Annotated in this window: 48 protein-coding genes and 1 other RNA gene (2 of these 49 running past the window's edge); 12 read left to right on the forward strand and 37 right to left on the reverse strand. The window is 64.3% G+C overall.

The features are described from left to right. Positions 1–268, reverse strand: the start of a protein-coding gene (locus AC25ND_RS03995) for an acyl carrier protein phosphodiesterase (protein WP_028689714.1). Its footprint begins 317 nt before the window's first position; only the first 268 of its 585 coding nucleotides appear in the window; it begins with the start codon at positions 266–268; the stop codon falls past the left edge of the window. Positions 269–420: 152 nt separating this feature from the next. Between AC25ND_RS03995 and AC25ND_RS04000 the strand changes: the two genes are divergently transcribed. Together AC25ND_RS04000 and AC25ND_RS04005 are read left to right on the forward strand one after the other, a co-directional pair. Beyond that, positions 421–723: an ArsR/SmtB family transcription factor gene (locus tag AC25ND_RS04000; protein WP_028689715.1), complete on the forward strand. Its 303-nt coding sequence runs from the start codon at positions 421–423 to the stop codon at positions 721–723. Between the two features lie 19 nt (positions 724–742). Continuing rightward, positions 743–1,792: an alkene reductase gene (locus tag AC25ND_RS04005; RefSeq protein WP_062364086.1), complete on the forward strand. Its 1,050-nt coding sequence runs from the start codon at positions 743–745 to the stop codon at positions 1,790–1,792. A gap of 38 nt (positions 1,793–1,830) precedes the next feature. Here the strand turns inward: AC25ND_RS04005 and AC25ND_RS04010 are convergent, their stop codons facing one another. The 6 genes from AC25ND_RS04010 to AC25ND_RS04035 form a co-directional block, all read right to left on the reverse strand. Then, positions 1,831–3,969 (reverse strand): autotransporter outer membrane beta-barrel domain-containing protein, encoded by a 2,139-nt coding sequence (locus AC25ND_RS04010; protein ID WP_186594293.1) that lies wholly within the window; start codon positions 3,967–3,969, stop codon positions 1,831–1,833. A 256-nt stretch (positions 3,970–4,225) separates the two neighbouring features. After that, on the reverse strand, positions 4,226–6,304 hold the full coding sequence (locus tag AC25ND_RS04015; protein ID WP_186594291.1) for a hypothetical protein: 2,079 nt from the start codon (positions 6,302–6,304) through the stop codon (positions 4,226–4,228). An 88-nt stretch (positions 6,305–6,392) separates the two neighbouring features. Next, complete coding sequence (locus tag AC25ND_RS04020; protein WP_186594289.1) at positions 6,393–8,414, reverse strand: hypothetical protein; 2,022 nt, start codon at positions 8,412–8,414, stop codon at positions 6,393–6,395. 304 nt (positions 8,415–8,718) lie between these two features. Then, a complete protein-coding gene (locus AC25ND_RS04025; protein ID WP_062364078.1) occupies positions 8,719–9,543 on the reverse strand; it encodes a hypothetical protein in 825 nt (274 codons plus the stop codon). Between the two features lie 88 nt (positions 9,544–9,631). After that, positions 9,632–10,627, reverse strand: a complete 996-nt coding sequence (locus AC25ND_RS04030) for an NAD-dependent epimerase/dehydratase family protein (protein WP_028689721.1) — start codon at positions 10,625–10,627, stop codon at positions 9,632–9,634. 49 nt (positions 10,628–10,676) lie between these two features. After that, a complete protein-coding gene (locus AC25ND_RS04035) occupies positions 10,677–11,567 on the reverse strand; it encodes a LysR family transcriptional regulator ArgP (RefSeq protein ID WP_028689722.1) in 891 nt (296 codons plus the stop codon). Between the two features lie 125 nt (positions 11,568–11,692). Between AC25ND_RS04035 and AC25ND_RS04040 the strand changes: the two genes are divergently transcribed. After that, on the forward strand, positions 11,693–12,292 hold the full coding sequence (locus AC25ND_RS04040) for a LysE/ArgO family amino acid transporter (RefSeq protein WP_028689723.1): 600 nt from the start codon (positions 11,693–11,695) through the stop codon (positions 12,290–12,292). A 484-nt stretch (positions 12,293–12,776) separates the two neighbouring features. On the opposite strand, the gene AC25ND_RS04045 is transcribed toward AC25ND_RS04040, so the two are convergent. Further along, positions 12,777–13,613 carry a mechanosensitive ion channel family protein gene (locus tag AC25ND_RS04045; protein ID WP_028689724.1) on the reverse strand — a complete coding sequence of 279 codons (837 nt, stop codon included), beginning with the start codon at positions 13,611–13,613 and terminating at the stop codon, positions 12,777–12,779. A 112-nt stretch (positions 13,614–13,725) separates the two neighbouring features. Then, positions 13,726–14,211, reverse strand: a complete 486-nt coding sequence (locus AC25ND_RS04050; protein ID WP_011535522.1) for a YajQ family cyclic di-GMP-binding protein — start codon at positions 14,209–14,211, stop codon at positions 13,726–13,728. 99 nt (positions 14,212–14,310) lie between these two features. Here AC25ND_RS04050 and AC25ND_RS04055 point away from each other — a divergent pair, with 99 nt between their 5' ends. From AC25ND_RS04055 to AC25ND_RS04065, 3 genes are read left to right on the forward strand one after another with little or no spacing between them, the layout of a single operon-like run. Next, positions 14,311–15,228 (forward strand): putative 2-dehydropantoate 2-reductase, encoded by a 918-nt coding sequence (locus AC25ND_RS04055; protein ID WP_028689725.1) that lies wholly within the window; start codon positions 14,311–14,313, stop codon positions 15,226–15,228. Positions 15,229–15,264: 36 nt separating this feature from the next. After that, positions 15,265–17,292, forward strand: a complete 2,028-nt coding sequence (locus AC25ND_RS04060; protein ID WP_028689726.1) for a sensor histidine kinase — start codon at positions 15,265–15,267, stop codon at positions 17,290–17,292. 1 nt (position 17,293) lies between these two features. Beyond that, positions 17,294–17,860: a cob(I)yrinic acid a,c-diamide adenosyltransferase gene (locus tag AC25ND_RS04065; RefSeq protein ID WP_186594287.1), complete on the forward strand. Its 567-nt coding sequence runs from the start codon at positions 17,294–17,296 to the stop codon at positions 17,858–17,860. Between the two features lie 134 nt (positions 17,861–17,994). Here the strand turns inward: AC25ND_RS04065 and AC25ND_RS04070 are convergent, their stop codons facing one another. From AC25ND_RS04070 to secA, 4 genes are all read right to left on the reverse strand, one after another. Then, positions 17,995–18,939, reverse strand: a complete 945-nt coding sequence (locus tag AC25ND_RS04070) for a Nudix family hydrolase (protein ID WP_186594285.1) — start codon at positions 18,937–18,939, stop codon at positions 17,995–17,997. Further along, the gene (locus AC25ND_RS04075; RefSeq protein ID WP_186594282.1) at positions 18,936–19,568 is read right to left on the reverse strand and encodes a glutathione S-transferase family protein; all 633 of its coding nucleotides are present in this window, start codon (positions 19,566–19,568) and stop codon (positions 18,936–18,938) included. Before AC25ND_RS04075 ends, AC25ND_RS04070 begins: the two co-directional genes overlap by 4 nt. 94 nt (positions 19,569–19,662) lie before the next feature. Next, entirely contained in the window at positions 19,663–20,880 is a 1,218-nt protein-coding gene (gene argJ, locus AC25ND_RS04080; RefSeq protein ID WP_028689730.1) for a bifunctional glutamate N-acetyltransferase/amino-acid acetyltransferase ArgJ, read from the reverse strand. Positions 20,881–21,101: 221 nt separating this feature from the next. Then, a complete protein-coding gene (gene secA / locus AC25ND_RS04085; RefSeq protein ID WP_028689731.1) occupies positions 21,102–23,837 on the reverse strand; it encodes a preprotein translocase subunit SecA in 2,736 nt (911 codons plus the stop codon). A gap of 329 nt (positions 23,838–24,166) precedes the next feature. Between secA and AC25ND_RS04090 the strand changes: the two genes are divergently transcribed. Then, positions 24,167–24,622 carry a DUF721 domain-containing protein gene (locus tag AC25ND_RS04090; protein ID WP_062575066.1) on the forward strand — a complete coding sequence of 152 codons (456 nt, stop codon included), beginning with the start codon at positions 24,167–24,169 and terminating at the stop codon, positions 24,620–24,622. Positions 24,623–24,749: 127 nt separating this feature from the next. On the opposite strand, the gene lpxC is transcribed toward AC25ND_RS04090, so the two are convergent. The 18 genes from lpxC to rsmI form a co-directional block, all read right to left on the reverse strand. Continuing rightward, positions 24,750–25,661, reverse strand: coding sequence for a UDP-3-O-acyl-N-acetylglucosamine deacetylase (gene lpxC / locus AC25ND_RS04095; protein WP_028689733.1), 912 nt, complete (start codon positions 25,659–25,661; stop codon positions 24,750–24,752). Between the two features lie 112 nt (positions 25,662–25,773). Next, the gene (gene ftsZ / locus AC25ND_RS04100) at positions 25,774–26,970 is read right to left on the reverse strand and encodes a cell division protein FtsZ (protein WP_028689734.1); all 1,197 of its coding nucleotides are present in this window, start codon (positions 26,968–26,970) and stop codon (positions 25,774–25,776) included. Between the two features lie 55 nt (positions 26,971–27,025). Next, the gene (gene ftsA / locus AC25ND_RS04105; protein WP_028689735.1) at positions 27,026–28,294 is read right to left on the reverse strand and encodes a cell division protein FtsA; all 1,269 of its coding nucleotides are present in this window, start codon (positions 28,292–28,294) and stop codon (positions 27,026–27,028) included. A gap of 14 nt (positions 28,295–28,308) precedes the next feature. After that, positions 28,309–29,178, reverse strand: coding sequence for a cell division protein FtsQ/DivIB (locus AC25ND_RS04110; protein ID WP_062364074.1), 870 nt, complete (start codon positions 29,176–29,178; stop codon positions 28,309–28,311). Between the two features lie 5 nt (positions 29,179–29,183). Then, on the reverse strand, positions 29,184–30,140 hold the full coding sequence (locus tag AC25ND_RS04115; protein ID WP_028689737.1) for a D-alanine--D-alanine ligase: 957 nt from the start codon (positions 30,138–30,140) through the stop codon (positions 29,184–29,186). Beyond that, entirely contained in the window at positions 30,137–31,585 is a 1,449-nt protein-coding gene (gene murC, locus AC25ND_RS04120; protein ID WP_028689738.1) for a UDP-N-acetylmuramate--L-alanine ligase, read from the reverse strand. The genes AC25ND_RS04115 and murC overlap by 4 nt, the downstream gene beginning before the upstream one ends. Next, complete coding sequence (gene murG, locus AC25ND_RS04125; protein WP_062364072.1) at positions 31,578–32,657, reverse strand: undecaprenyldiphospho-muramoylpentapeptide beta-N-acetylglucosaminyltransferase; 1,080 nt, start codon at positions 32,655–32,657, stop codon at positions 31,578–31,580. Before murG ends, murC begins: the two co-directional genes overlap by 8 nt. Then, the gene (gene ftsW / locus AC25ND_RS04130) at positions 32,647–33,861 is read right to left on the reverse strand and encodes a putative lipid II flippase FtsW (protein ID WP_028689740.1); all 1,215 of its coding nucleotides are present in this window, start codon (positions 33,859–33,861) and stop codon (positions 32,647–32,649) included. The genes murG and ftsW overlap by 11 nt, the downstream gene beginning before the upstream one ends. Continuing rightward, positions 33,858–35,204: a UDP-N-acetylmuramoyl-L-alanine--D-glutamate ligase gene (murD, locus tag AC25ND_RS04135; protein ID WP_028689741.1), complete on the reverse strand. Its 1,347-nt coding sequence runs from the start codon at positions 35,202–35,204 to the stop codon at positions 33,858–33,860. Before murD ends, ftsW begins: the two co-directional genes overlap by 4 nt. A 6-nt stretch (positions 35,205–35,210) precedes the next feature. Beyond that, positions 35,211–36,293 (reverse strand): phospho-N-acetylmuramoyl-pentapeptide-transferase, encoded by a 1,083-nt coding sequence (gene mraY, locus AC25ND_RS04140; RefSeq protein ID WP_028689742.1) that lies wholly within the window; start codon positions 36,291–36,293, stop codon positions 35,211–35,213. Next, positions 36,293–37,660 (reverse strand): UDP-N-acetylmuramoyl-tripeptide--D-alanyl-D-alanine ligase, encoded by a 1,368-nt coding sequence (locus AC25ND_RS04145; protein ID WP_062364070.1) that lies wholly within the window; start codon positions 37,658–37,660, stop codon positions 36,293–36,295. Before AC25ND_RS04145 ends, mraY begins: the two co-directional genes overlap by 1 nt. Beyond that, on the reverse strand, positions 37,653–39,116 hold the full coding sequence (locus tag AC25ND_RS04150) for a UDP-N-acetylmuramoyl-L-alanyl-D-glutamate--2,6-diaminopimelate ligase (protein WP_028689744.1): 1,464 nt from the start codon (positions 39,114–39,116) through the stop codon (positions 37,653–37,655). Before AC25ND_RS04150 ends, AC25ND_RS04145 begins: the two co-directional genes overlap by 8 nt. Continuing rightward, the gene (locus AC25ND_RS04155) at positions 39,116–40,843 is read right to left on the reverse strand and encodes a peptidoglycan D,D-transpeptidase FtsI family protein (protein WP_162175252.1); all 1,728 of its coding nucleotides are present in this window, start codon (positions 40,841–40,843) and stop codon (positions 39,116–39,118) included. The genes AC25ND_RS04150 and AC25ND_RS04155 overlap by 1 nt, the downstream gene beginning before the upstream one ends. Beyond that, positions 40,843–41,136, reverse strand: a complete 294-nt coding sequence (ftsL, locus tag AC25ND_RS04160) for a cell division protein FtsL (protein ID WP_028689746.1) — start codon at positions 41,134–41,136, stop codon at positions 40,843–40,845. Before ftsL ends, AC25ND_RS04155 begins: the two co-directional genes overlap by 1 nt. Then, positions 41,133–42,080 carry a 16S rRNA (cytosine(1402)-N(4))-methyltransferase RsmH gene (gene rsmH, locus AC25ND_RS04165; RefSeq protein WP_050703844.1) on the reverse strand — a complete coding sequence of 316 codons (948 nt, stop codon included), beginning with the start codon at positions 42,078–42,080 and terminating at the stop codon, positions 41,133–41,135. The genes ftsL and rsmH overlap by 4 nt, the downstream gene beginning before the upstream one ends. After that, positions 42,077–42,532 (reverse strand): division/cell wall cluster transcriptional repressor MraZ, encoded by a 456-nt coding sequence (gene mraZ / locus AC25ND_RS04170; RefSeq protein WP_062364068.1) that lies wholly within the window; start codon positions 42,530–42,532, stop codon positions 42,077–42,079. The genes rsmH and mraZ overlap by 4 nt, the downstream gene beginning before the upstream one ends. Before the next feature lie 309 nt (positions 42,533–42,841). Continuing rightward, positions 42,842–43,201: RNase P RNA component class A (rnpB, locus tag AC25ND_RS04175), an RNA gene on the reverse strand. A gap of 67 nt (positions 43,202–43,268) precedes the next feature. Further along, entirely contained in the window at positions 43,269–44,144 is an 876-nt protein-coding gene (gene rsmI, locus AC25ND_RS04180; RefSeq protein WP_062364066.1) for a 16S rRNA (cytidine(1402)-2'-O)-methyltransferase, read from the reverse strand. Between the two features lie 188 nt (positions 44,145–44,332). Between rsmI and AC25ND_RS04185 the strand changes: the two genes are divergently transcribed. The 5 genes from AC25ND_RS04185 (at position 44,333) to AC25ND_RS04205 (ending at position 48,054) form a co-directional block, all read left to right on the forward strand. Continuing rightward, entirely contained in the window at positions 44,333–46,150 is a 1,818-nt protein-coding gene (locus AC25ND_RS04185) for a penicillin-binding protein activator (RefSeq protein ID WP_486976116.1), read from the forward strand. Next, positions 46,150–46,521: a YraN family protein gene (locus AC25ND_RS04190; protein ID WP_028689751.1), complete on the forward strand. Its 372-nt coding sequence runs from the start codon at positions 46,150–46,152 to the stop codon at positions 46,519–46,521. Before AC25ND_RS04185 ends, AC25ND_RS04190 begins: the two co-directional genes overlap by 1 nt. A gap of 87 nt (positions 46,522–46,608) precedes the next feature. Next, positions 46,609–47,202 (forward strand): phosphoheptose isomerase, encoded by a 594-nt coding sequence (locus AC25ND_RS04195; protein ID WP_028689752.1) that lies wholly within the window; start codon positions 46,609–46,611, stop codon positions 47,200–47,202. Further along, a complete protein-coding gene (locus AC25ND_RS04200; RefSeq protein ID WP_028689753.1) occupies positions 47,199–47,777 on the forward strand; it encodes a BON domain-containing protein in 579 nt (192 codons plus the stop codon). Before AC25ND_RS04195 ends, AC25ND_RS04200 begins: the two co-directional genes overlap by 4 nt. 58 nt (positions 47,778–47,835) lie before the next feature. After that, positions 47,836–48,054 carry a YgdI/YgdR family lipoprotein gene (locus tag AC25ND_RS04205; protein WP_028689754.1) on the forward strand — a complete coding sequence of 73 codons (219 nt, stop codon included), beginning with the start codon at positions 47,836–47,838 and terminating at the stop codon, positions 48,052–48,054. A gap of 74 nt (positions 48,055–48,128) precedes the next feature. On the opposite strand, the gene AC25ND_RS04210 is transcribed toward AC25ND_RS04205, so the two are convergent. From AC25ND_RS04210 to AC25ND_RS04235, 6 genes are all read right to left on the reverse strand, one after another. Beyond that, on the reverse strand, positions 48,129–51,125 hold the full coding sequence (locus AC25ND_RS04210) for an autotransporter domain-containing protein (protein ID WP_189662021.1): 2,997 nt from the start codon (positions 51,123–51,125) through the stop codon (positions 48,129–48,131). A 178-nt stretch (positions 51,126–51,303) separates the two neighbouring features. Then, positions 51,304–54,303 (reverse strand): autotransporter serine peptidase EprS, encoded by a 3,000-nt coding sequence (gene eprS, locus AC25ND_RS04215; protein WP_486976117.1) that lies wholly within the window; start codon positions 54,301–54,303, stop codon positions 51,304–51,306. A 251-nt stretch (positions 54,304–54,554) separates the two neighbouring features. Beyond that, complete coding sequence (locus AC25ND_RS04220; RefSeq protein WP_062364059.1) at positions 54,555–54,974, reverse strand: ClpXP protease specificity-enhancing factor; 420 nt, start codon at positions 54,972–54,974, stop codon at positions 54,555–54,557. Between the two features lie 12 nt (positions 54,975–54,986). Beyond that, the gene (locus tag AC25ND_RS04225; protein ID WP_028689758.1) at positions 54,987–55,610 is read right to left on the reverse strand and encodes a glutathione S-transferase N-terminal domain-containing protein; all 624 of its coding nucleotides are present in this window, start codon (positions 55,608–55,610) and stop codon (positions 54,987–54,989) included. A gap of 116 nt (positions 55,611–55,726) precedes the next feature. Then, complete coding sequence (locus AC25ND_RS04230; RefSeq protein WP_028689759.1) at positions 55,727–56,506, reverse strand: cytochrome c1; 780 nt, start codon at positions 56,504–56,506, stop codon at positions 55,727–55,729. Beyond that, positions 56,506–57,671 carry the 3' portion of a cytochrome b gene (locus tag AC25ND_RS04235; protein ID WP_028689760.1) on the reverse strand. It continues 46 nt past the right edge of the window, so the window shows 1,166 of its 1,212 coding nt (coding positions 47–1,212); its start codon lies off the right edge, out of view — the gene reads right to left on this strand; its stop codon occupies positions 56,506–56,508. Before AC25ND_RS04235 ends, AC25ND_RS04230 begins: the two co-directional genes overlap by 1 nt.

Raw genomic sequence — 57,671 nt, forward strand, 5'->3', positions numbered from 1 at the left:
CCCAGCTCCTGGCCAGGCAATGATCGAAAAACACATCCAGCACGATCCCGGCGAAGCGTCGCCGCTCACGCCGGAAACGCGCCAGCGCCGCCAGCACCAGCGGATGGCTGTCGGTGTAGCTGTCGATATGCCGGTGCAGCCGGATCGAAGCCTCCAGCGCTGGCGGAAAACGCCCCTCCAGCGCGCCCTTGACGAAATCGCCATACAGGCTGCCGAGCAGTTGTTGCGGCGCCGGGCCGCCGAGATGGAGGTGCGCGAGGTAGTTCATGGCGCCAGTCTAGCACCGTCCCACATCCATATCGTCATGAACCGATATAGCCAATGACGCTTGCCTCAGAACCCTTTCATAATTGTATATCGCGATGCAACGATTTATATTTCGCCCCATCGCGATATACCGCTACACACCACGAGCCAACCATGCCCCTCGATCTCGACGAAATCATAAAAGCACTGGCCCACCCGGTCCGGCGAGACATCCTCAACTGGCTGAAAGACCCGGCCGCGCAGTTCCCCGACCAGCACCACAGCACCGAGCACGGTGTGTGTGCCGGGCAAATCGACCAACGCTGCGGTCTGTCGCAGTCGACCGTCTCCGCCCACCTGGCCACCCTGCAACGCGCCGGCCTGATCAGCAGCCAGAAGATCGGCCAGTGGCATTTCTTCAAACGCAACGAGGCGACCATCAAGGCGTTCCTCGAGCAAATGAGCCAAGCGCTCTGATCCAAGCGAGGCTTTGCACATGACTACGCTGTTCGACCCGATCACCCTGGGCGACCTGGAACTGCCCAACCGCATCATCATGGCCCCGCTGACCCGCTGCCGCGCCGACGAAGGCCGCGTGCCCAATGCGCTGATGGCCGAGTACTACGTGCAGCGCGCCAGCGCCGGCCTGATCCTCAGCGAAGCGACCTCGGTCACGCCGATGGGCGTTGGCTACCCGGATACACCGGGGATCTGGAACGACCAGCAGGTACGCGGCTGGCACAACGTGACCAAGGCCATCCACGCCGCCGGCGGGCGCATCTTCCTGCAGCTGTGGCATGTCGGGCGCATCTCCCACCCGTCGTACCTGAACGGCGAGCTGCCGGTGGCCCCCAGCGCGATCCAGCCCAAGGGCCATGTCAGTCTGGTGCGCCCACAGAGCGACTACCCGACGCCACGAGCCCTGGAAACCGAGGAGATAGCCGATATCGTCGAGGCCTACCGCAGCGGCGCCGAAAACGCCAAGGCCGCCGGTTTCGACGGCGTGGAGATCCACGGCGCCAACGGCTACCTGCTCGACCAGTTCCTGCAGAGCAGCACCAACCAGCGCACGGACCGCTATGGCGGTTCGCTGGAAAACCGCGCGCGGTTGCTGCTGGAAGTCGCCGACGCCGCCATCGAGGTGTGGGGTCCGGGCCGCGTCGGCGTGCACTTGGCACCACGGGCGGATGCCCACGACATGGGCGACGCCGACCGTGCCGAGACCTTCACCTACGTGGCACGAGAGCTGGGCAAGCGTGGCATCGCCTTCATTTGCTCGCGAGAGAAGGAAGCCGACGACAGCATCGGCCCGCAGATCAAGGCGGCGTTTGGCGGCCCCTACATTGTCAACGAACGCTTCGACAAGGCCAGCGCCAACGCGGCCCTGGCCAACGGCAAGGCCGATGCGGTGGCCTTCGGCATCCCGTTCATCGCCAACCCCGACCTGCCCGCGCGCCTGGCCGCCGATGCGCCGCTCAATGCGCCGCGTCCTGAGACCTTCTACGCCGGGGGGCCGGTGGGGTATATCGATTATCCGCGGATGTAGTCTGTTGCAGGACCTGCAGGAGCGGGTTTGCCAAGCGGTCAGAAGTTGTAGCGCAAGCCCAGGTTGACCCCATACGGCTGTTCGATGTGCTTGCCGTTGCTGTACTGGAACTCGCCGTGCAGCTGCAGCACCTCGGACACCTGTGCGGCCAACCCCACGGCAAACTCGCCCCGCGTGCCGGACAGGTCGTTGGTGAAGTGGTTGTCGTTGACCTTCACCTTGTTGCTCTTGATGAACTCGTGAGCCGCCGCGACTTTCAGGTACGGCTGCAGGACACTGCCGTTGTCCAGCGCCAGGCTGCGCCCGACCTGGGCACCAACCTTGCCAAGCACCGAGTTGGCACCATCGCTTTGGGCGCGCATGCCGTTGTCCAACGTGTAGCTGTCATCATCGACCCACAACGTGGACAACTGGGTGAACGGCTCGACATACCAACCATCGTCCAGCTTGAAGCGCCGCCCGACCTCCACCGAGGCCCCGAGGCCGTCATTGTGATATTCACCCTTGGTCTTGCGACCATCGCTCATTACCACGTCGTTGCTGTTACGAAAGCGGTTGTACTTGAGCATCGCGTCGACGTAGTAACCGCTGTCGGCCATCCAGGTGCTGTAGGCACCGACGTAGTAGCTCTTGACCTTGCCGGATGAACCGAGGCTGAAGTCCAGGTCGGACTCGCTGTAACCGCCCATGACCCCGAGCAACCAGCGCCCGTCGTGGCCCGGCACCGCGCCGTCGGCGCCGAAGCTCACGCCGTTCTGATCCTGCTGGTAGGCCACGGCGTTGCCGGCCGAGAGGTTGTAGCGGTTGCCGTAGCTGCGCATCCAGATGCCCTGGCCATGCCCCAGGCGCAATTCACCCATGCGGCTGCGCAACGAGGACAGTTCGCCATACCAGACGGTGGGCGCGGCGCTGAACAGCCCCAGCACCGCACGGGCGCCCGGCGTCACGATCGGGCTGCCGCTGTCGTCGAACTTCTGCACCAGGTACCAGTTGTCCTCACCCTCGCCTTTTTCAAGGGTGTAGGTGTAGGTACCGAAATCGATATCGTGCAGCAGGCCGAAGGTCGCGTCGCCGCCACCGGTTTCGACGATACGGTGCGGCGCCTGCCCTTCGACCGGATCGGCACCGGTACTGGCGATGCTCAACTGGTGGCTGCCCTCGGCGGCCCCGGTAACCTTCAGCAGATCGCCGGTACCACTGGCCAGGTCGATGTCCATCACGAAGATGCCCGAGCCCTTGAGGTTGTCCACCGTCAGGGTCTTGAAGCCCGCCGTTGTGTCCCGGTCGGTGAAATCGACCGTGCCATTGTCGAGTGTCAGTTCGCCAATCTCGCCATCCTTGGTCAGGATCCAGCGGCCACCGCTGTTCAGCTCCAGGCTCTGCACATTGACCAGGTTTCCCCGCAGCGAGGCATTGTTCTGCAGCAGCAGGTTCGCGGTACTGCCGGCTGCCACCACCACATCGCCGCTCAGCTGGCTGTTGTCCGCGGTGAAGTCGGCGGTCATGCCACCGATGACCTCGAGGATCGTGCCATTGCCCCCGATAAGCTGGCTGCCATTGGCCACCAGAATGTGTGCGGTGCCGGTGGAGCTACCGGAACCGGCCCTGACGATGATGGCACTTTGGGTGTCGCCCCTGACCGTCGATCCATCCAGGATCACCCGGGAGCCGCCACCACCGTTGGCTGCCGACTCCTGACGCACATCCAGACCATTGGTCTTGCCACTGACGAGACTGCCACCCGTGGCTTGCAGACTGGAACCGACGACAAAGGCGCCGACACGCTCCAGCCCGGTGAGCGTGCTGCCTTCCAGAACAAGGCTGCTGCCTCGCACAAGGGAGGCACCAATGCCACCTGCAATCGTGCTGCCCTGGGCCCGGATGCTGGAGGCCAGGGCAGCAGAAACGCCAAACGAGGATGCCGTCGGGCCACCCGTCACGGTTGCGCCATTGAGTAGCGCCTGGGTGCCATCGAGCAATTTGATGCCGGCTTGCACGCCGGCGGCGGCTACCTGTCCACCATTGACAGTGACAGTCGACCCACTAGAGACCGTTATACCCTCTGTGCTGCCAGTGGCGGTGATCTCCAGGGTCGACCCATTTCTCAGCTCATAGGTATCCGCGACCGGGCCAGTGACCGTTTCACTCTGGTTGTCGAGCACTTTGGCCTCGGCCAAGTCCGCGCCTGACATGGCAGTTATCAGACCCACCGCGACACTCAAGGGTATGCTGGAACTTCTCATAGCGATCTCCCACTAAAACATCGTCAACCGAACGGCCAGTCGTCGTAGCACCTCGGCACTGTTGAAACGGCGAACAGTCTCGACAGAAATCCAAAAATCTTCTGTAGGATTTTTCCGCCAGGGCACGAGAAAACACTGACACCTGCCTCGCCATGGCGCATGGAATCTGGGATTGACACGGGGCGAACCGTTAACGCGGCGTGAAGACATGAAGAGGCGAAAACTGCCGTTTTTCCCCCACCTTCGGAACAACGGAATAGTTGGCGTACACCGTCTTCCTTACATCTGCGGCAACCCAGTTCGGGTCGATTGGCACAAGCCAATAGCTGGCGTCCTGATACACCGCCTCCGTTGCATGCCTGGACGGTTCCCCTTCAACCTGCCAGTGAATGTCGATCTGATCGCCGCTCTTGACCTCTTGATAGCGCACGATGAACTTCGGCTCCTGGCCGGCAAAGGACATGTATCTGGGAGCCTGCATCTCCAGCAGCTGTTCCTGAATGTTCAGCTCCAGCACAACCGAGGTTTCCTCCTTTTCATCACGCAGGATCTTGTAGCTGATCGGCACCGTATGCCCAATCCCGTTCATCACCACGCCAGCGGGTACCTCAAACACCAGATCGGCCGGCCCGACGACGTCTCTCCAGGGGGACTGGTAGTCACGGTCCGGCACTTCCAGCACTATCGCGACCTGGTCTCCGGCCATCCCGGCATATTGGCGCACGGTGACCTTCACATGGCTGGCCCCGACGAAGTCGCGGTTGAAGTCCAACTGGTCCTTGTTATCACCGAATGCCTTTTCCACTTCTGGGCGCGGGAATGCGACACGCCCTACCCGCAGATCGCAATTCGCGGAACCGGAGAGGGCCCCGCCCCCTGCAGCCAGCGTGTAGGACAAGGTGACCCGTCCCCCAACCAGAACCTCGACCTCGTCCTTCCCGACCCTTTGCTCAAGTTCACCCTCCTTTTGAACATCGAGCGGCCAGGAAAGATCATGAGGATCGCCAGTAGCGGACACACCATTCCACTCCAGCAGGATCTGATCGCCCTTGGCCATATGGGGGTAAGCCTTGATCCGTATCGTCGCGCCCTGCGGCGGAACATTCTCGGGATCGAGCCCACCGTCCGCTGCCTCATCCACCTCAGGAGCGTCAAGTTCGAGGGAGCCGATGATGGAGATCACCCCTGGATCGGAACCGAGTCCACTTTCATCAATGCGGTAGACAAGGCGTGCATCCCCCTGCAACACCGCGGCCGCATGGGCGTTCTCCAGAGGGATTTCAACGCCACCCGCCTTCAACTGGGCATGCTTGATCACAGGCGCCAGGAGGCTGCCATTGGCAGTCCTGCCCACCCAGACCAGCGTTACCGCCTGCCCAACTACCCAACGGTCGTCGGGGTCCAGAACGATGCGGACGTCGGCATCTCCCAGCAGGTTGAAATCAAGGTTGCCCGAGTCGTCGGCATCCAGCACGCGCGGTGCAGACAGGGGTTGTACGACCTGGAGTACCAGGCTGTCATGAACCAGGGAGAGGGCGGACTCGTTACCTGCCCGGTCCTGTATCTGATAGGTGAAAGCGATTGGAATCCCGCCAACCAATGTCTGCAACTTGGCCTGGGGCAATGCGATGGGCGTAGGCTCGCTCTCGCTGTCCACGATGAACGGCCCCGCGCTGACTCGTTCAATGCCATCGGTCATACTGACCGTGATCGTGTCACCCAGCGCCTGATGCAAGAAACCGCTGATCGTGACCCAGAGCACGCCCTCCTCGAAATCGGACTCAAGGATTACACCCCTGTCCTCCAATGCCTTGGGGAACACCATTTTTCCCAGTGCCCCCTCATCACCTCCGGGGGCCAGCCTGTCAATACGAACAAACCGGCTAGGACCATGCTCCCAGACCGTGCTCAGAGAGGGGCGAACAGCGTAGCCTAAGCTGAACCGCCGTTCTTTCCCCTCCCCTACTGAACGCCAAAAGGACGCGGGCAGCGTGAGTTCGAACTTATGATCGCGATCCTCCGCCTCAGACTGCTCTACATAGTGATAAGCGCCCTCTTCGGCCTCGAGAATCTCGTCGTCCCAGGTCAACGCGATTTGGTAATCAACCGCAATCTCGGGCCACCACGGGACGATCACCTGCAGATCGTCACTTAACCTGTCACCCGGTAACAATTCAGGGAGCTCATCGTAACCGTCATCCAATAGCGCACAGACTTCGAGTGCTTTGAATTCAAGCGTCCCCTTTACCCCTTCATTAAAGGTACTCATGCGTCATCCCCTGAAAGTCAAGGTGCCCACAGGCAACCATGGAAGATGAAGAAACAGTGCCCTGGCCAATCGCCAGGGCACTTTCACTTCAAGGCAGCGGGCACGTCGGCTGACTGGGTTCCCTTACCGAGACCGGCACACGTTTGTGACCGGCTTTCACCGGCCCATGGACATTCGTCGCCGTGTACTCGACGGTGGCCGAGCCGGTGCAGATTACGAACGCCCATCGACGCTCGATCTGGTAGGTGAGTTCGCCCTGGTCTTTGTGATGCTGTTCGATTCTGATGAGCGGGAGGTTTACTTCAGCATCCGGGATAGGGTTCCCGGGAGTAGGCTTCTGACTGTCGTCTGCACTGAGATGGATCACAATGGTGTCGCCCACCGCCACGTTGCCATAAAGCTCGATTTTCACCGGTAAATCTCGTTGCGCCTTCTCGATATCGATTGCGCCAAACCGATTGAGGTCAGTGAATTCAAGCTCCTTGAGCGCAGTGCCCCCTCCCGGCAGATCTTCCCCGCGCAGTAGGTCCACAGGCTTGGATGGAGAATGCGCTGTGTTTTCCTCGCCACTCGCACCGAATACCCGGGTCACGGTATAGGCCATCTGCACTGTGCCACTGGGCTCGCTGGCCAGCACGGTCGGGGGAACTGGACGATTGATGTCGACCTTGGCAGCTGCCTCGGCAGCGCTCACGGGAGCAAGCGCGTGGGAGGGCTGTGTGCCCCAGACCAAGTGGAGTTTATCGTCCTCCTCCAACAGATCAGTGCCGTCCACGGCGAGCCAGGGGATGGTCACTTGCGCACCTGCGGCGACATCCTCGGGCGTCAGCTCATCCACTTGCCCGGAGGCATCGCCGACAATGGTGGCCAATTCCAGATTACCATGCCCTGGCAACTCCGGATCGGGATCGGGCCCACCCGGCAGCCGCAGGTCGACATTGACGCTCGCCGGGGGCGTCGCGTCGCCGATCTTGAAGCCGCCGCGCCACAATTCATAACTCACGGCCACTGCCCCTGTCTTCGGCCCTGCGCTGGTAAGCGGATACAGCAGGACCAGTTTCATCAATGGCTCTGGCGGCGGCGGCACCACGGTGACTTCATGTTCGTCCGAACGTTGGGCTCCCCAAAGCACGACGACCTTATCGCCGATACGAGCCCCGGTGACCCCGGGAACCACCAGGTTGATGCCTGCACGGGCATCTTTGTCGAGAATCAGCGGGTCGCCCGACTGGTCAAATCCTGGCACTTCAGGCGTAGGGAGAACGACGGGGATATCCTGCAACAGCAACTGCAGGGTGTCATGAGGCACGGAAACGATCGAGAGATTCCCTGCCCGATCCTGCGACGTGTAGGTGAATGTGATCGGGGTATTGTCCTTGAGCTTCTGCACCTCGGCCAGCGGCAGTGCCACTGGCGTGGCGTCAATGCTGCTGGTGACGGTGAAGGGGCCGACCGTCACTGGAGTAGTGCCGTCGGTCATGGTCACCATGATCTGGTCACCCAGCTTCTGCTCCAGATAACCCCTGACATGGACCGTAAGCATGCCAGCGACAAAGTCCGTGATCAGGATGTGCTTCCTGGCCTCGATCTCCGAAGCAAACGATAGCCTCGCGAGTGTGCCGGGGTTGCCACCCGGCGCCAGTTTATCGATGCGGATGACTCGGTTGGGCCCTCTTTCGAATTCACCTGAAAACTCTGGTCGAACCGAGTAACCCACCTGGAAGGTACGATCCTGCCCATCCGCAATGTAATCCCAATACGAACTCGGCAGTTCCAGAGAGAACTCGTAATCAGGATCCGCCGCTTCCGCGGCCGTGATCGAATGCCAGGCCATGCCCACGCCTTCGAGTTCTTCGTCACCGTTTACATACAACGCGATGACCATACCTTCCTCGACTTCATCCCAGTTCGGCACCCTCACCCTCAACGGTTGGTCATGGCCCGCCACCGGCAAGAGTTCAGCAGGATCGTCGACGCCATCCTCAACCAGCCCCTCGACAATCAGTTCCTTGAAGTCCAACACTCCACCCTGTGGGAACAACACTCTGGAGCGTTTACCCGCGGGCCGCAGCAACCGACCGCTGAGTTGTTTGGGTACAGGCTTGTTCATGGCCATTTTCCTAATCGGTTCTACAGGTACGCGGCCCCAGCAGCCTCACGGATTCGGGGCAACGAGTTAGTCACGACACAAGGCACTAGCCAACCAGTGATGGGAACAGGAGCAAGGGAGGAAACGGCTGCCGTCGTCGTGCTAGTAGATGTAACAAACTCCCGCCCGTCCGACACCTGACAAAAATGCCAGGTTCAGACGGGTTCGGGGTCTGCCGAAAGGAACGCTGCAGGCGCGGGAAACAAACAAATTCAGAGGCAATGGCACCCGATCGAAGTCTCAGGTAACCACATTCATGCTCGGTTCAAGGGCGGGCATTGATCTGCTGTTGCAAGTTCTGGATTTGGCTCTGCAGGGTATTGATATTGCGGGTCGTCTGCCCACGGAAGGCATCGAACTCCTGCACCGAAGTGCCACCGCCCGCGGTGGCCGGGCGGTTGTCTAACTGGCTCTTGAGCACCAGCACATCCTGCTCAAGGCTCTCGATGGCCGCGCTCGGATTGCCCTGCTTCTTCAGCGCCGCCACCTCATTGCTCAGGCTCTTGAGCTGACCATCCAGCTTGCCGCCATCCACCTGGCCCGACTTGAGCGCCGCCAGCTCGCCATTGACTGCCTTGAGCTGCGCCTGCAGTTGCCCTTGCAATTCGGTCACCGCCTTCTGCTGCTCGCGGGTATCGGCCAGCACCTGCTCCAAGCGCTTGCCCAGGTCACCCGCCTGTCCGGCGACGCCCTGCTGCTGCTTGCCCTGCTCGGCCAGCGAGGCCTGCAACTGACGGATCTGCAGCTTCAGCGCCTCGCTGCCGGAACTGCTGCTGGACTCGCTGGCATCGACCTTGCCGCTGATCGCCTGCAAACGCCCGGCCGCCTCCTCACTGATGCGGGCAAAGCTTTCCTGGGTCGCGACCAGTTGCTGCTCCATCAATGTGATCTGCTGGAAGCTCCACCAGCCAAGTCCGCCCAAGGCGATGAACGAGGCACCCAGCAAGGCCCACAGCGGGCCGTTGCTGTGCGGGCGCGCCGCCTTCTGGCGGCTGCGGGTGACGTGGGCAGGCAGCAATTCATCGTCATCAGGGGTGCCGGCACGCAGGGTGGGCACATCGTCAAAGTCGTCGTGGGCGTCGTTACGCATGGGTGCATTCAACCGCGGGTGGTAGCAAAGAGGCATGAGTATAAACCGCCTGGGCGGCGCACTGATGACCATCATCCCGCCCACAGGTTCAGCGTTGCCCCGTCTGCGCCTGCCACCAGGCACAGAATTCATCCAGCGCGGACCACACATCGGCCTGGGGTCGGTAGCCCAGGTACTGACGGGCACGGCTGATATCGAGGGTGAAATCTTTGCTCATCACCTGCACTGCCGTGCGGCTCAAGGTCGGCAGCGGGCGCCCGGGCCAAAGCATGCAAGCGGCCTCGTTGAGCGCCGCCAGGCCGTAGGCCAGGCTTGGGGAGCGGTAGCGGGTGACCTGCGGCAGTTGCATGCGGCGCATCACGTAGTTGACCACGTCCCATAGCGGCAACGGGTGGCCGTTGCTGATGTTGTAGGCCTGGCCAAGGGCCTGTTCCTCGGCGAAAAGGGCACTGAGCAATGCCTCGTTGAGGTTGTGTACACTGGTGAAGTCGACCTTGTTCAGGCCATTGCCGACGATCGCCACGCGCCCCTTGGCCTGCATTCGCATCAGTCGTGGGAAAATGCTCGCATCGCCGGCACCGGTGACGAAACGCGGGCGCAGCGCCAGCACTTCCAAGCCGAACTCCTGGGCGCCGAACACTTTCTGCTCGGCCAGGTGCTTGGTCAGCGCGTAATGGTCATGGAAGCGGCGCGGTACCTGGTCCTCGCGGATGTCGAGGCGCGAACGTCCAGTGAAGTAGATCGACGGCGACGACAGGTGCACCAGGCGCCGCACATGCTCCTTGATGCACCCCTCGACCACGTTCTCGGTAAGTACCACGTTGCCCTGGTGAAAATCCTGATAGCGGCCCCAAGTGCCCACCGCGCCGGCGCAATGCACCACTGCGTCGACGCCCTGGCACAGGCGCCGGGCCAGCTCGGCATCGCCCAGGTCGCCCGGGATGAACTGCGCCCCGCGCTTGACCAGGTGCTCCACGCCCTCCGCCCGCCGGCCATTGATCCGCACCTCCAGGCCCTGCTCCAAGGCGAAGCGCGCAAAGCGCCCGCCGATGAAGCCGCTCGCGCCGGTGACCAGAATTCGCATGTAAGACTCCGCCTTGCCAGATTTCGGATGCAACTGACGCCTGATATGCCTACAAGGGCACCAGCCAATGCCGCGCCGAATGGCGCAGGTGGTCGGTCAGCTGGACGAGCAACTGCCCGCCGTTGCGCCAATGATGCCAGTACAGCGGTACGTCGATGGGGGTATTGGCGCAGATTTCCACCAGTTCGCCACGGGCCAGCTGTTCGGCTACCTGCCGCTCCGGCACCAGCCCCCAGCCCAGGCCAGCCTCGGTCATGCGCAGGAAACCTTCGGAGGACGGGCAAAGGTGGTGCAGGAATCCTTCCTGCACGCCCAACGACGCCAGATAGCGATGCTGGAGGAAATCGTCCGGCCCAAACACGATCGCCGGAGCACGGGCCAACCGCTCGACCGCAAAACCTTGGGGAAAGTAGCGCGCCATGAACGCGGGGCTGGCCAGCGCACGATAACGCATCGACCCCAGCGGCAGGCTGCGCGCGCCGGCAACGGGACGTTCGCTGCCACACAGGCAGGCCGCGACCTCACCGGCGCGCATGCGCTTGAGGCCGACCTCCTGGTCTTCGACCACCAGGTCGAGCAGCACCTGCTGCTGCGCGCAAAAAGCCCCCACCGCACCGGCCCACCAGGTCGCCAGGCTGTCGGCGTTGAGGGCGATGCGCAGGCGCTCGGGCATGCCCTCCTCGTCCAACGCCGGCACCTGGCGCTGCAGGTCGCGCTCGAGCAGGCGCACCTGCTGCACATGGTTGAGCAACTGCCGGCCGACCTCGGTCGGGCTCGGTGGCGTGGCGCGCACCAGCACCGGCTGGCCGACCCGCGCCTCGAGCAGCTTGATGCGTTGCGAGATGGCCGACTGCGAAAGCCCCAGCACCTGGGCGGCGCGCTCGAAACCGCCTTGTTCGATCACCGCAGCAAGGGCGGCGAGCAACTTGTAGTCGAACATCGATTTCTCTAATGACTGATCAGCTCTATTGGTTTTTCTTATACCGCCGCAACCGCCACAATGGCCACATCTTTCTTGTTGATCCGCGCCGATGTCCGCATCGGTGCCCGTGGAGTGTCCCCGCTATGTGGCAAAGCTATCTCAACGGCATGCTGGTGGCCTTTGGCCTGATCATGGCCATCGGCGCCCAGAACGCCTTCGTCCTGGCGCAGAGCCTGCGCCGTGAGCATCACCTGCCGGTGGCGGTGCTGTGCGTGGTCTGTGACGCGCTGCTGGTCGCCGCCGGGGTGTTCGGACTGGCCACGGTACTGGCGCACAACCCTACTCTGCTGGCCGTGGCGCGCTGGGGCGGCGCGGTGTTCCTGATCTGGTACGGCACCAAGGCCCTGCGCAGCGCGTTTTCCAAACAGAGCCTGCAGCACCGGGAAGGCCAGGGCGTGCGCTCGCGCCGCGCGGTGCTGCTGAGCGCGCTGGCGGTGACCCTGCTCAATCCCCACGTATATCTGGACACCGTGCTGCTTATCGGCTCCCTCGGCGCCCAGCAGACCGTGCCCGGCGCCTACGTGGCCGGCGCCGCCAGTGCCTCGCTGGTGTGGTTCTCGACCCTGGCGATCGGCGCCGCCTGGCTGGCGCCGTGGCTGGCACGCCCTGCGACCTGGCGGATGCTCGACCTGATGGTGGCGGTGATGATGTTCGCGGTGGCGGCGCAGCTCATCTTCAACTGAACCGCTTACCTGTAATTGATGGACTCGCCCCGCAATCCCTGTCTGCTACCGATGTGTACGGACTTGAGACATCGCTGACACACGTGCGGGGACAAATCTGCTCATTATCTGGTCACTGCTGCAAAGTGATCAGGTGTACCAACGCAAACCGAAAAATCGTGCGGAGGCTGCCAGGAGCAGCTGATCAACCGAGCAATGCCAGCCGGGCGCTGAGCGCTCCTACCCCTGCTAGTGTGCTGTCTCGGCAATAAGCTGTTCAATTTTGGCGGCGTCTTGGGCGCCCGGCCGGCGTTGCCACGCCTCGCCATAGCCCTGCCATGACTCGTCGCGGCGCCTTGCCCGAACATCCAAGCCACTTGCCATATGTTCAAAAGCAGCTAGACATTGTGGGCCGCGAAAGGGCCGCGTAGCGGCCCCAGGATTTCAGCGGATAGGCAAAGATCGCCGGAGCCGCCTTGCGGCCCCGATTTCGCAGGCGCTTGTGTTACGCCACAGTCTCCTGCACCACACGGATCACCCGCTGCGGAAACGGAATGTCGATGCCTTCGGCCTTGAGACGGTCGCGGGCATGCTCGTTGAGCATGAACATCACGTCCCAGTAGTCGGCCGTCTTGGTCCAGATACGCAGCGACACGGTGATCGAGCTGTCACCCAGGGTCGAAATCACCGCCTGCGGCGCTGGATCCTGCAGCACGCGCGGATCCTGGGCCAGCTCCAGCAGTACATTGCGCGCCTTCTGCAGGTCGGCGTCGTAGTCCACGCCCACGTCGAACACCACCTTACGGGTCGGCTGGCGGTTGGTGTTGGTAATGATGCCGTTGGACAGGCTGCCGTTGGGCATGATCACGGTCTTGTTGTCGCCAGTGCGCAGCACGGTGTGGAAGATCTGGATGCTGTCTACGGTGCCCGCGACACCTTGCGCCTCGATCCAGTCACCGATGCGAAACGGGCGGAACATCAGGATCAGCACGCCGCCGGCGAAGTTCGCAAGGCTGCCCTGCAGGGCCAGACCGATGGCCAGGCCCGCGGCACCGATGGCGGCGACGAACGAGGTGGTCTCGATGCCGATCATCGAGGCCACGCTGACCATCAGCAGCACCTTCAGCACGATGTTGGCCAGGGTGCTGATGAAGCCTTGCAGCGCCGCGTCGGCGCGCAGGCCGACCAGCTTGCCCAGGCGGGCGCTGACCTTGTTGATGATCCACCAGCCGATGGCCAGGGTCAGCAGCGCCAGCAACAGGCGGCTGCCGTACTCCATGATCAAGGGGAGCCAGGTTTGCGATTGACGGACCAGCTGATCGACTTCAGCGTTCAAATCCATGTTTATCTCCTGATGCCGAACGGCAAGTACACGATGAGGCGGGCAACGCAAAGCAAGCGGCCCGGACCCCGATGGACATCACTGCGCCATCAAGGTTCCGGGCCGCCGCGGATCAGTCGCGGAAGTTGTTGAACTGCAGCGGCATGTCGAATTCCTTGGTGCGCAGCAGGGCGATGGCTTCCTGCAGGTCGTCACGCTTCTTGCCGGTCACGCGCACCTGCTCGCCCTGGATGGCAGCCTGGACCTTGAGCTTGCCGTCCTTGATGGTGGCGACGATCTTCTTGGCCAGGTCCTTGTCGATGCCTTCGCGGAACTTGGCTTCCTGCTTCTTTTCCTTACCGGATGCGTAGGGATCCTTGGTTTCCAGGCATTTGACGTCGATCTTGCGCTTGACCAGCGCCAGGCGCAGGATTTCCAGCATCGCCTCGAGCTGGAACTCCTCCTCGGCGGTCAGCAGCACGGTCTGTTCCTTGTCCTTGAACTCGAAGGTGCCCTTGCCCTTGAGGTCGTAACGGCGGTCGAGGTCCTTGATGGCGTTGTCGACGGCGTTCTGCACTTCGTGCTTGTCCAGTTCCGATACCACGTCGAACGAAGGCATGGATGATCTCCAGAAAAAAAGCGCGCTCGGCTTGAAGATGGAGCGCGTCGGGTTTGATGGTTAAAATGCGGGCTCATTATAACGGGTTGCGAAACGCAGATGAGCAGCACCTGGCATATTCTCGGCGCCGGTAGCCTCGGCAGCCTCTGGGCCTGTCGCCTGGCCCGCGCCGGCAAGGCGGTCCGCCTGATCCTGCGCGATAAGCAGCGCCTGTCCAGTTACCAGGGCGCAGGCAAGCTGACGCTGTTCGAACAGGACAAGACCCAGCACTACGCGATCCCCGCGGAAACCTTCGATGCCCAAGGGCCGATTCATCGCCTGTTGGTGGCCTGCAAGGCCTACGATGCCGCGCCAGCCGTGGCGCGCCTGGCCGCGAGACTGGCCAACGGCGCCGAACTGGTGCTGTTGCAGAACGGCCTGGGCAGCCAGGACGAAGTCGCCGACCAGGTGCCCCACGCCCGCTGCATCTTCGCCTCCAGCACCGAGGGCGCGTTCCGCGAGGCCGACTGGCAGGTGCGCTTCGCCGGCCACGGTTTCAACTGGCTGGGTGATCCGACCAACCCCAACGTCCCGTCCTGGTTCGCAGACCTGCATGACGCCGGCATACCGGCCCAGTGGTCGCTCGACATCCCCACCCGCCTGTGGCGCAAACTGGCCCTCAACTGCGCGATCAACCCGCTCACCGTGCTGCACGACTGCCAGAACGGTGGCCTGCTCGGCCACCTGGCCGAAGTCGACCAGCTGTGTGACGAACTGGCCGACCTGCTGCGCCGTTGCGGCCAGCCCGAGGCCGCCCACGACCTGCATGAGGAAGTGCAGCGGGTGATTCTCGCCACCGCGGCCAACTACTCTTCCATGTACCAGGATGTCCGCCATGGCCGACGCACCGAGGTCCACTACCTGCTCGGCCACGCCTGCCGTACCGCCAACCGCCATGACCTGGCGGTACCGGCCCTGGAACGGCTGCAGCGGCGCCTGGTCGATAACTTGCAGGCGCGCGGACTGCGTAGCGACTGACGGCATTCATCCACAGGACAGGACACCTCCTCACCCATGACCCTGCGTCAACGCCTGGAAAACCTCCCGGTCGGGCAGAAATTGCTGGCGGCCCTGCTGGTGCTGCTGGTGACCATCCTGTTGGTGGCCAACCTCGCCTTCATCAGCGCCGCCTATTGGATCACCCAGGAAAGCATGGCGCCCCAGGCCCTGCAGACCATCGGCAAGCTGGTCTCCAACCCGCAGATGTCCGCGCGCGCCGGCGATTCGGCAGAGAACGCCACGGCGCTGCTCAAGGAGCTCGACAGCTATTCGCCGCTACGCGCCGCCGCGATCTATGGCGGTGACGGGCAGATGCTGGCCCAGCTGCAGCACGGCGACCCGCTAACCCTGCCCAAGCGCTACCGCAACATCGACGGCTGGCGCCTCATGGAGTTTCGCAGCACCCAGCTGATCCGCCTGCCGCGCAGCGCCGCCCCACCCGCGCATCTGCTGCTGGTGGCCAGCAGCGAGTTGCCCACCGCGTTCTACACCGGCACGCTATCGGCCAGCCTGGCCATCCTGGTGTTCAGCATACTGCTGTGGCTGGTCATCGCCCGGCAGATCAAGCGCCTGATCACCCTGCCGATCAATCGCCTCGAAGAGCTGACCCGCCAGGTTACCCGCGAGGAGAGCTACGCCCTGCGCGCCCAGCGCGGCAACGACGACGAGATCGGCAGCCTGGCGGAGGCGTTCAACACCATGCTCTCGCGCATCGAGGCCCGCGAGCAGCAGCTCAAGCGCACCCGCGACGAGTTCCAGGACGCCTACGACCAGGCCCAGGGTCTGGCCGAGGAAACCCGCCACACCAACCGCAAGCTGGAGCTGGAAGTCCAGGTGCGCAGCAAGATCGAGAAGAAGCTCACGGGCTTTCAGAACTACCTGAACAGCATCATCGACTCCATGCCCTCGGCACTGATCGCCCTCGACGAGCAGCTCTACGTCACCCAGTGGAACCACGAGGCCACGGTGCTCTCCGGCACGCCGCTGGACGAGGCGCTGAACCAGCCGGTGTTCCTCGCCTTCGAGCCGCTCAAGCCCTTCCTGCCGCAGCTCAAGGAGAGCGTGGAGAAGTACCGGGTGGCCAAGATCGAGCGGGTTACCTGGCCAAAGGGCGAGGACCTGCGCCACTACGCCCTGACCTTCTACCCACTGATGGGCGGCGCCGGACGCGGCGTGGTGATCCGCATCGACGACATCACCCAGCGCCTGTCCCTGGAAGAAATGATGGTGCAGTCGGAAAAGATGCTCTCGGTCGGCGGCCTGGCCGCAGGCATGGCCCACGAGATCAATAACCCACTGGGCGCGATCCTGCACAATGTGCAGAACATCCGCCGACGCCTGTCTCCAGACCTGCCGCGCAACCAGGAGCAGGCCGGCGAACTGGGCATCGACCTGACGGCCGTCAACCGTTACCTGGAGAGCCGCGAAGTGCCGCAACTGCTCGACGGCATCCAGCAGGCCGGCGCCCGGGCGGCCAAGATCGTCACCCACATGCTCAGCTTCAGCCGCCGCAGCAACCGCCAGCTGGCGCCTTGCGAGTTGCCGGCGCTGATCGACCAGGCCGTGGAGATCGCCGGCAACGACTTCGACTTGGCCATCGGATTCGACTTCAAGGGCCAGGCCATCGTCCGCCAGTTCGACCCGCAACTGGGCCCGGTGCCCTGCACCGCCAACGAACTGGAACAAGTGCTGCTCAACCTGCTGAAGAATGCCGCCCAGGCCATCCACCAGCGCCCACAGCCCAGCGAGCCGGGGCGTATCACCCTGCGCACGCGGCTCAACCCGCCGTGGGCGGAGATCCAGGTCGAAGACAATGGCATCGGCATGCCCGAGACGGTGCGCAAGCGCACCTTCGAGCCGTTCTTCACCACCAAGGAAATCGGCCAGGGCACCGGCCTGGGCCTGTCGGTGTCGTACTTCATCATCACCAACAACCACAAAGGGCAGATGGAGGTGCAGTCCACTCCCGGCCAGGGCACCTGCTTCACTCTGCGCCTACCTCTGAACCCGGCCCAGCCGACCACCACCAAGACGGAGACATGACATGGGCTACCGCCTGTCGAAGATCTACACCCGCACCGGCGACAAAGGCGAAACCGGCCTGGGCGACGGACGCCGGGTGCCCAAGGACCATCCGCGGATTGAGGCGATCGGCGAGGTAGACAGCCTCAACAGCCAGTTGGGCGTGCTGCTGGCCGGGCTGGCCGAGGCCGGTCTTGGCGAGCTGATCGAGGTACTGGCGCCTTGTCAGCACCGTTTGTTCGATCTGGGTGGGGAACTGGCAATGCCCAGCTACCAGGCGTTGAACATTGCCGAGGTGGAGCGCCTGGAGGCGGCCATCGACCGCTGGAACGAAGAGTTGGGGCCGCTGAAAAACTTCATCCTGCCTGGGGGCTCGATGCTGGTGGCCCAGGCCCATGTCTGCCGCAGTGCGGCGCGGGCGGCGGAACGGCGTTGCCAGCAACTGAATGCGCTGGAACCGCTGGAGGGGGTGGGGCTGGCCTATATCAACCGGGTATCGGACCTGTTGTTCGTCGCGGCCCGTATCATCGGGCGGCGACAGGGTGTGGATGAGGTATTGTGGCAGCCTGCACCTAAACCTGAAGCCTGAGATTGCTGGGGCTGCTGCGCAGCCCAGCGCGACACAAGGCCGCTCCCACAGGTACCGCGCAGACGTTGAATACTGCGCCATACCTGTGGGAGCGGCCTTGTGTCGCGAATGGGCCGCAAAGCGGCCCCAGTTACTCAGATCTCAGGCCAGAACGCCCGGATCCCTGCAACACCCTGCGCTCCAACCTTCCAGGCCCGCTCCCGTTCACCCGGCCCGACCCCGCCCAGCAGAAACACCGGATGGCTGATCCCGCCGATCAATCGCTGCGCTTCATCCCACCCTAACGGCACCGCCTCGGGATGGGTCTGGGTCGCCTGCACCGGCGACAAGGTGACAAAGTCCACCCCCATCTGCTCGGCCAGCGCCAGTTCCTCGGCACTGTGGCAGGACGCCGCCAGCCAGCGCTCCTTCGGGAATGGCCGCCCCTTGGCCGCGTACTTGCGTAACTGCGCGGCGGTCAGGTGCCAGCCGGCCGACGGGAAGTCGCCCAGCCACTCCAGCGGCCCCTTGAGCATCAATTGGGCCTTGCCCGCGCACAGGCCGACCGCATCCACCGCTACATCGCGGTACTTGGGGTCGTACATGTCCGGCGCGCGCAGCTGGATCAGCCTGATGCCGCTGGCCACGGCCTTCTGGATGCCCTTGAGCAGCTCCGGCACTTCCAGACCGTCAGGGGTGATCAGATACTGGTCGGGCAGGCGCGCCGCGGCGACGATCGGCTTGTTGGCCTCGGGGAACTCATACTGACCAAGGTCACGCGGCGCCACCCAGGCCAGGGGCTGGCCTTCGGCGCCGTGGGGCTCACCAGTAAAGGCGTGCACTTCACGCACATCCAGCAGCACCTGTTTGTCCGGATAGTCGTGGCTGACCTTGATCAACGGCCGCGAAGCCGCGACCTCGATCCCCAGCTCCTCGCGCAGCTCGCGGGCCAGCGCCGCCTCGACGCCCTCGCCCTCCTCCAGCTTGCCGCCGGGGAACTCCCACAGGCCGCCCTGGTGCTGGGTATCGGCGCGGCGGGCGATCAGGATCCGCCCGTCGGCACCACGAATGACCGCTGCGACTACATGAATCCGTTTCACCCTTCACGCTCCGCCAGGCCAGCTTTTTGCCAGGCCTGGAAGGCTGGCCATTGATAAATGGTCTCGATGTAGGCAGCCGCTTCGGCCGGCACCGCGACACGGTAAGTGCGCAAGCGCACGGCCACAGGGGCGAAGAAGGCGTCGGCCAAGGTCGGGCGGCCGAACAGGAACGGGCCGTTTTCCTTGGCCACCAAGCGGCATTCGCTCCACAGGGCGACAATGCGGTCGATATCGACCTGCACGTCCAACGGCATCTCGGCCAGTGCTTCGTCACGGGACAGGTCGAATGGCATGGCACCGCGCAGGGCGAAGAAGCCGCTGTGCATCTGCGCGCAGGCCGAACGGGCCTGGGCGCGGGCGGCAACGTCCTCGGGCCACAGGCGGGCCTCGGGGTGGCGTTCGTTGAGGTATTCGGCGATGGCCAGGGAGTCGGCGATGACGCCATGCTCGCTTTGCAGCAACGGCACCTTGGCGGTGGCCGAGAAGGCCAGCAGGCGCTGGCGGGTGTCAGGCTGGTTGAGCTTGACCAGGGTTTCTTCGTAGGGGACGCCGGCCAGCTCGAGGGCCAGGGCGCCGCGCAGCGACCAGGAGGAATACAGCTTGTCGCCGATGATCAGGTGATAGCTCATGGTTCGGCTCCATGTTGCGGACAGTGTGCAGTAATCGCGGGGCAAGCCCGCTCCCACGACAGTCTGCGTGGGACCGGGCTTGCCCCGCGATGGATCAGGTGCGGTATTCGGCGTTGATCTTCACGTACTCGTGGGACAGGTCGGTGGTCCAGATTGTTTCGCTGCACTGGCCACGGCCCAGTTCGATGCGGATGGTGATTTCCTCCTGGGCCATCACCTTGGCGCCCTGGTCCTCGGTGTAGCTCGGGCTGCGCCCGCCCTGGCTGGCGATGCAGACGCTGTCCAGGTACACATCGATCAGGCTCACATCCAGCGCCGGCACGCCGGCACGACCGACCGCGGCGAGGATACGGCCCCAGTTGGGATCGGAGGCGAACAGCGCGGTCTTGATCAGCGGCGAGTGGGCCACGGCGTAGCCGACGTCCAGGCACTCCTGGTGATTGCCACCGCCGTTGACCTGCACGGTGACAAACTTGGTAGCGCCTTCGCCGTCGCGGACAATGGCCTGGGCCACCTCCATGCACACCTCGAACACCGCCTTCTTCAGCGCCTCGAACAGTGCGCCGCTGGCCTCGGTCACTTCCGGCACATCGGCCTTGCCGGTGGCGATCAGCATGCAGCAGTCGTTGGTCGAGGTGTCGCCGTCGATGGTGATGCGGTTGAACGACTTGTTGGCGCCGTCGAGTATCAGGTCCTTGAGCACCGCCGGGGCGACCTTGGCGTCGGTGGCGATGTAGCCGAGCATGGTGGCCATGTTCGGACGGATCATGCCCGCGCCCTTGCTGATGCCGGTGACGGTGATGGTCTTGCCGTCGTACTGGAACTGGCGGCTGGCGCCCTTGGGCAGGGTGTCGGTGGTCATGATGCCAGTGGCGGCTTCGGCCCAGTGGTTTTCCGACAGGTTGTCCAGGGCGGCCTGCAGCGCGCCTTCGATCTTCTCCACTGGCAGCGGCTCGCCGATCACGCCGGTGGAAAACGGCAGCACGGACTCAGCAGGAACACCGGCAAGCTCCGCCAGCTTGGCGCAGGTGCGCTCGGCGGCGGCCAGGCCCGGTGCGCCGGTGCCGGCGTTGGCATTGCCGGTGTTGGTCAGCAGGTAACGCACGGTACCCTGCACACGCTGCTTGGAAAGGATCACCGGGGCCGCGCAAAAGGCGTTGAGGGTGAACACGCCGGCGACGCTGGAGCCTTCGGCGCAGCGCATCACCACCACATCCTTGCGCCCTGGGCGCTTGATGCCCGCCGAGGCGATACCGAGTTCGAAACCGGGAACCGGGTGCAGGGTGGGCAGGGGACCAAGACCAACAGCCATTAGAGCGCTCCTATGGAAAACAAGGGATGTGACGACGTCGGCCGATCTTAATGTCGGCCGGTTACCAGAGGGAAGAGCGGGGGCCGCTTCGCAGCCCATCGCGACACAAGGCCGCTCCTACAGAGACTGCGCTGCTCTTTAGCCGAGCGCAGTACCTGTGGGAGCGGCCTTGTGTCGCGAAAGGGCCGCAACGCGGCCCCTCGGATGTCACGCAGGATCGATTACTCGATCTGACCATGGCAATGCTTGAATTTCTTGCCCGAACCACACCAGCACGGCTCGTTGCGGCCCAGCTTCATGTCGTTGCGAACCGGCGCGGAGGCCACGGCGACTTCGGCGCCCTCCTCGGCCAGCTGCTCGCCTTCCAGGCCCGGCGCGGCGGCATGCTGGAACTGCATGCGGCTGGCCAGTTCCTCGGCCTCGCGGCGCAGGCGCGCCTCTTCCTCGGCCGGATCTTCGCGGCGTACCTGGACGTGCGAGAGCACGCGGATGGTGTCGCGCTTGATCGACTCCAGCAGCTCCTGGAACAAGGTGAACGACTCGCGCTTGTACTCCTGCTTCGGGTTCTTCTGCGCATAGCCGCGCAGGTGGATACCGTGGCGCAGGTGGTCCATGGTCGACAGGTGGTCTTTCCACAGGTCGTCCAGCACGCGCAGCAGGATCTGCTTCTCGAAGGTGCGCAGGGCGTCGATGCCGGCCTGGTCTTCCTTCTCGTTGTAGGCGTCGGTGATTTCCTTGATCAGCCGCTCGCGCAGGGTCTCCTCGTAGAGGTGATCGTCCTCGTCGAGCCACTGCTGGATCGGCAGCTTGATGGCGAAATCGCTGGCCAGCGAAGCTTCCAGGCCGGCCACGTCCCACTGCTCGGGCAGCGATTGCGGCGGAATATGCTGGCTGATGGTGGCATCGAGCACTTCCTGGCGGAACTCGGCGATAGTGTCACCGATGTTCTCGGCGGCCAGCAGGCTGTTGCGCATGTGGTAGATCACCTTGCGCTGCTCGTTGGCCACGTCGTCGTATTCGAGCAGCTGCTTGCGGATGTCGAAGTTGCGGCCTTCGACCTTGCGCTGCGCCTTCTCGATGGCGTTGGTCACCATGCGGTGCTCGATGGCCTCACCGGACTGCATGCCCAGCGCCTTCATGAAGTTCTTCACCCGGTCGGAGGCGAAGATGCGCATCAGGCTGTCTTCCAGCGACAGGTAGAAACGGCTGGAGCCGGCGTCGCCCTGACGGCCGGCACGGCCACGCAGCTGGTTGTCGATACGGCGCGACTCGTGGCGCTCAGAGGCGATCACGTGCAGGCCACCGGCTTCCAGCACCTGCTGGTGACGCTTCTGCCAGTCGGCCTTGATCTGGGCGATCTGTTCGGCGGTCGGGTTGTCCAGGGCGGCCACCTCGGCCTCCCAGTTGCCGCCCAACAGGATGTCGGTACCACGGCCGGCCATGTTGGTGGCGATGGTCAGTGCACCCGGAGCACCGGCTTGCGCGATGATCTCGGCTTCTTTTTCGTGGTACTTGGCGTTCAGGACCTTGTGGTCGATACCTTCCTTCTTGAGCAGGTTGGACATGTGCTCGGAGGTTTCGATGGTCGCGGTACCGACCAGGACCGGACGGCCGTGGGCCATGCTTTCCTTGATGTCGGCGATGATCGCGGCGTACTTCTCGTCGGCGGTCAGGTACACCAGGTCGTTGAAGTCCTTGCGGGCCAACGGCTTGTTCGGTGGGATGACCATCACGTTGAGGTTGTAGATCTGGGCGAACTCGAATGCCTCGGTGTCGGCGGTACCGGTCATGCCGGACAGCTTGGTGTAGAGGCGGAAGTAGTTCTGGAAGGTGGTCGAGGCCAGGGTCTGGCTCTCGGCCTGGATGTTCAGGTTTTCCTTGGCCTCGATGGCCTGGTGCAGGCCTTCGGACAGGCGGCGGCCCGGCATGGTGCGGCCGGTGTGCTCGTCGATCAGGAGGATCTGGCCTTCCTGGACGATGTACTCGACGTTGCGGTGGAACAGCTTATGCGCGCGCAGGCCGGCGTAGACGTGGGTCAGCAGGCTCAGGTTGTGCGCCGAGTACAGGCTCTCGCCCTCGGCCAGCAGGCCGGACTGGGTCAGCATGTCCTCGATGAACTGGTGGCCGGCCTCGTTCAGTTCGACCTGACGGCTCTTCTCGTCGATGGTGTAGTGGCCCTCTTGGGTCACCTGGCCTTCGACTTCCTCGATGTGCTGGGTCAGGCGCGGGATCAGGCGGTTGATCTCGATGTACAGCTTGGAGCTGTCCTCGGCCTGGCCGGAGATGATCAACGGGGTGCGCGCTTCGTCGATGAGAATCGAGTCAACTTCGTCGATCACGGCGAAGTTCAGCTCACGCTGGAACTTCTCGTCCTGGCTGAACGCCATGTTGTCGCGCAGGTAGTCGAAACCGAATTCGTTGTTGGTGCCGTAGGTGATGTCGGCGGCATAGGCGGCGCGCTTTTCTTCCGGCGGCTGGAAGGCCGAGACGATGCCGACGTTGAGGCCGAGGAATTCGTACAGCGGACGCATCCAGTTGGCGTCGCGGCGAGCCAGGTAGTCGTTGACGGTGACCACGTGCACGCCCTTGCCGGACAGCGCGTTGAGGTACACAGCCAGGGTACCGACCAAGGTCTTGCCTTCACCGGTGCGCATTTCTGCGATCATGCCTTCGTGCAAGGTCATGCCGCCGATCAGCTGGACATCGAAGTGACGCATGCCCATTACGCGCTTGCCGGCCTCGCGGGCCACGGCGAAGGCTTCGGGCAGCAACTGGTCGAGCGTCTCGCCTTTGGCCAGGCGTTCCTTGAACTCTGCGGTCTTGCCCCGCAGTTGCTCGTCGGAGAGGGCCACCATCTTCTCTTCGAAGGCATTGACGGTGCTCACCGTCTTGAGCATGCGTTTGATTTCACGCTCGTTCTTGCTTCCAAAAAGTTTTTTTAACAAAGGCGCAAACATATCGGCAGGATCTTCCACACGTAGGGATGGAGGGCGGCCCCGTGAGTCGCCCGTGCAGCCCTGAGGCCGCATGCGAACGAGCATTCTACCCGGAAACGATGGTGAGGAAAGTGGTGGATTTCCACGATGCTGGCACAGCGCTTTTAGGGGGCATGACTAACATAGGGGCTTTTTGCGCAAGTTCAAGGTGCGTGAAGATGAAACGTATCGCGAATGACTTGCATCAAGATCCGGCGACCGCTCGCCACACGCTGGCGTGGGAGCGGGCTTTCCCCGCGATGAATGCCCAACTGGTAGACTGTTGATCCTGCATCCCTCTTCAGACCTCCATGGCCTACAAACCCACCCCTGCCCGCCCCCCCGCCGACCTGTTGCGCAAGGCCAGGCCCCTGCGCCTGCTGCTCAACCAGGCCGAACGCCTGGAGCACCTGCAGCGCCTGCTGGAAAGCCAGCTGCAACCGGCCGCCCGCGAGCACTGCCACGTGGCCTCCTGGAAGGAAGGGACATTGTTGCTGGTGGTGACCGACGGCCATTGGGCCACCCGCCTGCGCTACCAGCAAAAGCGCCTGCAACGCCAGCTGCAAGCCATGGAAGCGTTCGCCAACCTGAGCCGCATCCAGTTCAAGGTACAGCCGCCGCTGGTGGCGGCAAAACATGAAGGTCACGGGCCTGAGCTTTCGGAATCTGCCGCAGACAGCATACGCGGCTCGGCCGAAGGCATCAGCGACCCGAAGCTGCGCGCGGCGCTGGAGCGTCTGGCGGCACACGCGCAGGGCAAAGCCTGATACACGTCCCCGCGATAGCGTGAGCGGACGTATCGAGAGTCATGCCCGCTCCTGGCCCCATCTTTTGACACCCCAATAAAAAAGGCCACCCGAAGGTGGCCTTAATCACTAGAGAGAGTGTTCGAACTTACACGGCCGCAACAGGGCGCATGTACGAGATCGGTGCCGTGCTGGCATCTTCGAAGGTGACCACTTCCCAAGCGTCGGTTTCAGCGATCAGCTTGCGCAACAGCTGGTTGTTCAGCGCGTGCCCGGACTTGTAGCCCTTGAACTCGCCGATCAGGCTGTTGCCCAGCAGATAAAGGTCGCCGATGGCGTCGAGGATCTTGTGCTTGACGAATTCGTCATCGGAACGAAGGCCGTCTTCGTTAAGCACGCCGGTCTCGTCGACCACGATGGCGTTCTCCACACTGCCACCCAGCGCAAGGTTGTGTTTGCGCAGGTACTCGATGTCACGCATGAAGCCGAACGTGCGGGCACGGCTGACTTCCTTGACGAACGAGGTGCTGGAGAAGTCGACGACCGCGCTCTGGGTCTGGCCCTTGAGGACCGGGTGATCGAAGTCGATCTCGAAGCTCACCTTGAACCCGTCGAAAGGCAGGAAAGTGGCGCGCTTGTCGCCCTCCTCCACTGTCACTTCGCGCAGGATGCGGATGAACTTCTTGGCTGCGTCCTGTTCTTCCAGGCCGGCCGATTGGATCAGGAATACGAAGGGTCCGGCGCTGCCATCCATGATCGGCACTTCCGAGGCGGAGAGCTCGACGTAGGCGTTATCGATGCCCAGGCCCGCCATGGCGGAGAGCAGATGCTCGACCGTATCGACTTTGACGTCACCGTTGACCAGCGTCGTCGACATGGTGGTCTCGCCGACGTTGGCCGCGCGCGCCGGGATTTCGACCACAGGGTCGAGGTCGGCGCGACGGAAGACGATGCCGGTGTCGACAGGCGCAGGCTTGAGGGTCAGGTAGACCTTCTCCCCGGAGTGCAGGCCGACACCTGTGGCACGGATGGTATTCTTCAGGGTGCGTTGTCTAATCATGGCATTGGCCGCTTCAGCGCAAATTGCGAACAGGTATCAACAAAGGCTGGGGATGATAACAGACCCGGCCTTTGCTGAACACCAATCACCCTAATACCCCTGATAAATTCCATCAATCGGCCTGACGACGCAGGAACGCCGGGATATCCAGGTAATCCAGATCATCCTGTGGGTTGAGTTTAGCGGCCGCCGCGGCACCCGCGTGGGCCTGGTTGCGCATCACGGTCGGACGCTCCAGGTCACGGTAGTTGACCGCCGACTGCTCCTGGCGAACCGGGGCCGGATTGGAGGCCTCGTACGCCTGCTGGGCGGTCTGCAGGGTGTTGTCGACCACCTTGACCGGCTTCTCGATGCGCGCGCCCAGGCCGGTGGCCACCACGGTCACGTGCAGTTCGTCGCGCATATCCGGGTCGATCACGGTGCCGACCTTGACCATCGCGTGGTCGGAGGCGAAGGCCTCGATGATGCTACCCACGTCGGAGTACTCGCCCAGCGACAGGTCGGGACCGGCGGTGATGTTCACCAGAATGCCGCGGGCGCCCTGCAGGTTGACGTCCTCGAGCAGCGGGTTGCGAATCGCCGCCTCGGTGGCTTCGCGCGCACGGTTCGGGCCGCTGGCGCAACCGGTACCCATCATCGCCATGCCCATCTCGCCCATCACGGTGCGCACGTCGGCGAAGTCGACGTTGATCATGCCCGGACGCTTGATGATGTCGGAAATACCGCGAACGGCACCGGCCAGCACGTCGTCGGCCTTGGCGAAGGCGGACAAGAGGCTTGCATCCTTGCCCAGGATGGTCAGCAGCTTCTCGTTGGGGATGGTGATCAGCGAGTCGACGCTCTCAGCCAGCATGCGGATGCCTTCGTCGGCGATCTGCATGCGCTTGCGGCCCTCGAACGGGAACGGACGGGTCACCACCGCAACGGTGAGGATGCCCATTTCCTTGGCCACTTCGGCGATGATCGGCGCCGCGCCGGTACCGGTACCACCCCCCATGCCGGTGGTGATGAACACCATGTTGGTGCCTTGCAGCACTTCGGCGATGCGCTCACGGTCTTCCAGCGCGGCCTGACGGCCGACCTCCGGATTGGCGCCGGCACCCAGGCCCTTGGTCACACCCGTGCCCAGTTGCAGGATGGTGCGCGCGCCGATGTTCTTCAGCGCTTGGGCATCGGTGTTGGCGCAGATGAACTCGACGCCTTCGATGTTGCTTTTGACCATGTGGTTGACGGCGTTGCCGCCACCACCGCCAACGCCGATCACCTTGATGACCGGACTTTGCGGGACGTTGTCTACGAGCTCGAACATTTTCCCTCTCCTTACAGTTCTCTAGTTGTCGCGCCTACCACTACTGCTTTGAAACTTAGAAGTTGCTCTGGACCCAACGCTTGAGTCGTTCAAGCACAGGGCCCTTCGGTTCATCGCCATAGCTGTTGTTGCTGCTGTTGCTGTTGCTGATACCGGTCAGGGACGGGTCCTCGGACTGCTTCTGCAGGCCATAGGTGAGCAGGCCCACGCCGGTGGAATAGATCGGGTTGCGCACCACGTCGCTCAGGCCCCGAACGCTGTGCGGCACGCCCAGGCGTACCGGCATGTGGAAGATCTCCTCGGCCAGTTCCACGGCGCCTTCCATCTTCGCGGTGCCGCCGGTAAGGACGATGCCGGCCGGCACCAGGTCCTCGAAGCCGCTGCGACGCAGTTCGGCCTGGATCAGGGTGAACAGCTCGTCGTAACGCGGCTCCACCACTTCGGCCAGGGCCTGGCGCGACAGCTCGCGCGGCGGGCGGTCGCCGACGCTCGGCACCTTGATGGTCTCGCCGGCGCCGGCCAGCTTGGCCAGGGCGCAGGCGTAGCGGATCTTGATTTCCTCGGCGTACTGCGTGGGGGTGCGCAGGGCCATGGCGATGTCGTTGGTGACCTGGTCGCCCGCGATCGGGATCACCGCGGTGTGACGGATCGCGCCTTCAGTGAAGATGGCGATGTCGGTGGTGCCGCCGCCGATATCCACCAGGCACACGCCCAGTTCTTTTTCGTCGTCGGTCAGCACCGAGTAGGCCGAGGCCAACTGCTCGAGGATGATGTCGTCGATTTCCAGCCCGCAGCGACGCACGCACTTCTCGATGTTCTGCGCCGCGTTGACCGCGCAGGTGACCACATGGACCTTGGCTTCCAGGCGCACGCCCGACATGCCCAGGGGCTCGCGCACGCCTTCCTGGTTGTCGATCACATAGTCCTGCGGCAGGGTGTGCAGCACCCGCTGGTCGGCCGGAATGGCCACGGCCTGAGCGGCGTCAAGCACGCGCTCGAGGTCGGCGGTGCTGACTTCGCGGTCGCGGATGGCGACGATGCCGTGGGAGTTCAGGCTGCGGATGTGGTTGCCGGCCACGCCGACGAACGCCGAGTGGATGCGGCATCCGGCCATCAGCTGGGCCTCTTCGACGGCGCGCTGGATCGACTGCACGGTCGATTCGATGTTCACCACCACGCCCTTCTTCAGACCGCGGGACGGATGGGTGCCGATCCCGACGATCTCCAGGGTGCCGTCCTCGCCGACCTCACCCACCAGCGCCACCACCTTGGAAGTGCCGATGTCCAGCCCGACGATCATTTTGCCGCTATGCGCGTTTGCCATGGTCCTGCCTCTCTCTAATTCTTCGCAACGGCGGGTTGGGCCGTCGTCGGTGCATTCGGTTCCCGCCAACCAACGGCAAGTCCGTTGGAATAACGCAGATCGATGCGGGCGATATTGGTGATCTGGTCTTTAAGCGATTTGTCGTAAATGGCAATGAAACGGCGCATCTTCTCCACCAGATGGTCGCGCCCCAGCAACAGCTCGACGCCCGCACCGGCGCTGCCCGCACCGGTGGTCAGGAACCAGCTGCCTCGCTCGCGCAGCTCCAGGCGAGCGATGGAAAAGCCCATGGGGCGCAGCATCTGGCTCAATACCTGATACTGCTGCATGACTTGTTGCTGAGCGCGCTGCGGCCCGAACAGCTGCGGCAGGTGCTCGTAGTTGGCCAGCTCGCGCGGCGTGAAGGCCTGGCCCTGGTTGTTGAGCAAGGCCTCGTCGCCCCAGCGCGCCACCGGCAGCTGTTCTTCCAGGCGGATCACCACCTCGTCCGGCCACACCCGGCGCACTTCGGCGTGGGCGATCCAGGGCATCTGCTCCAGTTCGACGCGCATCGCCGCCAGGTCGACGGTGAAGAAACTCGCCGCCACATAGGGGGCGATCCGCTGCTGCACCGACTGCTGGCTGATGTAGCTGAGGTCGCCCTGCACGTCGATCTTGGTGATCGGCCGGTCGGCGTAAGGCATCAGGCGGATGGCGCCCTCGTAGGCGCCAAAGCCCGCGGCCACCAGCAGCACCGGCCACAGCAGGCGCTTGAGACCGCCGAAGCTCGGCCGTGGCAGGCGCGCCGATACGGGCTCGTCGGCCACCAGTCGGCTGGCACCACGCGGCACCGGCTTGCTACGGCCGGTCACGGGGGGCTGCTGACGTATCATCGCGCCTTGCATGTCTATTAACCTCTCGTCGCTACGCTGTCGGCCAGGATCGCCAGCACCAGTTGCTGGAAGTCCAGGCCGGCGGCACGGGCCGCCATGGGCACCAGGCTATGGTCGGTCATGCCCGGTGCGGTGTTGACTTCGAGCAGCCAGAACCGGCCCTGCTCGTCCTGCATCACATCCAGACGGCCCCAGCCCTCGATGCCAACGGCATCACAGGCGCGCGCGGTCAGGTCGATCAGCTCCTGCTCCTTGACGCTGTCCAGGCCGCAAGGGATGCGGTATTGGGTGTCGTTGGCGATGTACTTGGCGTCGTAGTCGTAGAACACGTGCGGGGTGCCCAGTGCGATCGGCGGCAGCACCTGGCCGCGCAATACGGCGATGGTGAACTCCGGACCGTGGATCCACTGCTCGACCAGCACTTGCGAGTCGTACTTGGCGGCGTCTTTCCAGGCGGCGACCAGCTCTTGCTCGCTGTTCACCTTGGCCATGCCGATGCTCGAACCTTCATGGGCGGGTTTGACGATCAACGGGAAGCCCAGTTCCGCACTGGCGGCCACGCAATCCTGCTCGCTGGCCAGCACGGCGTGACGCGGCGTGGGGATGCCCAGGCTCTGCCACACCTGCTTGGTGCGCAGCTTGTCCATGGCCAGCGCCGAGGCGAGGATGCCGCTGCCGGTGTAGGGAATCCCCAGGCACTCGAGCAGGCCCTGCATGCTGCCGTCCTCACCGCCACGGCCGTGGAGGATGATGAAGGCGCGGTCGATCTTCTCGCTCTGCAGGCGGGTCAGCAGGTCGTCGCCGACGTCGATGGCGACGACGTCGACACCAGCGTTGGTCAGCGCCTCGATCACTGCCTTGCCCGATTTCAGGGAAACCTCACGCTCGGCACTCTTGCCACCGTACAGCACAGCGACGCGGCCAAAGGCCTTGACGTCCAGGGTCGAGTGCAACTTGTCGTAGGCGCTGGTCATTTCGACTTCTCCTGCTTGGCGCCTGCGAACAGCGGGCTTTTCATCAATTGCGGGGCCAGGCCACCGACATCACCGGCACCCTGGCAGATCAGGATGTCGCCGGCGCGCAGCAGCGGCTTGACCAGCGGCGCGAGCTCGGCGCCACGTTCGATGTAGATCGGATCGAGCTTGCCGCGCTGGCGGATGCTGTGGCACAGCTGGCGGCTGTCGGCGCCGGGGATCGGCTCTTCGCCGGCCGGGTAGACCTCCATCAGCAACAGCACGTTGGCATCGCCCAGCACCTGGACGAAATCGTCGTACAGGTCGCGGGTACGGCTGTAGCGGTGCGGCTGGTAGACGATCACCAGGCGGCGGCTCGGCCAACCGCCACGCACGGCCTTGATCACCGCGGCGACCTCGGTCGGGTGGTGACCGTAGTCGTCGACCAGCATCACGCTGCCACCGTCGACCGGCAGCTCGCCGTAGACCTGAAAGCGTCGACCGACGCCCTGGAAGCCCGACAGGCCCTGGACGATGGCTTCGTCGCTGATGCCTTCGTCGGTGGCGATGGCGATGGTGGCCAGGGCGTTGAGCACGTTGTGGTTGCCCGGCATGTTCACCGACACCTCGAGCGGCTCGCAGTCACGGCGCAGCACGGTGAAGTGAGTCTGCATACCCTGCTGACGCACGTTGATGGCGCGGATGTCCGCCTCTTCGCTGAAGCCGTAGGTGACGGTCGGGCGCTTGACCTGCGGCAGGATCTCGCGCACCACCGGATCGTCCAGGCACATCACCGCCAGCCCGTAGAACGGCAGGTTGTGCAGGAACTCGACGAAGGTCTTCTTCAGCTTGTTGAAGTCGCCTTCGTAAGTGGCCATGTGATCGGCGTCGATATTGGTGACCACGGCGACCATCGGCTGCAGGTGCAGGAAGCTGGCGTCGCTCTCGTCGGCCTCGGCGATCAGGTAGCGGCTGGTGCCCAGTTGCGCGTTGGTGCCGGCCGCGGTCAGGCGACCGCCGATGACGAAGGTCGGGTCCAGGCCGCCGGCGGCGAACACCGAGGCCAGCAAGCTGGTGGTGGTGGTCTTGCCGTGGGTGCCGGCAACGGCCACGCCGTGGCGATAGCGCATCAGCTCAGCAAGCATCTCGGCACGCGGCACCACGGGAATCCGCCGCTCCAGGGCGGTGGCGACTTCCGGGTTGGCCGGGTTGATCGCGCTGGACACCACCAGCACATCGGCGTTGGCGGCATTCTCGGCGCGATGGCCGACGAAGATCTGCGCGCCGAACGACTGCAGGCGCTCGGTCACCGGCGACTCTTTCAGGTCGGAACCGGATACTTCGTAGCCCAGGTTCAGCAGCACTTCGGCGATGCCGCACATGCCCACGCCGCCGATGCCGACGAAATGGATGCGACGGATACGGCCCATCTTTGGCTGGGGCATGGCTTTCTGGCTCTCAACCATGGGCCACCTCCAGGCAGATATCGACCACGGTGCTGGTTGCGCCAGGTTTGGCCAGGCGGCGGGCGGTGCCGGCCATGGCGTTGAGTTTCTCGGGTTGCATCAGCACCTCGTTCAGGCGTTCAGCGAGCTGCGCTGCGCCAGTAGTCGCTTGTGGCATCAGGAAGGCGGCGCCTTCGCGAGCCAGGTATTGGGCGTTGTGGGTCTGGTGGTCGTCGATGGCATGGGGCAAGGGCACCAGCATCGAGGGCAGGCCCGCCGCCGCGAGTTCGCTGACGGTCAGGGCGCCGGCCCGGCACACCACCATATCGGCCCAGCCATAGGCATGGGCCATGTCCTTGATGAACGGTTCGACCTGGGCCTCGACACCTGCCTCGTGATAACGCTCGGCGGTGACCGGGGCGTGGTTTTTCCCGGCCTGGTGGAACACCTCGGGGCGCAGGTTCTCCGGCACTTCGGACAGGGCCTTAGGCAACAATTTGTTCAATGGTTCCGCACCCAGGCTGCCACCCATGACCAGCAGGCGCGCACGGCGCTCGGCCAGGGGCGCGCGCGCCGCGTCCATGAACAGCTCCGGACGCACCGGATTGCCGGTGGTACGCAGCTTGTCGCTGGCGGCGAAGGTGTCCGGGAAGGCTTCGCAGACACGCGCGGCCAACGGCAGCAGCAGGCGATTGGTGGTGCCGGCGCGGGCATTCTGCTCGTGGATCACCAGCGGCACCCCGCACAACCGGGCGGCAACACCGCCGGGCCCGGTCACATAGCCGCCGAAGCCGACCACGCAGACCGGCTTGAGCTGACGCACGATCCGCCGCGCCTGCAGCACGGCCTTGACCAGGGTGAACGGCGCCTTGAGCAGCGACAGCTTGCCCTTGCCACGCAGGCCGGTGACCTGGATCAGGTGCAACGGCAGGCCGGCCTGAGGCACCAGCTCGTTCTCGATGCCACGCGGGGTGCCCAGCCAGTGAACGCTGTAGCCACGGGCCTGGAACTCGCGGGCGCAGGCCAGGGCCGGGAACACGTGCCCCCCGGTACCGCCCGCCATGATCAGGATGTTCTTGCCGTCAGCGGCCATGGCTGGTCTCCTCGGCAAAATCGCTCTCCTTGAATTCGTGCTCCTCGCTGCCCAGGTGCGTGCGGCTCTCCCACTCGATCCGCAGCAAAAGCCCCACGCAGGCGCAGCAGATCACCAGTGAGCTGCCGCCGTAGCTGAGGAACGGCAGGGTCAGGCCCTTGGTCGGCAGCAACCCGACGTTCACGCCGATGTTGATCAGGAACTGGCCGATCCACAGGAACGACAGGCCAAAGGCCATGTAGGCGGCGAAGAACTGCTTGGCCTTCTCGGCCCACAGGCCGATGTACAGCGCGCGCACTGTGATGAAGACGAACAGCGCGATGGTCAGCAGCGAACCGACCACGCCGAGCTCTTCGGCCAGCACCGAGAACACGAAGTCGGTGTGCGCCTCGGGCAGGTAGAACTGCTTCTGCACGCTGTTGCCAAGGCCCACGCCCAGCCACTCGCCGCGGCCGAAGGCGATCAGCGCCTGGGTCAGCTGATAGCCGGAGCCGAACTGGTCGGACCAGGGGTCGGTGAAGGTGATCAGTCGCGCCATGCGGTACGGTTGGGCCTGGACCAGCACCACCACCGAAATGACCGCCAGCACCACCATCAGCGAAAAGCGGAACAACCCCACCCCACCGAGGAACAGCATGGCCGCCGCGGCGCCCATCATCACCACCGTGGCGCCGAAGTCTGGCTCCATCAGCAACAGGCCGGCCATCGGCAGCAGCACGATGAACGGCTTGAAAAAGCCCATCCAGCTTTCGCGCACCTCGGTCTGCCGGCGAACCAGGTAGCCGGCGAGGTAGATCACCACGAAGACCTTGGCGATCTCCGACGGCTGCACGTTGAAGAAGCTGAAGCCGATCCAGCGCATCGAACCGTTCACCTCGCGGCCGATGCCTGGCACCAGCACCAGCACCAGCAGACCGAAGGCGCCTATCAGCATGAGGAAGCCCATGCGCTGCCAGGTGGCGATCGGCACCAGCATGGTCAACACCCCGGCCCCCAGGCCGAGGGAGACATACACCAGGTGGCGGATCATGTGGTACAGCGGGTTGCCCGACTGCACCGCGGCCACCTCCGAGGAGGCCGAGGTGATCATCACCAGGCCCAGGCCGAGCAGCGCCAAACAGCCTGCAAGCAGTGGGAAGTCGAGGTCGATGCCACGGCCGCTGATCAGCGGCGACGGATACGGCTTGAGGATGCCGAAGATCATGCCAGCCCCTCCGCCGCCTGGGCGAACAGGCGCCCGCGTTCTTCGAAGTTCTTGAACATGTCGAGGCTGGCGCAGGCAGGCGACAGCAGGACAGCGTCGCCCGGCTGCGCCAGTTCGGCACAACGCTGCACGGCTTCGTCGAGGGTCTTGACCCGGACCTGCGCCACGGCATCACCCAAGGTTTCAGCCAGACGCTCGGCGTCACGGCCAAGCAGCACGACGGCACGGCAATGCTGAGCCACCGGCTCGCGCAGGGCAGCGAAGTCGGCGCCCTTGCCATCACCACCCGCGATCAGTACCAGCTTGCCTTCGATATCGGCGCCCAGGCCTTCGATGGCAGCCAGGGCGGCACCGACGTTGGTGGCCTTGGAATCGTCGTACCAGTTCACCCCGTTGCGCTCGCGCACCCACTGGCAGCGATGGGCCAGGCCCTTGAACTCGCGCAGGGCGTCGAGCATTGGCGCGAAGGGCAGGCCGGCGGCATGACCGAGAGCCAGCGCGGCCAGGGCGTTGCTCTGGTTGTGGGCGCCACGGATCTTCAGCTCACGCACCGGCATGAGCGTCTGGAATTCGAACGCCAGGTACTTCTCGCCCTCCACTTCGCGCAGGCCAAAGGCCTTGAAGTCCGGCGCGTTGAGCCCGAAGCTCCAGCTCGGCCGGCCTTCGACCGGCAATGGACGGCTCAGGGCATCCTGACGGTTCACCACCACCTGGCGGGCACCGCGGAAGATCCGGTGCTTGGCCAGGTGATAGGCCGGCAGGCCGCTGTAGCGGTCCATGTGGTCTTCGCTGATGTTCAGCACGGTGGCCACTTCGGCGTTGAGCTGGTCGGTGGTTTCCAGCTGGAAGCTCGACAGCTCCAGCACGTACAGCTCGACATCGTCGGCCAGCAGGTCGAGGGCCGGGGTACCGAGGTTGCCACCGACAGCCACACGTTTGCCTGCCTTGGCGGCCATTTCGCCGACCAGGGTGGTGACGGTGCTCTTGGCGTTGGAGCCGCTGATGGCGATGATCGGTGCCTTGGCGTGGCGGGCGAACAACTCGATGTCGCCCGACAGCTTCACCCCTCGCGCGGCGGCCTGCTGCAGGGCAGGCGTGGCCAGGGCCAGGCCGGGGCTCACGTACAGCTCGTTGGCCCGGCACAGGAAGTCCACGTCGAGCTCGCCACAGCGCACTTCCACCTGCGGGTACTCACGGCGCAGGGTGTCCAGTTCCGGCGGTTGCTCGCGGGTGTCGGCGACCGCAAAGGCAATGCCCCGGTTCGCCAGGAAGCGAACCAGGGACATGCCGCTCTTGCCGAGGCCGACAACGATGCGGAATTGGTCGGAAGCGATCAGTGACACGCTCGTTTACCTCAGTTTCAGGGTGGCAAGGCCAATCAGCACCAGAATCACGGTGATGATCCAGAAACGGACGATCACCCGTGGCTCGGGCCAACCCTTGAGTTCAAAGTGGTGGTGGATCGGCGCCATGCGGAACACGCGCTTGCCGGTGAGCTTGAACGAAGCCACCTGGATGACCACCGACAGGGTTTCCATCACGAACACGCCGCCCATGATGAACAGGACGATTTCCTGGCGGACGATCACCGCGATGGTACCCAAGGCCGCGCCCAGCGCCAGGGCGCCGACGTCGCCCATGAATACCTGGGCCGGATAGGTGTTGAACCACAGGAAGCCCAGGCCGGCACCGATCAGCGCGCCGCAGAACACGATCAGCTCGCCCGCGCCCGGCACGTAAGGGATCAGCAGGTATTCAGCGAACTTCACGTTACCCGACAGGTAGCAGAAGATGCCCAGGGCACCGCCGACCATCACCGTCGGCATGATCGCCAGGCCATCGAGGCCGTCGGTCAGGTTGACCGCGTTGCTTGAGCCGACGATGACGAAATAGGTCAGCACGATGAACCCGGCGCCCAGCGGAATCGCCAGGTCCTTGAGCATCGGGATGATCAGCGTGGTCTCGACGCTGGTCGGCGCGGTCTTGTACAGGAAGATCGCCGCGGCCAGGCCGAACACAGACTGCCAGAAATACTTCCAGCGGCTCGGCAGGCCACGGGAGTTCTTTTCGATTACCTTGCGGTAGTCGTCGACCCAGCCGATGGCGCCGAACGCCAGGGTGACAATCAAGACCACCCACACGTAGCGGTTGGTCAGGTCGGCCCACAGCAGGGTGCTGATGGCAATGGCCGACAGGATCAGCGCGCCGCCCATGGTCGGGGTGCCGGATTTGGACAGGTGCGATTGCGGGCCGTCGTTGCGCACGGCCTGACCGATCTGGCGGATCTGCAGGGTACGGATCATCCACGGGCCCAACCACAGGGCCAGGGACAACGCGGTCAGCACACCCAGGATCCCGCGCAGGGTCAGGTACTGGAAGACCGCGAAGCCCTTGTGGAACTGTTGCAGATACTCAGCCAACAGCAGCAGCATTAATGTTTCTCCCCGCTGGCACCACACAGTGCAGCCACGACGTTTTCCATCGCAGCGCTGCGCGAGCCCTTGATCAAGATAGTGGTATCGCTGGTATTCTCGGCGCCAACGGCAGCGATAAGCTCAGCTTGAGTAGCGAAATGGCGGCCATTGGCGCCGAACGCCTTGACCGCATGGGCCATGTTGGTGCCCACCGCGTACAGCGCGTCGACCTTGCCGCGGGCATAGTCGCCCACCTGGCGGTGGCCTTCCTCGGCCCATTGTCCCAGTTCGCCGATATCCCCGAGCACCAGAACGGTGCGCCCGGAAAAGCCGGCGAGTATATCAATGGCGGCGCACATCGAGGTGGGATTTGCGTTGTAGCTGTCGTCGATGACCCGCACGCCGCTGGGTGCGATCTGCGCCACGGTGCGGCCCTTGACCGGTTGCACGGCGGCAAGGCCCGCAGCGATGCCGCTCAGGCTCAGACCAACGGCATGGGCAGCGGCTGCCGCGGCCAGGGCGTTGCTGACGTTGTGTGTGCCGAGCAGGTTCAACTGCACCGAGACGCTGCCGTCCGGGCCGTGCAGGGTGAACGACGGGCAGCCACGGGCGTCGCGCCCGATGTCGCTGGCATGGAAGTCCGCCTGCGGGTCGTCCAGGGCGAAACTGAAGATGCGGTGATTGCCGGCCCGCTTGCGCCAGATCTCGAACGCCTTGTCGGCCAGGTTGAGGATGGCCGTGCCGCCCTCGCCCAGGCCTTCAAGGATCTCGCCCTTGGCTTCGACGATCTTCTCCGGGCCACCGAACTCGCCGACGTGGGCAGTACCGGCGTTGTTGATGATCACCACCTGCGGTCGGGTCAGGCCGACGGTATAGCGGATCTCGCCGATGCGCGAGGCGCCCAGCTCGATCACCGCGGCGCTGTGCTGCGGAGCGATCTCGAGCAGGGTCAGCGGTGCGCCGAGGTCATTGTTCAGGTTGCCCCGGGTGGCATGCACCGGTCCACGGGTACGCAGGATCGCGGCGAGCATTTCCTTGACCGTGGTCTTGCCGCTGGAACCAGTGATGGCCACCACCGGTTTGTCGAAGGCGGCACGGTTCAGCGCGCCGAGCTGGCCGAGGGCGACACGGCAGTCGGCGACCAGCAGCTGCGGCAGGTCGACACCGGCGACTTCGCGCTCGACCAGCGCGGCGACCGCGCCCTTGGCCTTCACGTCAGCCAGGTAGTCGTGGCCATCGAAGCGCGGCCCGGTCAGGGCGACGAACAGTTGGCCGGCGACGACACTGCGGCTGTCGATGCTCACGCCTGTGAAGCTGGCGTCGGCGCCTGCTAGACGCGCATTCAGGGCGCCGGTCAGCTGGCTGAGGATCATCGGCTTAAGCATGTGGCGCCTCCCAGGCTGCAAGTGCCTTGTCGGCTTCGACCAGGTCGGAGAAGTCATGGCGCTGGCCATTGATCTCCTGGTAATCCTCGTGCCCCTTGCCAGCCAGGACGATCACGTCGTCGGCACTGGCACTGGCGATCAGCTGGGCAATGGCCGCGCCACGGCCGGCGACGAACGCGACGGCCGCAGGCTTGGCGAATCCGGGGCGAATATCGTCGAAGATCCGCATGGGGTCTTCGCTACGCGGGTTGTCGTCGGTGACCAGCACTCGGTCGGCCAGGCGCTCGGCCACTTCAGCCATCAGCGGGCGCTTGCCAGCGTCACGATCGCCACCACAGCCGAACAGGCACAGCAGCTTGCCGTGAGCGTGCGGACGCAGGGCTTCGAGTACTTTTTCCAAGGCATCCGGGGTGTGGGCGTAATCGACCACCACCAGCGGCTTGTCTCCGCCACCCAGGCGCTGCATGCGGCCGACCGGCCCTTGCAGTTGCGGGATGACCTTGAGAATTTCGTCCAGCGGGTAATCCAGCGCCATCAGTGTGGCTACCACCGCCAGCATGTTGCTCAGGTTGAAACGCCCCAGCAGGCGGCTACGCAAGACATGCTCGCCCTGCGGGGTGACGATCACGGCGCGCACGCCATCATCGTTGAAGGCAGCCTCTTTGCAGAACAGCGACGCCGCCGAATCCTGCAGGCTGTAGCTGATCAGGCGCGATGTGGCAGGAGCATCTGCCAGGCGACGCCCAAAGTCATCATCCAGGTTGACCACCCGGGCACGCAGGCTCGACCAGGCGAACAGCTTGGCCTTGGCGGCCTCGTAGGCCTCCATGCTGCCGTGGTAGTCCAGGTGGTCGCGGGACAGGTTGGTCATCACCGCGATATCGAAGTCCAGCGCGGCAACCCGACCCTGCTCGAGCGCATGGGAAGATACCTCCATGGCCACGGCCTTGGCCCCGCCCTTCTTCAGGTCATTCAAGGTCGATTGCACGGCGATCGGGTCCGGCGTGGTCAGGCGGCCGCTCTGTAGCTCGCCATAAAAACCGGTGCCGAGGGTGCCGATCAGGCCACAGCGGTTGCCCAGGGCGTCAAGCGCCTGGGCCAGCAGTTGGGTCACGCTGGTCTTGCCATTGGTGCCGGTCACGCCGACCAGGTCGAGCTGACGGCTCGGCTCGCCATAGAAGCGGCCGGCGATCTGCGACAGCTGGCCGATCAGACCCTTGACCGGAATAAGCGGCGCATCGGTGAGCGGCAGCACGCTGGCGCCCTGCTCTTCATAGGCCACTGCGGCGGCGCCACGAGCCAGCGCATCGGCAATATGCGCGCGACCATCGACCTTGGCCCCCGGCACGGCCAGGAACAGGTCGCCCGGGCGCACGGCGCGGCTGTCCAGGGTCAGCTCGCGGATCAACGGATCGCGGCTGGCATGGGCAAACAGTTTGCTCAATGGCATCGTCATCAACCTCGCCCTCCCTTGGCGGGTACTGCGCTGGCTTGCTGCGTCGAAGGCGGCAGGTTGTCCGGCGGTACATTCATCAGGCGCAGGGTGCCCGACATCACTTTGCTGAATACGGGGGCCGAGACCAGGCCACCGAAGTAACCGCCCTTGCTCGGCTCGTCGATGACCACGACGATGGCGTAGCGCGGATCGCTCATCGGGCCGAAGCCGGCGAACAGCGAACGGTAGGCGTTCTCGGTGTAGCCCTTGGAACCGACGGTGGCCTTGCGCGCGGTACCCGACTTGCCACCCACGTGATAGAACGGCACCTGGGCGCGGAACACCCCACGTGGCGCCTCGATCACCTGCTGCAGCATGGCCTGCACGGTTTCGGCGGTTTCCTTTGGGATGGCCTGCACCGCTTCCGGCGCCTTGTCGACCTTGAGAATCGACAGCGGCACCATCTTGCCGTCGTTGGCCAGCGCGGCGTAGGCATGCACCAGTTGCAGGGCGGTCACCGACACGCCATAGCCATACGACAGGGTCGCGGTCTCGGCCTTGCGCCACTCGCGGTGGTTGGGCAGGTTGCCGACGCGCTCTCCTGGGAAGCCGAGGCCGGTGTACTGGCCCAGGCCGACCTGGGACATCACCCGATAGATGGCCTCGCCACCGATATCGAAGGCGATCTTGCTCATGCCGACGTTGGACGAGTTGATCAGGATGCCGGTCAGGTCGAGGATCGGGCCCTCGCTCCTGGACACGTCCTTGATGGTGTAGCGGCCGATCTGCAAGCTGCCCGGATACACCTCGACCTTGTCAGTGGGTTTCCAGCGGCCGCTCTGCAGCGCAGCACTCATGGAGATCGGCTTGACCGTCGAACCCGGCTCGAAGACGTCGATGATCGCCCGGTTGCGCATGGCCGCCGGGAACATGCTGCGGCGGTTGTTCGGGTTGTAGGTCGGCTGGTTGACCATGGCCAGGACCTCACCGGTCTTGACGTCCATGATCACCAGGCTGCCGGCCTTGGCTTCCTGTTCGGCGATCGCGTTGCGCAGTTCGCGGGTGGCCAGGTATTGCAGGCGCAGGTCTATCGACAACGCCAAGGTCTTGCCGGCCTTGGCGTTCTTGGTTACCTGGATATCCTTGATCAGCCGACCACGCCGGTCCTTGATCACCTGCCGCTTGCCGGGCACTCCCGCAAGCCACTCGTCGTAGGCCAGCTCGACGCCCTCACGACCATGGTCGTCCAGGTCGGTGAAGCCGACCATGTGCGCGGTGACATCGCCTGCCGGATAGAAGCGACGGAACTCTTCCAGGCCATAGACACCCGGCACCTTCAGGTCGAGCACGTGCTGGCCCTGCTCCGGGGTCAGGCCACGGACCAGGTAGATGAATTCCTTGTTGGCCTGCTGGGTCAGGCGCTCGGTCAGCTGCTGCGGGTTCTGCCCCAGCGCGGCGGCCAGTTGCGGCCAGCGATCCTTTGCCGCCTGCATTTCCTTGGGGTTGGCCCACAAGGTGGTGACCGGAGTACTGACGGCCAGCGGCTCGCCGTTGCGGTCGGTGATCAGGCCACGGTGCGCAGGAATGGGAATATGGCGCAGACTGCGGGCATCACCCTGGCCTTTGAGGAAGTCACGGTCGACCACCTGCAGGTCGATGATGCGCCAGCAGATGGCACCGACCATCAGCGCCAGCAAGCCGATAACCACCCTGAACCGCCAAGGATAGAGCGCGCCCTCGAGCTTCATCATGGCGCCACCATCCGCACTTCGTCAGCGGCGGGCACGCGCATCTTGAGCTGCTCGGAGGCCAGGCTCTCGATACGGCTGGACGCGGTCCAGGTGCTTTGCTCGAGGATCAGCCGCCCCCACTCGGCCTGGGCCTTGTCGCGCTCGCTCAGTTCACCGTACAGGGTGTTGAGCAGTTGGCGGTTCCAGTGGGCACTGTAGGAGACGGCAATGGCCGAAATCAGGACGGCGACGAACAGCAGGAGCATCAGGAAGCTTCCGCCTGGCAAAGGCTTGGCAAACAGCCGGCTCACCGCAACTTCTCCGCCACCCGCATCACGGCGCTGCGCGACCGCGGGTTGGCCTTGAGTTCGGCTTCGGAGGCGAACTGCGCCTTGCCGATGAGCTTGATCTTCGGCTCGAAGGTCTTGTGCTGCACCGGCAGGTTGCGCGGCAGGTTGTCCGCTTCGCCCTTGACCAGCTTGCGCATGAACAGTTTGACGATACGGTCTTCCAGCGAGTGGAAACTGATCACCGCCAGGCGGCCACCCACTTCGAGGGCATCGAGCGCGGCTTCAAGGCCCGTCTCGAGGTCACCCAGTTCATTGTTGACGTGAATGCGCAGCCCCTGGAACGCTCGAGTGGCCGGATTCTTGCCCTTCTCCCAGGCCGGATTGGCGACCTTGAGCACCTCGGCCAGGTCGGCGGTACGGGTGAACGGCTGCTTCTCGCGACGCTCGACCACGGCACGCGCCATGCGCCCGGCGAAACGCTCCTCGCCATACTCCTTGAACACACGGGCGATTTCCTCGACCGGCGCAGTGGCGATGAACTCGGCGGCGCTGATACCCTGGTTCGGGTTCATGCGCATGTCCAGCGGGCCGTCGTTGAGGAAACTGAAGCCACGCTCGGGGTCATCGAGCTGCGGCGAAGACACGCCCAGGTCAAGCAGGATGCCGCTGACCTTGCCTGCCAGGCCGCGCTCGGCCACCTCGGCACCCAGCTCGGCAAAGCTGCGCTGCACAATGACAAAGCGGCCGTCTTCGGCCGCTAGCGCTTGCCCGGTGGCAATCGCCTGTGGATCCTTGTCGAACCCCAGCAGCCGCCCCTGCGGCCCGAGCTTGCTGAGGATCAGGCGGCTGTGGCCGCCACGCCCGAAGGTGCCGTCCAGATAGCAACCGTCGGCGCGCAGAGCCAAGGCCTCGACGGCTTCGTCGAGGAGGACGGTGATGTGGTTGAAGCCGCTATCTATGGTCACAGGATCAGGTCACGCAAATCATCGGGCATGGCGCCCGGTTGTTGAATAGCTGCAAGGTCGGCTGCCGAAACCGCGTTCCAGGCATCCTCGTCCCACAGCTGGAATTTGTTCAGCTGCCCCACCAGCATCACCTTCTTGTCCAGCTTGGCGTACTCACGCAGGCGCGGCGGCACCAGGAAACGTCCACTGCCATCGAGGTCCAGGTCAACCGCATTGCCGATCAGCAAACGCTGCAGGCGACGGTTTTCCTCACGCAACGACGGCAGGGCGCGCAGCTTGGCTTCTATCTGTTCCCACTCGTCGAGGGGATAAACACACAAGCAGGGATCAACGGCGTCGATGGTCACGATCAACTGACCATTGCAACGCGAATCGAGCTCGTCACGGTACCGGCTCGGCATGGCGAGACGGCCCTTGGCATCGAGGCTGACGGCGTTGGCTCCGCGGAACACGGCTGCGATTCCCCACAATGTTAGCTTTTTTGTGTCAGAAAACCCACTTCATCCCACTTTCTGCCACTTGCGCACACTATAGGAATCCGCCCGCCACACCGTCAAGGCACGTTCATAGGGAAATCCCTTACAGGACGGCGATTTAGCGCAACAAAGGAAGATGGAAGGATTAACAGAGAGGAAAAATGACGAAAAAAATCAAACACACTCAAGCGGATAGGGCGTTGAGTTAAAGTAATTTATTAAGAGTAAGAATTTTTCGGTATTACCAGGTCAGATCTGCTATCGATTCAAGCAGGGAAGGAAGAGGTGGAGAGTCGATCTGTAAGCCGGGTTTTGTCGAGGACAGTCATTCCTCTACGACGGCCATCACTGGACGCCTCTAGCAACCTACCCGGTTCCGACGCGGGCCACGCCGTATGGAACCCTATTTGGTCTTGCTCCGAGTGGGGTTTACCTAGCCACGGACTGTTGCCAGCCGTGCGGTGCGCTCTTACCGCACCTTTTCACCCTTACCGGCACCGAAGTGCTTAGGCGGTTGTTTTCTGTGGCACTTTCCGTAGGCTCGCGCCTCCCAGGCGTTACCTGGCACTCTGCCCTATGGAGCCCGGACTTTCCTCCCCCGACTTTTGCGGAACAAAAGACGGCAGCGACTGTCCGATCGACTCTCCGCCGACAAGGTTACCGGTAGCCGCGCCCAAGAACAAGCGATGCAACAAATAATGTCATTACGCCATTAATGGGATTTCTGTTTTTCCAGCGCCAACTGGTAGAGCAGGTTCTTGCGCACACCAGTAATTTCGGCCGCCAAAGCCGCGGCCTTCTTCAACGGCAACTCGGCCAGCAGCAAATCCAGCACGCGCTGGACCTCGGCGCTGATGGCCTGATCGCCCTCTGGCGCGCTCCAGCCCGCCACCAGCACAACACACTCACCGCGCTGCTGGTTGCTGTCGCCCTGCACGAACGCGCGCAGCTCGGCCAGGGGCAGCCCTTTCAGGGTCTCGAAGGTCTTGGTGATCTCGCGCGCCAATACCGCCGAACGATCGCCACCGAACACCGCCTCCATGTCTTCCAGGCACTCAAGAATACGATGCGGCGCCTCATAGAAGATCAGCGTGCGCGCCTCTTCCCTGACCTGCTCCAGACGCGCCCGGCGCCCGGCGGCTTTCGCCGGCAGGAATCCCTCGAAGATAAAGCGGTCCGACGCCAGCCCCGCCGCCGACAGCGCAGCGATCAGCGCACAAGCACCGGGTACCGGCACCACTTGCACACCGGCGGCACGCGCCTGGCGCACCAGGTGATAGCCCGGGTCGGAAATCAATGGCGTGCCGGCGTCGGACACCAGTGCCACATCATCGCCGGCCAGCAGACGGGTGATGAAGCGCCCGCCTTCGTCGCGCTCGTTGTGCTCATGGCAGGCCGCCAGCGGCGTATCGATGCCGAAGTGTTGCAGCAGGCGCACCGAGTGACGGGTGTCCTCGGCGGCGATCAGGCTCACATCGGCCAGCACCTTCAACGCCCGGGCGCTCATGTCGTCGAGGTTGCCGATGGGCGTGGCGACGACGTAAAGCTTGCCCAACGTGGATTTCGAAACCCCTGCAACATCAGTCACTGCGCACACCTGCTTTTCGGATCAAAGGTCGCCATTGTAGCCCGAGCGCCGGTAACAGGGCGCAAAGAACTTCACCCCGGCGCTGCTGGCGGCCACCTATAGTGAAGGATCAGTGTCGACGAGATCGCGCCCCGCCCCCCGCTTGGGTACAATTGCCGGCCAACTTGATCGAGTAACAGGACCTTTACATGATCGCTTGTCTGCGGCTGCTCACAGCCCTCTGCCTCGCTGCCCTGCTGGCAGCCTGCGCCAGCTCGCCCTCATCCAGCCTGGGCGAACTGCCACGCACCCCGGACGCCAGCATCGAGCAACTGCTCGAGAAGGCAGCCTCCAGCAAGTCCGCCGAGGACGCGGCCCTGCTGCGCCTGAGCGCCGCGGACCTGGCATACAAGCACAAGGACTTCCCGCGCGCGGCCCGGATCCTCGAGCAGGTCCAACTGGAACCGCTCAAGCCCGCTCAGCAGGTGTTCGCCTCGACCCTGGCCGCGGAACTGGCCATGAGCCGCAACCAGCCCAAGGCCGCCCTGACCGCCCTCGCGCACCCGAGCCTGCAACGCGTCGGCGAACTGCCGGCTGAGCAGCAGGTTCGCACCTACAGCGTCCACGCCGCCGCCCTCGAGGCCGACGGCCAAGCCCTGGCTGCCGCCCAGCAGCGCGTGCTGCTGGCGCCGTTGCTCAGCGAGCAGGCCGCCGCCGCCAACAACGACGCCACCTGGGCTCTGGTTGCATCGCTGCCCGCCGAACAGCTGCAACAGCCCGCCGCCAACGAGACCCTGGCCGGCTGGACCAGCCTGGCCCTCGCCGTCAAGCGCGCCGGCACCCTGGAGCAGCAACAGGCCGCCATCGACACCTGGCGCCAGCAACACCCCGAGCACCCGGCTGCCAGGCAATTGCCGACCGCCCTGGTCAAACTCAAGGAACTGGCCAGCCAACCACTGACCAAGATCGCCCTGCTGCTGCCCCAGGAAGGCCCGCTGGCCGGTGTCGCCCGCGCCCTGCGCGACGGCTTCATGGCCGCCCATTTCCAGGCACAGCAAGGTGGCCAGCCGACCCCCGCCGTACAGGTGTTCGACAGCTCGCGCATCACCTCGCTGGATGACTTCTACCGCCAGGCCCAGGCCGCTGGCGTGCAACTGGTGGTCGGCCCGCTGGAAAAACCGCTGGTCAAGAAACTCGCCGCCTACCCGCAACTGCCCATCACCACCCTGGCCCTGAACTACGCCGACGCCGGCCAGAAAGCCCCGCCGCAACTGTTCCAGTTCGGCCTGGCCGCCGAGGACGAAGCCCGCGAAGTCGCCCGCCGCGCCCGCGCCGACGGCATGGTCCGCGCCGTGGCCCTGGTGCCGAGCGGTGAGTGGGGCGACCGCGTGCTCGCCGCCTTCCGCCAGGACTGGGAAGGCAATGGCGGTACCCTGATCAGCGCCCAGCGCATCGCCCAGCCGGTTGCCCTCGCCCAGCAGATCGCCGACCTGTTCCAGCTGCGCCAGAGCGAAGGCCGCGCCAAGAGCCTGCAGAGCACCGTCGGCGGTAACATCGCCGCCCAGCCTTCGCGTCGCCAGGACATCGACTTCATCTTCCTCGCCTCGACGCCACAACAAGCCCAGCAGATCAAACCGACGCTGAACTTCCAGTACGCCGGCGACGTACCGGTCTACGCCACCTCCAACCTGTACAGCGCCAGCGGCGACGTCAACCAGTACAACGACATGAACGGCATCCGCTTCTGCGAAACGCCGTGGCTGCTGGACACCACCAACAGCCTGCGCCAGCAGGTCGTGCAGCAGTGGCCGCAGGCCGCCGGCAGCCTCGGCCGGCTGTATGCCATGGGCGTCGACGCCTACAGCCTGGCGCCACGCCTGGGCCAGCTCAAGGCACTGCCGGACAACCGCGTCGAGGGCCTGTCGGGCAGTCTGAGCATGAACGCCAGCCAGCGCGTCGAGCGCCAACTGCCGTGGGCCGAGTTCGCCGGTGGCCAGGTCAAGCGCCTGCCGGACACGCCGCGCTGATGCCCGGCGCATCGCCCAGCCGCGCCGGCCAGGCCGCCGAGGACCACGCCCTTGAATACCTTCAGGGGCAAGGCCTGCGGCTGCTGGCGCGCAACTGGCGATGCAAGCGGGGCGAGCTCGATCTGGTCATGCTCGATGCCGATACAGTAGTATTCGTCGAAGTCCGCTACCGGTTGCATGCGGAGTTCGGCGGAGCGCTCGCCAGTATCGATGGGCGCAAGCAGCAGCGACTGGCGCTGGCCGCCAACCTCTTCCTGCAGCAAGCGCCCTGCTGGGCCACCCACCCCTGCCGTTTCGACGTTGTCGCCCTGCAGGGCCAGGGGCATGCGGGGCAACCGCTTCAATGGCTGAAAAACGCCTTCGAATGCTGAACCCAATTCGATTTTCTAGCTCTATGTTTCGCGGGCTGGTCACTGTTGCGCGTAGCAAAGGCCACCGCCCCTCTTAAGGTCACCCAGATGGACATGCAATCCCGAATCCGCCGACTGTTCCAGAACAGCATCGACACCAAGCAACAGGCAATGGACATCCTGGCACCCTACATCGAGCAGGCCAGCCTGGTCATGGTCAACACCCTGCTCAACGACGGCAAGATGCTCGCCTGCGGCAATGGCGGCTCGGCCGGCGACGCCCAGCATTTCTCATCGGAACTGCTCAACCGCTTCGAGCGCGAACGCCCGAGCCTGCCGGCCATCGCCCTGACCACCGACAGCTCCACGCTCACCTCGATCGCCAACGACTACAGCTACAACGAAGTCTTCTCCAAGCAGATCCGCGCCCTGGGCCAGCCCGGCGACGTCCTGCTGGCAATCTCCACCAGCGGCAACTCGGCCAACGTGATCCAGGCGATCCAGGCCGCCCATGACCGCGAAATGATCGTCGTTGCCCTGACCGGGCGCGACGGCGGCGGCATGGCCTCGCTACTGCTGCCCGAGGACGTGGAAATCCGCGTCCCCTCGAGCGTGACCGCACGCATCCAGGAAGTCCACCTGCTGGCGATCCACTGTCTGTGCGACCTGATCGACAGCCAACTGTTCGGGAGTGAAGAATGATCTCCAAGCGTCTCGGCCTGATGGCCCTAACCCTGTGCCTGGGTGTCTCCGGCTGCAGTTCCGTGCTGACCTCGACCCGCAACTCGCCGATCGAGGACGACCGCGGCACCCGCACCATCGGCAGCAAGATCGACGACTCGCTGATCGAGACCAAGGTCTCGGTCAACATCGCCAAGGCCAACCCGGAGCTGGACAAGGGTTCGCACATCGTCGTCAGCAGCTACAACGGCGTGGTGCTGCTTGCCGGCCAGACACCGCGCGCTGACCTCAAGTCCCTTGCCGAGCAGACCGCCGGCCAGGTGCAGCGGGTCAAGAAGGTGCATAACGAGCTGCAGGTGATGCAGCCATCGTCGATTCTGGCGCGCAACAACGACGCCTGGCTGACCACCAAGATCAAGACCCAGATGCTGGCCGACGAGAGCGTTCCCAGCTCGCGCATCAAGGTCATCACCGAGAACGGTATTGTCTATCTGCTCGGCCTGGTCCGCCAGCAGGAGGCCAACGCCGCCACCAACGTGGTGCAGGGCGTGTCGGGCGTGCAGAAGATCGTCAAGCTGTTCGAATACATCGACTGACAACCCTTCGGCGGGCGTCAGGACGCTCGCCTTTCCCCTCTGATCCAGGAAGTACTCGATGAAAAAGTTGCTGCTGCCCGCCCTGCTGATCGGCGCCTTCGCCACCTTGGCCGGCTGCTCCACCCCGAGCGTGATCACCCTCAACGATGGTCGCGAACTGCAGACCACCGACACTCCGCACTTCGACCGCAACTCCGGCTTCTACGAGTTCAAGCAACTGGACGGCAAGCCGACCCGCATCAACAAGGACCAGGTGCAGAGCATCAAGGACCTGTAATTGCGAAATGGCGGTTCAGGCAGGTCAAGCAAAACGCCCGATGCTCAGCATCGGGCGTTTTGCTTTTCAGGGCCTCAGAACGCCCAGTCCAGGGTCAGGCCGACCCCGTGGCTCTTGTCGCGGCTACCCAGCAGTCCGTTGTAGTCGAGGTTGACCCGGGCCTGACGCCCCAGGCTGATCCCCGCCCGTGCGCCAACCACCGCCGCATCACGGTCCAGGGACAGCGCCTGGACCTTGTAGCTATCGCCCTGGCCGGCAAAGGCCAGATGCTGGTCGGACCCGGTGGAGCTCAGGTTGTGCTGCCAACCCAGGGTGGCGGATAGCTCCACCGCCTGGCCGCTGGACAATTGCAGCTGCTTACCGGCGCGCATGCCCAGGGTAGAGAGCCAGGCATCACGGTTATCCCGCCCACCCTCGAGCGCGGCGGCGCCGCCATGTTCCTTGAAGCTGTCACTGGCGATATGCACATAGGCCAGGTTGGCGAACGGCTCCAGGGCCATGCCAGGCACCGCGACCTTCCAGGCGGCCTCGCCGAACACCTGGGTGCTCTGCGCATCACGCTTGCTCTTCTGGCGATCGCTGACCTCGTTGTACTGCAGCTCGCGCTTGGTCTCGATGCGATGCCAGCTGTGGCTGCCGCCCAGGCTCAGGCGCACCTGCTCCAGTTCCTTGCCGGCATAGGCACCCAAGTGGTAGCTGTCGACGCTGGCCGAGGAATGACGACCATCACCCATGCTCAGCGAGCTGTCGCTGTAGCCGGTGAAGACGCCAAGGCGGGTGTCCTCACTCATCTGCCCGTCGACACCCAGCAGCATGCCGCCGATCGAACTGCTGTAGCGCGCATGGCCAGAATCACCGTCGGCCTTGCCCCAGGCCCCGAGGGCCTTGACCCACAGGCCGTTGCCCTGGGCGTCCATGGCCGGCGCGGCGGCGACACCCTGCTGGCGGGTACGCTCGCCCACGGCGTCGCGCAACTGGCGACTATCGTTGAGCAGCAGATTGCCCACCGCCGGGTGGATTTCACCGGACAGTTGATCGAACGCCTGCCGGGCGCTGCCGGCATCAGCCGACAACAACAGGCTCTCGTAGACCGGATTGCCCGCGCCGAGCCGTTCGGCGGCCGCGGCCACCGAACGCTGGTTGGCGGTCAGGCCGACACTGGCGAAGCTGGCGCTACGTTGCACCGCCAGCTGCACCCCGGTGCCGGTGTAGGCCAGGCCACCACCAAGGAACAGCAGGTTGGACTGCACAGCGGCAAAACCGCCCTGCACGCCGCCAGCGGCCTGCAGGATGTCGAACTGACGTCCCACCAGGCTGGTTGCCGGCTGGGACTGCAGCGAAACCCCGGGATTCTGCAGATCCAGGGCCAGGTTCGCACCGTTTACAGAAACCGTGCCATCGCTGACCAGGCGGTCGCTGCCAGTAGCATCAAGCTCCACGGCATAGGTCGAGCCCGGTTGGAAGGTGACATCGGAGCCCACCCGCAGGGTGCCGATGGAGTTGCCTGGCGCCACCACCCCGCCACGGTTGACCACCAGCGCACCGATCCGGCCATTGCCGCCCAGCACGCCGCCGTCATTGACCGTCACCGTCGATTGCAACGAGCCATTGACCGCCAGCCGCCCCTGGTTGACCAGGGTTGGACCTGCGTAGGTGTTGTTGCCGCTGAGCACCAGGGTACCGATACCCTGCTTGGTCAGGCCACCATGGCCGGAGATATCGTTACTCCACAGGTCCAGTACGCAGCTAAGGCCGTTGCAGAGTCGCTGGGTCGGCCTACCGGCGTCCACCACGGCGCCGACACCCGGCAGATCAACCACGAACTGGCTCGGGCCGTAGCCGCCGGCGATGCGGAACTCCTCGGGGATGTCCTGCTCGGTGACCAACATGCCCGGACCGCGGATCCCCTTGTCCAGGTTGATCATGCCCCACCCGTACAAGGCATCGATGCCGGGCGCGCCCATGTCGGTGGCGGTGGTGCGCAGCACGCTGGCGATCTGTGCGCCGCTCATGTAGGGGAAGCGCTCCATCAGCACCGCCGCCGCGCCGGCGGCATGGGGCGCGGCCATGGACGTGCCGTTCTTGTTGGCATAGCCCTGGGTCAGGTCCTCCAGACTGGTGCCGCCGATCACCGCGCTGTAGATCCGGGTACCGGGAGCCGAGACGCAGAAGCTCGCGGTATAGCCGCAACGGGAAGAGAACGTGCTGGCCAGGTACGGGTTGGCGCTACTGGTGTCGGGGTTCTGCTGCAACGCCGCCACGGTCATCCAGTTCGGGGCGATGTCCGGAACGAAATAGCCCAGGCCGGCAATCGCGTCGGGGTTGTTCAGGTTGTAGTCGTTGCCGGCGGCGAAGATCGTCAGGACTCCGCTGCGGGCGGCGGCGATGGCCCCGTCGTAGGCGCCGCCCGGCAAGGTTCCCAGCAGTGGCTGTATCTGCGCGAACTGTGCGCGGGCATCGTCCACGGTAAAATGCGGAAAGTCCGGATTGCGCCCGCCCTTGGCGAAGCGATCGGTGATACCGATGCCCCAGCTGTTGTTGATGATCCGCGCGCCGCTGGCCACCAGGCTGTCCCAGCCGGCCTTGTACACCGCGCCATCGTTGCCCAGGACGATGCCATCCTCGGGGCCGGGGTCGCCGTTGTCGGCGCTGATGATCTGCGCATCATAGGCCACGCCGTGCATCGACTCGCCATCACGGTTGCCGGCGGCGATCCCGCCGACGTGGGTGCCGTGGGAGCCGAGCTTGCCGTCCGAGCCCACCGACGGGCTGCCGTCATAGCGGAACGCATCGCCGGCCTTCACCGGGATATAGGGGTCGGTGTACTGGCGAATGCCGCTGGTGACCAGGGTCACGATCTTGTCCTTGCCGGCGAACTCGGGGTGCGGGGCATATACCGGCTGGTCGAAAATCCCCAGCTTCACCCCCTTGCCGCTGTAGCCGGCGGCATAGGCGCTGTCGGCGTGGATCGCCCCCAGCCCCCAGTCGGCCTTGAACTCGCTGCTGCGCCAGCTGCCGGCATCGCCGAGGCGCCCACTCTCCACGTAGGGCGCGGCCTGGGCCGTGCCCATCAGCGCCGCCCAACCCACCAATGCCCGCCCCAGTGGGGCCAAGGCCCAGCCCTGCGCGAGTGCGCTGTCATCCTTTCTGACGTGCTTCACTACAACCTTCCTTAGTTTTGTTTTGGTTTAGTACCGCGTTGGTCACACTCCGTGTTGCAACGCCTGGCCCGTATCACGCCAGGGCGCTTCAGAACCGCCATTGCAGGTTGAGCCCTGCGCCATGCTGTTGCTCGCGACTGGCCAGGCGCCCCTGGTAGTCCAGGCTCAGGTCCAGGTCGCGGGTCAGCCCTACCCGTGCCTGCAGTCCCACCAGCGCGGCATCGCGCAAGGCCGGCGCGGTCTCCACCCGGAACGGCAGGTCGCTGCCAGCGAAAGCCAGGTGCTCAAGGCCCTGGGTGCCGCTCAGGCGATGCTGCCAGCCCAGGCTTGCCGCCAGTTGCAGGTCCTGCTGCGGGCCCAGCTGCCATTGCTGGCGCCCACGTAGGCCCAAGGTGCCGAGCCAGGCGTCGCGCTGCTCGTCACCGGCATGCAGCGCCGCGGCGTCGCCTTTCTCGTGGAAGCCGTCGCGCTCCAGGTGCTGGTAGGTCAGGTTGGCGAAAGGCTCCAGCTGTACCGCCGGCAACGCCAGGCGATAGGCCGCCTCGGCGAACACCTGCTGGCTGCGGGCATCGATCCGTGCGCGCTGGCGGCCAGACACCTCGCCATAGGCCAGGTCGCGCCGGACTTCGGCACGATGCCAGCTGTGGCTGGCGCCCAGGCTCAGGCGCAACTGGTCCAGGTCGTGGCGGGCATAGGCACCCAGGTGGTAGCTGTCGACCGTGGCCCGGGAGTGGCTGCCGCCCATGCCCAGGGAGCTGTCGCTGTAGCCTGCGGCCAGGCCGGCCCGGGTCTGCTCGTCAAGGTCATGGTCCACGCCCAGCAGCACGCCGCCCAGGGAACTGGTATAGGACTCGGTGCCTTGCACACCCTCGATGCGCCCCCAGCTGCCCAGGCCCTTGAGCCAGAGCTGAGTCGCACCCGACTCGCTGTCACCTTTTCCAGAGGCATTGGTAATCTGTGCGCGACCTTGCACTCGCTCACCCAGGGCATCGCGCAAGACCGAGCCCTGGCTGAGCAGCATCGAGTCCAGCGCCGGGTAGATCTCCCCGGCCAGCTGACGCAGGCCGTCCCGGGCCTGGTCCGCCGAGGTCGAAAGCAGCAGGCTTTCATACACGGGATTGCCCGGCCCCAACCGCTCCACGGCACCGCCGCTGGCGCGCTGGTTGGCCGTGGCACCAACACTGGCGTACGTCGTGGCGCTGCGCGTCACGTCCAGTTGCACGCCGTTGGCCGAATAATCAAGGAAGGTCCCCAGGAACAGGTAGTCGGGCTCGACCTGGGCGAAGCGCCCGTTGACGCCACCTGCGGCCTGCAGGATGTCGAACTGGCGCCCCACCAGGCTGGATACCGGGCCACCGGCCAAAAGGTTCGGCCGCGCCTTGGGCTCCAGGCTGAGATTGGCGCCGCCGACACTGGCCTGACCAGCAACGACAAGGCGGTCGCTGGCCGTGGGCGACAGTTCCACCCGGTAGGTCGAGCCCGGCTGCAAGTCCAGGTTGCCAGCGACACTCAAGGTGCCGATGGAGTTACCCGGGGCCACCACGCCCCCGGCGCTGGCGGTCAGGGCACCGACCCGCCCGTTGCCGCCCAGGGTACCGCCCGCGTTGACCGTCACCGCCGATTGCAGGCTGCCGTTGACCGCCAGCAGGCCGCCATCGACGCGGGTCGGGCCGCGGTAGCTGCTGTCACCCGTGAGCTCGAGCCAGCCAGCCCCGGACTTGACCAGGCTGCCCTGGTAGACCCGCCGCGCGGCAGCCGCGTCACGGGCCATGCCCAAGGCATAGTCACTGCGATCCTGCTGGCTGGCGCCCGCTGCCAGGCCATGCTCCCAGCCGCGATCCTTGAGGGTCTGCTGCCAGGCCTGGCGCTCTGCGGCGTCCTCGGTTTGACGCTGCACCAAGGCCTGGTCGGAGATGCCGTTACTCCAGCTATCGCCCTGCCCGCGCCCCAGGTTGACGTCGAATTCACCCAGCAACTGCCCGGGCCCGTGCAACGCCCGGCCCAGGTCCGGAACGCCCCAGCCTACCCGCTCGCTGGGTCCCTGGGTCGGCGAACCGTCGAGCTGGCGCGAGGTGGTCAGCAGCACTTGCAGGGCCTGCTGGTTGTTCAGGTAGGGATAGCGATCCATGACCAGGGCCAAGGCCCCTGTGGCATGAGGTGCGGCCATCGAGGTGCCGTTGTAGGTGGCGTAGCCGCCACCGGGCACGGTACTGCTGATCGCCGCGCCCGGGGTCGCCAGGCACCAGTACTTGGCGATGCCGCACTGGTTGTATTTCTGCTGGTTGTTCTTGTCCAGGCCCGACACCGCCAGCCAGTGGCCTTCCAGCTCCGGCTGGAAGTACGGCAGCGCCGAGCGCACGCTGGCATTGGCATAGCCGCTGTTGCCGGCGCTGAATACGTTGATCACGCCCCGACGCGCCACGTCGCCGGCGGCGTCGAGCCAGGTGTCCTGCTGGAAATGCTGAGCGTAGGCCGCGCGCAAGCCGTCCAGGGTCTGGTAGCTGACATCCTTGGGCTGGCTGCCCCAGCTGTTGTTGATGGCCCGTACACCGGCGTCCATCAGGGCATCGTAGACCGCCTTGAAATACTTGGGGTCAGGGCTGGGGCCGAACAGAAACTTGTCGTCGTGGTTGGTGTTGCCCACGTAGACCTGGGCATTGAAGGCCACGCCATGCATGCCAGCGCCATCACGGGCCGCACCCAGGGTGCCGGTGACATGGGTGCCATGGCTGTCGTTGGCGCCATTGAGTCCCCCGGTCACGCTGAACGGAGTGCCATCCAGGTACTGGCCGGTGGCGGTAACGGCGTGAAAACGCAAGGGGTTGGCTTCAGGGTGGGCGGCGTCGAATCCCGAATCCAGGGCGCCAATGCTGACGCCGGCGCCGGTGATGCCGGCGGCATAGGCCTGACTCGCCTGCATGCGCTCCAAGCCCCAGTCCTGCTGGTACTCGGCCGACCGCCAGCTGGCAGGGTCGCCCAGGCGACCGGTTTCCTGATAGGCCGCCACAGCAGGCAGCGGCAGTCCGGTGGCGAACGCCAGGCACAGGGTGCCCGTCAGCGCCTTGAGCTGATCACATCTCACATCCATGTCGATGACTTCTCTTGTTTTTGTTGTTGGGTCGCCCGTCCTGGGTCGACCGGTGTGTCGCTGCATTGCTCGGCCGCAAGGCCCTATCGAGCCAGAGGCGGTCGCCCGCCCCTGGCCAAGTTACTTCGGCCTCAGGCCTGGAGGCAGCCTACGGCTGCAAGTCGTGAGCTTCTGAAATTGCTTACAATAAGTCAATCGGCGTCGAAACATCTTCAGCGGTGCCGAACCTGCCCGGCCTGACTGCCCAACGCCTACTTGACCACCTTCAGGCTCGGACGGCCAGTGGGGCGTGGTGGCTCGGGCGGCCCATCATCATCCGGCTCGACGCCTTCAGCTTCATGGTCATCCTCATCCTCGAACGGCGGCTCCAGTTCAAAGACCATGCCCTGGCCGTTCTCCCGGGCATAGATCCCGAGGATGGCGCCGACCGGCACGAAGAGCGAGTGCGCAACGCCGCCAAAACGGCCTTCGAAACTCACCGCCTCGTTATCCATGTGCAGGCTGCGCACGGCACTGGGGGAGATGTTCAGGACGATCTGGCCATCGCTGGCGAAACCTTGGGGTACCTGGACCGCCGGATACTCGGCATTGACCAGCATATGCGGCGTGCAATCGTTGTCGACGATCCACTCGTACAGCGCACGAACAAGATAGGGGCGACTGGAGTTCATCAACGGTTCCTCTTAAACCTTGCGCATTTCACGTTCGGCAGCGGACAGGCTCGCCTGGAAAGGCTCGCGGGCGAACTGTCGCTCCATGTAATCCAGCAGCGGCTTGGCCTGCCGCGGCAACTCGATACCCATCACCGGCAAACGCCAGAGAATGGGCAGTAGACAGCAATCGACCAGGCTTTGCTCCTCGCTCATGAAGCAGGCCATCTCGCCGAACAGCGGCGCCACGCCGGTCAGGCTCTCGCGCAGCTCCTTGCGCGCCTGGGTGCGTGCCGCCTCGCTGCTGCGCGCATCAAGCACGGTGTCGGCCAGGGCGCACCAGTCACGCTGGATGCGGTGCATCAGCAGGCGGCTGTTGCCCCGGGCCACCGGGTAGACCGGCATCAGCGGCGGGTGCGGGTAACGCTCCTCGAGGTACTCCATCACCACGGTCGATTCGTACAGCGCCAGGTCGCGATCGACCAGGGTCGGCAAGCTGCCGTAAGGGTTCACTTCAATCAGCTTGGGCGGCAGGCGATTGGCGTCGACATCGATGATCTGCACCGTGACGCCTTTCTCCGCAAGCACCAGGCGGACCCGATGAGAGTAATGATCAGCGGGGTCGGAATAGCAGGCTAACCTGTTGGTTGCGCCCATGTAGCGCCTCCTCGCACGGGATGCTTGTAAAACTTAAATGAAAACGCGCCCGGGGCGCCCCAGCACTATCGCTGGAGCCCCCCGGGCGCGTTCAACTACCAGAAACTACTGCGTGATCAGTGCACGTCCTTCCAGTATTCGCGCTTGAGCAAGTAGGCGAACACGAAGAAGAAAGCCAGGTACAGCAACACGTAGGTACCGATGCGCTGGCTTTCCAGTTTGACCGGGTTGGCCGAATAGGCCAGGAAGGTCACCAGGTTCTTGACCTTCTCGTCGAACTGCTCGGCCGTCAGGGTACCGGATTTCTCCTCCACGGTCAGCTGGTCGCACGCCTCATGGGTCAGCGGGCTGCCGGTCAGCGGGTCGAACTGCTTCTTGCCATCGACCTCGGTCTGCACCTGCTTGCAACCGATCACCTGGTTACCCTGCAGGCCCACCAGCACGTTGGGCATGCCGACGTTCGGGAAGACCTTGTTGTTCACCCCGTATGGCCGCGTCTTGTCCTCGTAGAAGCTGCGCAGGTAGGTGTACAGCCAGTCGCTGCCACGCACCCGAGCGACCAGGGTCAGGTCGGGCGGCGCGGCGCCGAACCAGGTCTTGGCATCGCTGGGCTGCATGCCGATCTTCATGTGGTCGCCGATCTTGGCGCCGGTGAACACCAGGTTCTCGAGCATCACCTCATGCGGGATCCCCAGGTCGTCGGCGACTCGCTCGTACCGCTGGAACTTGGCGCTATGGCACCCCATGCAATAGTTGGCGAAAGTACGCGCGCCATCCTGCATCGCGGCCTTGTCGGTCAGGTCGATATCGACCTTGTCCAGCTCCAGGCCATGCTCGGCGGCGAAGGAAAGGCCAGGCATCAGTGCCAGCAAGCATACTGCAATAAACTTTTTCATCAGCCAGTCACCCTTTCCGGAACCGGTTTGGTCTTCTCGAGCCTTGTGTAGAACGGCATCAGCAGGAAGTACGCGAAGTACAGCACCGTGCACACCTGCGACAGCAAGGTACGCCCTGGTGTCGGCGCCAGCACGCCCAGTACACCAAGGATGATGAAGGCCACGCAGAACACCAGCAGGAAGATTTTGCTCAGCCAGCCTTTGTAGCGCATGGAGCGCACCGGACTGCGGTCGAGCCAGGGCAACACGAACAGCACGGCGATCGCCGCACCCATGGCGATGACCCCGAACAGCTTGTCGGGTACCGCACGGAGGATCGCGTAGAACGGCGTGAAGTACCACACCGGCGCGATGTGCTCAGGGGTCTTGAAGGCGTTGGCCTGCTCGAAGTTCGGTTTTTCCAGGAAGTAGCCACCCATTTCCGGGAAGAAGAACACCACCGCGCAGAACACGAAAAGGAACACCACCACGCCGACGATATCCTTGACGGTGTAGTAAGGGTGGAACGGGATGCCATCCAGCGGGATGCCGTTCTCGTCCTTTTTCTTCTTGATGTCCACGCCATCGGGGTTGTTCGACCCCACTTCGTGCAGCGCCAGGATGTGCAGCACCACCAGGCCGAGGATCACGATCGGCAGGGCCACCACATGCAGGGCGAAGAAGCGGTTCAGGGTGATGCCGGAGATCAGGTAATCACCACGAATCCACTGGGTCAGGTCATCACCGATGACCGGAATCGCGCCGAACAGCGAGATGATCACCTGGGCGCCCCAGTAGGACATCTGCCCCCACGGCAGCAGATAGCCCATGAACGCCTCGGCCATCAGCGCCAGGTAGATCAGCATGCCGAACAGCCAGACCAGTTCGCGTGGCTTCTGGTAGGAGCCGTAGAGCAGCCCGCGGAACATGTGCAGGTAGACCACGATGAAGAACGCCGAGGCGCCGGTGGAGTGCAGGTAGCGCAGGATCCAGCCGTATTCGACGTCGCGCATGATGTACTCGACCGAGGCGAAGGCCTCTTCCGCCGAGGGGGTGAAGCTCATGGTCAGCCACACGCCGGTGACGATCTGGTTGACCAGCACCAGCAGTGCCAGGGAGCCGAAGAAGTACAGGAAGTTGAAGTTCTTGGGCGCGTAATACTTGCTCAGATGGTCTTCCCACATCT

Source organism: Pseudomonas sp. P110(2024), from assembly GCF_057480795.1.

Excerpts from the sequence above, each read along its gene's own strand:
- AC25ND_RS04045 (WP_028689724.1), bottom strand. The coding sequence starts at position 13,613 with ATGGATTTGAACGCTGAAGTCGATCAGCTGGTCCGTCAATCGCAAACC.
- AC25ND_RS04015 (WP_186594291.1), bottom strand. The coding sequence starts at position 6,304 with ATGAGTACCTTTAATGAAGGGGTAAAGGGGACGCTTGAATTCAAAGCA.
- lpxC (WP_028689733.1), bottom strand. The coding sequence starts at position 25,661 with ATGATTAGACAACGCACCCTGAAGAATACCATCCGTGCCACAGGTGTC.
- AC25ND_RS04030 (WP_028689721.1), bottom strand. The coding sequence starts at position 10,627 with ATGCGAATTCTGGTCACCGGCGCGAGCGGCTTCATCGGCGGGCGCTTT.
- AC25ND_RS04005 (WP_062364086.1), top strand. The coding sequence starts at position 743 with ATGACTACGCTGTTCGACCCGATCACCCTGGGCGACCTGGAACTGCCC.
- murG (WP_062364072.1), bottom strand. The coding sequence starts at position 32,657 with ATGGCCGCTGACGGCAAGAACATCCTGATCATGGCGGGCGGTACCGGG.
- AC25ND_RS04155 (WP_162175252.1), bottom strand. The coding sequence starts at position 40,843 with ATGAAGCTCGAGGGCGCGCTCTATCCTTGGCGGTTCAGGGTGGTTATC.
- AC25ND_RS04020 (WP_186594289.1), bottom strand. The coding sequence starts at position 8,414 with ATGAACAAGCCTGTACCCAAACAACTCAGCGGTCGGTTGCTGCGGCCC.
- AC25ND_RS04090 (WP_062575066.1), top strand. The coding sequence starts at position 24,167 with ATGGCCTACAAACCCACCCCTGCCCGCCCCCCCGCCGACCTGTTGCGC.
- AC25ND_RS04050 (WP_011535522.1), bottom strand. The coding sequence starts at position 14,211 with ATGCCTTCGTTCGACGTGGTATCGGAACTGGACAAGCACGAAGTGCAG.
- AC25ND_RS04220 (WP_062364059.1), bottom strand. The coding sequence starts at position 54,974 with ATGAACTCCAGTCGCCCCTATCTTGTTCGTGCGCTGTACGAGTGGATC.
- argJ (WP_028689730.1), bottom strand. The coding sequence starts at position 20,880 with ATGGCTGTTGGTCTTGGTCCCCTGCCCACCCTGCACCCGGTTCCCGGT.
- AC25ND_RS04110 (WP_062364074.1), bottom strand. The coding sequence starts at position 29,178 with ATGCAAGGCGCGATGATACGTCAGCAGCCCCCCGTGACCGGCCGTAGC.
- secA (WP_028689731.1), bottom strand. The coding sequence starts at position 23,837 with ATGTTTGCGCCTTTGTTAAAAAAACTTTTTGGAAGCAAGAACGAGCGT.
- AC25ND_RS04230 (WP_028689759.1), bottom strand. The coding sequence starts at position 56,506 with ATGAAAAAGTTTATTGCAGTATGCTTGCTGGCACTGATGCCTGGCCTT.
- AC25ND_RS04150 (WP_028689744.1), bottom strand. The coding sequence starts at position 39,116 with ATGACGATGCCATTGAGCAAACTGTTTGCCCATGCCAGCCGCGATCCG.
- AC25ND_RS04035 (WP_028689722.1), bottom strand. The coding sequence starts at position 11,567 with ATGTTCGACTACAAGTTGCTCGCCGCCCTTGCTGCGGTGATCGAACAA.
- AC25ND_RS04040 (WP_028689723.1), top strand. The coding sequence starts at position 11,693 with ATGTGGCAAAGCTATCTCAACGGCATGCTGGTGGCCTTTGGCCTGATC.
- ftsW (WP_028689740.1), bottom strand. The coding sequence starts at position 33,861 with ATGATCTTCGGCATCCTCAAGCCGTATCCGTCGCCGCTGATCAGCGGC.
- ftsA (WP_028689735.1), bottom strand. The coding sequence starts at position 28,294 with ATGGCAAACGCGCATAGCGGCAAAATGATCGTCGGGCTGGACATCGGC.
- AC25ND_RS04200 (WP_028689753.1), top strand. The coding sequence starts at position 47,199 with ATGATCTCCAAGCGTCTCGGCCTGATGGCCCTAACCCTGTGCCTGGGT.
- AC25ND_RS04185 (WP_486976116.1), top strand. The coding sequence starts at position 44,333 with ATGATCGCTTGTCTGCGGCTGCTCACAGCCCTCTGCCTCGCTGCCCTG.
- AC25ND_RS04145 (WP_062364070.1), bottom strand. The coding sequence starts at position 37,660 with ATGCTTAAGCCGATGATCCTCAGCCAGCTGACCGGCGCCCTGAATGCG.
- ftsZ (WP_028689734.1), bottom strand. The coding sequence starts at position 26,970 with ATGTTCGAGCTCGTAGACAACGTCCCGCAAAGTCCGGTCATCAAGGTG.
- mraY (WP_028689742.1), bottom strand. The coding sequence starts at position 36,293 with ATGCTGCTGCTGTTGGCTGAGTATCTGCAACAGTTCCACAAGGGCTTC.
- AC25ND_RS04055 (WP_028689725.1), top strand. The coding sequence starts at position 14,311 with ATGAGCAGCACCTGGCATATTCTCGGCGCCGGTAGCCTCGGCAGCCTC.
- AC25ND_RS04190 (WP_028689751.1), top strand. The coding sequence starts at position 46,150 with ATGCCCGGCGCATCGCCCAGCCGCGCCGGCCAGGCCGCCGAGGACCAC.
- AC25ND_RS04225 (WP_028689758.1), bottom strand. The coding sequence starts at position 55,610 with ATGGGCGCAACCAACAGGTTAGCCTGCTATTCCGACCCCGCTGATCAT.
- AC25ND_RS04065 (WP_186594287.1), top strand. The coding sequence starts at position 17,294 with ATGGGCTACCGCCTGTCGAAGATCTACACCCGCACCGGCGACAAAGGC.
- AC25ND_RS04000 (WP_028689715.1), top strand. The coding sequence starts at position 421 with ATGCCCCTCGATCTCGACGAAATCATAAAAGCACTGGCCCACCCGGTC.
- murC (WP_028689738.1), bottom strand. The coding sequence starts at position 31,585 with ATGGTTGAGAGCCAGAAAGCCATGCCCCAGCCAAAGATGGGCCGTATC.
- AC25ND_RS04115 (WP_028689737.1), bottom strand. The coding sequence starts at position 30,140 with ATGACCAGCGCCTACGACAAGTTGCACTCGACCCTGGACGTCAAGGCC.
- AC25ND_RS04060 (WP_028689726.1), top strand. The coding sequence starts at position 15,265 with ATGACCCTGCGTCAACGCCTGGAAAACCTCCCGGTCGGGCAGAAATTG.
- eprS (WP_486976117.1), bottom strand. The coding sequence starts at position 54,303 with ATGGATGTGAGATGTGATCAGCTCAAGGCGCTGACGGGCACCCTGTGC.
- AC25ND_RS04210 (WP_189662021.1), bottom strand. The coding sequence starts at position 51,125 with ATGGGCACGGCCCAGGCCGCGCCCTACGTGGAGAGTGGGCGCCTCGGC.
- AC25ND_RS04075 (WP_186594282.1), bottom strand. The coding sequence starts at position 19,568 with ATGAGCTATCACCTGATCATCGGCGACAAGCTGTATTCCTCCTGGTCG.
- AC25ND_RS04025 (WP_062364078.1), bottom strand. The coding sequence starts at position 9,543 with ATGCGTAACGACGCCCACGACGACTTTGACGATGTGCCCACCCTGCGT.
- AC25ND_RS04195 (WP_028689752.1), top strand. The coding sequence starts at position 46,609 with ATGGACATGCAATCCCGAATCCGCCGACTGTTCCAGAACAGCATCGAC.
- AC25ND_RS04205 (WP_028689754.1), top strand. The coding sequence starts at position 47,836 with ATGAAAAAGTTGCTGCTGCCCGCCCTGCTGATCGGCGCCTTCGCCACC.